The organism is Streptomyces sp. NPDC032091, from assembly GCF_055580265.1.
This window is the reverse complement of sequence record NZ_JBVILR010000015.1, coordinates 57672-113348: the sequence shown is the minus strand read 5'-3', so window position 1 is coordinate 113348 and position 55677 is coordinate 57672. Positions and strand designations below refer to the sequence as shown.

Sequence of the window (55677 nt, the reverse complement as noted above, 5' to 3'; positions counted from 1 at the left end):
CGGCAGGGGGCGTACGGGGCGGGCGCGCTCCACCCGGAGCTGGAGTCCCTGAGCCGCACCTCCACGCTGCGGATGCACACCCTGGGCACGGCCTGGCAGCTGCGCCAGGACGGGCTGACGGGCACGGTGGAGCGGGGCAAGGCGGCGGACCTGGTGCTGCTGGACCGGGATGTGACGCGCTGCCCGGTGGCCGACATCAGCGGCACGCAGGTGCGGATGACCCTGGTCGGGGGACGCGTGGTGCACGACGCCGGCTCGGCGGCGGGCCGCGCGGCCTCGGCCGGTCTGGCCCGCGGGGCGGCGGGCCCGCGCCCCGCGTCGTACGCGGCGGTCCACGGCGGCCGGCACCGCGCCTGCGGCTGTACGCGGCACTGACACGCCGAAGGGGCGGGGGCGCCACGTCCTCGCCCCGGGGGGCCACCTGACGACCGGTAAGCCCGTTATCACCGGTAACACCCGTATCTCACCCATCCGTACCACCCGATGCGATCACCATCTCATATCTGAGATACCGTGCACCCATGGCAGACGACTACCTCGTACGCATCGGCAAGCTCATCCGTGACGCCCGGCAGCACCGGGGCTGGACCCAGACCCAGCTCGCCGAAGCACTCGGCACCAGCCAGAGCGCCGTGAACCGCATCGAGCGCGGCAACCAGAACATCAGCCTTGAGATGATCGCCCGAATCGGTGAAGCGCTCGACAGCGAAATCGTCTCCCTGGGCTACGCCGGCCCGATGCACCTGCGCGTCGTCGGCGGCCGCCGCCTGTCCGGCGCGATCGACGTCAAGACGAGCAAGAACGCGTGCGTCGCCTTGCTGTGCGCCTCGCTCCTCAACAAGGGCCGTACGGTGCTGCGCCGGGTGGCCCGCATCGAGGAGGTCTACCGGCTCCTGGAGGTCCTCAACTCCATCGGCGTCCGCACCCGCTGGATCAACGACGGCGTGGACCTGGAGCTGATCCCCCCGGCCGTCCTCGACATGGACGCCATCGACGCGGAGGCGGCCGTCCGCACCCGCAGCATCATCATGTTCCTGGGCCCGCTGCTCCACCGGATGGAGCACTTCCGCCTGCCCTACGCCGGCGGCTGCGACCTCGGCACCCGCACCATCGAGCCGCACATGATCGCCCTGCGCCGCTTCGGCCTGGACATCACCGCGACCGAGGGCATCTACCACGCGAAGGTCGAGCCGGGCGTCTCCCCCGACCGCCCGATCGTCCTGACCGAGCGCGGGGACACGGTCACCGAGAACGCCCTGCTGGCCGCGGCCCGCCACGACGGCGTCACCGTCATCCGCAACGCCTCGTCCAACTACATGGTCCAGGACCTGTGCTTCTTCCTGGAGGCGCTGGGCGTCAAGGTCGAGGGCATCGGCACCACCACCCTCACCGTGCACGGCGTCCCGGTCATCGACGCGGACGTGGACTACTCCCCCTCGGAGGACCCGGTCGAGGCCATGAGCCTGCTGGCCGCCGCCGTCGTCACCGAGTCCGAACTCACCATCCGCCGGGTCCCGATCGAGTTCATGGAGATCGAACTGGCGGTCCTGGAGGAGATGGGCCTGGACCACGACCGCTCCGCGGAGTACGTCGCCGACAACGGCCGCACCCGCCTGGTCGACCTCACGGTCCGCCCCTCCAAGCTCGAAGCCCCCATCGACAAGATCCACCCGATGCCCTTCCCCGGGCTGAACATCGACAACGTCCCCTTCTTCGCCGCCATCGCGGCGGTGGCCCAGGGCCAGACCCTGATCCACGACTGGGTGTACGACAACCGCGCCATCTACCTGACGGACCTCAACCGCCTGGGCGGCCGCCTCCAGCTCCTGGACCCGCACCGCGTCCTGGTCGAGGGCCCCACCCGCTGGCGGGCGGCCGAGATGATGTGCCCGCCGGCCCTGCGCCCGGCGGTGGTCGTCCTGCTGGCGATGATGGCGGCGGAGGGCACCTCCGTGCTGCGCAACGTCTACGTCATCAACCGCGGCTACGAGGAACTCGCCGAGCGCCTCAACTCGGTGGGCGCCCAGATCGAGATCTTCCGGGACATCTAGCACCGCGCCGTCGGATTCCGCCCCCCGGCCGGGCGGCCGGGGGGCGGAATCCGGCCGGATGGCGCGCCATCGCTCGCCCCGGCGGGCGGCCCGGCGGCAGAATCCCCTCGTCGGTACGGAGTCGAGGGGGCGGCCATGGCAGCGGTGACCGGTACGGGGACGGGCGCGGGGAGCGGGACGGGGTTCCCCGCCCTGGAGGGGAACCCGCTGCTCGGGTCGTTCCTCGACCTGAAGGCGGACTCCCTCGGCACCTATCTGCGGGCGCAGCAGGGCCACGGCGACCTCGTACGGATCGACGTCGGGCCGCCCGGGCTGCGCATGGAGATGTACTGCGTGTTCTCCGCCGAGGGGGCCCAGCGGGTGCTGGCCACGGAGTCGGCCAACTTCCGCAAGGACAACCCGTTCTACCAGGAGATCCGGGACTCCTTCGGCAACGGCCTGCTGACCGCCCAGGACGAGGACTATCTGCGCCAGCGCCGCCTGGTGCAGCCGCTGTTCACCCGCAAGCGGGTGGACGGCTACGCCGGGGCGGTCGCGGAGGAGACCGGGAGCACCCTCACGGCCTGGGCGCGGGCCCGGGACGGGATCGTGGACGTCTCGGCCGAGATGATGCACCTGGCGCTGCGCGCGGTGTCCCGGATCCTCTTCGGCGCCGACGTGGACGCCACCGTCGACGTCGTCCACCGGTGCTTCCCCGTCATCACGGAGTACGTCCTGCGCCGCGGCTACTCCCCCCTCAACGTCCCGCGCGGCTGGCCCACCCCGGGCAACCGGCGGGCGGCCGCCGCGATGGACGAGCTGTACGGGGTCTGCGACCGGATCATCGCCGAGCGGCGCGGGGCCCCGGCCCCGGGCGGGGCGCCCTCCGAGGACCTGCTGACCCTGCTCGCCGGGGCGCGGAACGCGGACGACGCGGCCTTCGACGCCGCCGAACTGCGCGACCAGGTGCTGATCTTCCTGCTGGCCGGCCATGAGACGACCGCCACCTCGCTGGCCTTCGCCCTGCACCTGCTCGGCCGCCACCCCGAGGCGCAGGCCCTGGCCCGTGAGGAGGTCACGCGGGTGCTGGGCGACCGCACGCCCGGCGCCGCCGACCTGGACCGGCTGCCGTACCTGACGCGGGTGCTCAAGGAGGCGATGCGGCTGTATCCCGCCGCGCCGGTGATGGGCCGCCAGGCGGTGGCCGCCACCGAGATCGACGGTCACACCGTCCCGGCGGGCGCCACGGTGATCCTGGCCCCCTGGGTGACGCACCGCCACCCCCGCTACTGGAGCGACCCGGACCGCTTCGATCCCGACCGCTTCCTGCCGGAGGCCGAGGCCGCCCGGCCGCGCTACGCCTGGTTCCCCTTCGGCGGCGGGCCGCGCGCCTGCATCGGCCAGCACTTCTCGATGCTGGAGTCGGTGATCGCGCTGGCGATGCTCGTGCGCGCGTACGAGATCGAGACCGTGGACACGGAGGTGCCGCTGAGCGCCGGGATCACCCTGCGGACCGAAGGGCCCATGCGCTGCCGGATCCGCCCCGTGGCGGGGTAGGGGCGGCCGGCCCGGCCGGTCAGCGGTAGTCGTCGGGGTGGTCCTGCATCCAGGTGCCGATCCCGTCCCGGGCGCCGAGCAGCGCGGGCTGGTGCCGCTTGAGGTTCTCGAAGCCGTGGTCGGCGCCCAGTTCCCGGTCGAGGCCGGCGATCAGGGCGATCGGCTCGGGGAAGTGGGCGGGGCCCTGGGGGTCGGCCTTCATCGCGCGGTCCACGCGGTGGAGTTCGTCGTCCACCCGGCCCAGGAGGTAGGCGCAGTTCGCCGGCGTGCAGGAGTCGTCCAGGGTGGCCTGGAGCCCGGCGAAGGCGTCCCGTACCCGCTCCGGCTGCGGGGAGGGCGCGGGCGGGCCCGCGTCGGAGGCGGAGGCGGCGAGTTCGGCGGCGGCCCGCGGGCGGTGGCCGCTGTCGCAGGAGACGGTGAGCGCCGCCAGGGCGACGGTCACGGCCGTCGCGGCGGCCGCGCGCAGGATGGGTCGGAGCATCGGTTTCCCCCCGGTGTTCGATGACCAGGCGACCCTACCCGCCGCTTTCGCCCCCGACGCCCGCCGGGGTGTGGTTGCCCTGGAGCCGTTCCAGGTCGGAGGGCCGCACCTGGATCGCGAACACCGCGATCAGCGCCCCGACCAGGGTGAAGGCCGCCGCCGCCACGAAGGCGGCGTTCACCCCCGAGGTGAGCACCAGGTCCGACCAGGGCTTGGGGAACTGGTGGGTGCGGGCGAAGAAGGCCTTCTGCTCGGGGGTGGAGTCGCGGACGAACGCCACGGCCAGGTCCTTGGCCTCGTCGCGGCTGGCGGTGCCGAAGACGGTGACGAGGATGGACAGGCCGAGCGAGCCGCCGACCTGCTGCATGGAGTTGAGGAGTCCGGACGCCGCGCCGGACTCCCGGTCGGGCACGTTGGACAGGGCCATGAGGGTCAGCGAGACGAACTGCATGCCCATGCCGGTGCCGAACACGATGATCGGGCCGAGGACGCTGCCCGGGTAGGTGGAGTGGGCGTCGGTCCGCGTCAGCCAGGCCAGGCCGGCCGCACAGCACAGCGCGCCCGTGACCATGAAGGGTTTGGGCCCGAACCGGGGCAGCAGCCGGGAGGTGAACGTCGCCGACAGCGCGACCATGACGCTGACGGGCAGGAAGGCCAGCCCGGCCCGCAACGGGCTGAAGCCGAGCACGTTCTGCACGAACAGGGTCAGGAAGAAGAACATGCCGAAGATCGCGCAGGCGAGGAAGAGCATGATCCCGTAGGTGCCGGCCCGGTTGCGGTCCGCGAACATGTGCAGCGGGGTGATCGGCTGGGGGGAGCGCCGCTCGTTGACGACGAACAGGGTCAGCAGGACCACGGCCGCGCCGAAGGAGCCGATGGTGAAGGGGTCGCTCCACCCCTCCTGGGAGGCGCGGATGAACCCGTAGACCAGCGCGACCATGCCGCAGGTGCCCAGCAGGGCGCCCGCGAGGTCGAAGTGCCCGGCGTGCCGCTCGGATTCGCGCAGGACCCTGCGGGCCATGACGGCGATGACCAGGGCGATGGGGACGTTGACGAAGAGCACCCAGCGCCAGTTGAGCCATTCGACCAGCAGTCCGCCCGCGAGGAGGCCGATGGCGCCGCCTCCGGCGGAGACGGCGGCGAAGACGCCGAAGGCCCGGTTGCGCGGGGGCCCTTCGCGGAAGGTGGTGGTGATCAGCGCGAGGGCGGTGGGGGAGGCGATGGCGCCGCCGACGCCCTGGAGGGCCCGGGCGGCCATCAGCTGGCCGGCGTTCTGGGCGAGTCCGCCGAGCAGGGAGGCGAGGCCGAAGAGGAGGACGCCGGACATGAAGACACGTTTCCTGCCGAGGATGTCCCCGGTGCGGCCGCCGAGCAGGAGGAGCCCGCCGAAGGTGAGCGTGTAGGCGTTGACGACCCAGGACAGGCTCTCGGTGGAGAAATTCAGTGCCGTCTGGATGTGCGGGAGGGCTATGTTCACGATCGTGATGTCGAGGACGACCATGAGCTGGCAGGAGGCGATGACGAACAGGGCCAGCCCGTTCCCCTTGCCGTTGCCGTTCCCCGGGGCTGTGCCGCCGGTCCCGGTGCTGTGCGGCGATGCGTTCGGGTCCACTCGTCGACGCTACGCCCGCCCACGGGGGGTCACCACTCGAATGGGTTAGGCTATGTGATATTTCACATGTCACACTGTCCATCATGGACGATTTCCTCAGGCAATCCGCCGCCACGGCCCGGTTCACCCTCGGCTCGCCCCGCGCCTTCTCCTTCGGCGACTCCGGCCGCCTCCTCTGGTTCCTGCGCTCGACGGGCCCCACCGACGCCGTCGACAGCCTCTGGGTCCTCGACACCGCCACCGGCGCGGAAACCCTGATCGCCGACCCCCGCGTCCTCTCCCCCGAACCCGGCGAACTCCCCGTCGTCGAACGCCGGCTGCGCGAGCGCACCCGGCTCGTGGCCGCCGGGATCGGCACGTACGCCCTCTCCGGCGACGGCCGCCGCGCCGTGTTCGCCCTCTACGGGCGCCTCTACGAGGTCACCTGCGACGGCGCCGCCCCGGCACCGGTCACCACCGCGGGCCCGGTCTTCGACCCGCGCCCCAACGCCGACGGCTCGCGCACCGCCTACGTCACCGACGACGCCCTGTACACCGTCCCCGGCGGCCGGGTCAGCCCCGACGACGGGGCCCGCTGGGGCGTCGCCGAATTCGCCGCCGCCGAGGAGCTCGACCGCACCCGGGGCCACTGGTGGTCCCCCGACGGTCTCACCCTGCTCGCCGCCCGGGTGGCCGAGGGCGCCCTCCAGCGGCGCCACTTCACCGACCCCGCGCACCCCGAGCTCCCGGCCGAGGACTTCGCCTACCCCGAGGCGGGCGGCCCCAACGCGGACGTCCGGCTGTGGGTCCTGCCCGCCGCCGGCGTCCCGGTGCGGCTGGAGTGGGACACGGACGCCTACCCGTACGTCTCCGACGCCGGCTGGGAGTCGGAGGAGGAGATCCTGCTGACCGTCCAGGACCGCCTCCAGCAGAACGTCCTCCTGCTCACCGCCGACCCCGCCACCGGCCGGACCCGCGAGCTCTCGCGCACCACCCATCCGCTGTGGGTGGACCCCCTCCCCGGCACCCCGGCCCGCCTGCCCGACGGCCGTGTCCTCACCGCCGCGGACGTGGCGGACGGGACGGCCCGCGGCCTCGCCGTCGACGGCAAGCCGCTCACCGGCGCCGGCGTCCAGATCCGCGCCGTGGCCGGGACCCACCGGGACCGGCTGCTCGTCGAGGCCTCCCTGCGCGACCCCTCGGAACAGCAGGTGCTGCTGCTGAACCCGGCCACCGGCGAACTCACCCCGCTCGCCGACGCGCCCGGCGTGCACACCGTGACCGCCTCGGCCGCCGGGAACCTGCTGCTGACCTCCGCCGACGCGGACGGCGTCCGGCGCACCCTGCACACCGCCGACGGCCGCGCCTTCGCCCCCCGCGACCTGTCCGCCCCCCTGCCCCACCGGGTGACGCCGGCCTTGGAGCGGGTCACCGAGCTCGGGATCCCCACCGCCCTCGTCCTGCCCCGCGACCACGTCCCCGGCCGGCGCCTGCCCGTCCTGATGGACAGCTACGGCGGCCCCGGCGCCCAGGACGTCAGCGCCGAGCCGCGCCGCTGGCAGCACCGCCAGTGGTGGGCCGACCAGGGCTTCGCCGTCGTCACGGTCGACAACCGGGGCACCGCGAACGTTTCCCCCGCCCACACCCACGCCATGTACCGGGGCTTCTCCGAGGTCACCCTCGACGACCAGGTCGCGGCCCTGCGCGCCCTGGGCGCCCGCCACGGCGACCTCGACCTCGGACGGGTCGGCGTGCGCGGCTGGTCCTACGGCGGCTACCTCGCCGCGATGGCCGTGCTGCGCCGCCCGGACGTCTTCCACGCGGCGGCCGCCGGCGCCGCGCCCACCGACTTCCGGCACTACGACACGGCGTACACCGAGCGCTACCTGGGCCTGCCCCAGGACCACCCCGAGGTCTACGAGCGGGACTCCCTGATCCCCGACGCGCCCCGGCTGACCCGGCCGCTGCTGCTGGTGACGGGCCTGGCCGACGACAACGTCCACCCCTCCCACACCCTGCGACTGTCCCAGGCCCTCACCGACGCGGGCCGCCCGCACCAACTGCTCGCGCTGCCCGGCGTCACCCACATGACCCCCGGCGGGGCCCGGGAGAAGATCATGGCGCTGGAACTGGAGTTCTTCCGCCGCGAACTGGCGCTGTAGCCACCCCGGACGGGCGGGAGGGCCCCGCGGACGCTGTCGTCCGCGGGGCTCTCCCCTTTCTTCCCGTGATCCCCGTCAGTCACCCGGGAAGTGACAGGCCACCTCGCGTGAGGCGGTGGGCCGCAGCAGCGGCCGCTCGATGCGGCAGAGGTCCTGGGCCTTGGGACAGCGCGGGTGGAAGGTGCAGCCGGGGGGCGGGGCAGCCGGGCTCGGCGGGTCGCCGAGCAGCACGATCCGCTCGCGCCGCCGCTCCGCCGCCGGGTCGGGCAGCGGGACGGCGGACAGCAGCGCCCGGGTGTACGGGTGCTGCGGGTTCTCGTAGAGGGACTTCTTGTCCCCGATCTCGACGATCCGGCCGAGGTACATGACCGCGACGCGGTCGCTGACCCGTTTGACCACCGAGAGGTCGTGCGCGATGAACACGTAGGCCAGGCCCAGTTCGGCGCGCAGCCGCTCCATCAGGTTGACGATCTGCGCCTGCACGGAGACGTCCAGGGCGGAGACCGGCTCGTCGGCGATGACCAGCCGGGGGCTGGTGGCCAGCGAGCGGGCGATGCCGATGCGCTGGGCCTGGCCGCCGGAGAACTCGTGCGGGTAGCGGTCGATGTGTTCGGGGATCAGCCCCGTCAGCTCCATCAGCTCGGCGGCCCGGCGCCGGGCGTCGGCCGCGCTCCAGCCCTGCACCAGCAGCGGGTCGGAGATGATCCGGGCCACGGTCTGGCGGGGGTTGAGGGAGGAGTGCGGGTCCTGGAAGACCATCTGGATGTTCCGGCGCAGGGGCCGCAGGGCGCCCTGGGAGAGCCGGCTGATGTCCCGGCCCTCGAACTCGACGCTGCCGGAGGTGGGTTCCAGCAGCCGTACGAGCATCCGGCCGGTGGTGGACTTGCCGCAGCCGGACTCGCCGACCAGGCCGAGGGTCCGCCCGGCCTCCAGGTCGAACGAGACCCCGTCGACGGCCCGCACCGGGGCCGAGCGGCGCCCGGTCAGGGTCCGCCTGCCGGGGAAGGTCATCGTCAGGTCGCGGACCCGCAGCAGTGGCGCGGGCTGCGCCCCCTCCCGCTCCGCGGCGGGGGTCGGGCGGGTGGCCGGGGCCGTCATCGGGGCACCTCCGGGGCAGGGGCGGCGGCAGCGGGCACCGCGCCGGCGAAGTGGCAGGCCGCCAGCCGGTCCGCCGAGCCGTAGGGGCGCAGCCCGGGCCGCTCGCCCGTGCAGCGGCCCGCGTCGGCCGCCGGGGCCGCGGCGGCGACCGCGCAGCGCGGGGCGAAGGCGCAGCCCGGGGCCGGGTGGAGCAGGGACGGCGGGGAGCCGGGGATGGACGGCAGCGGGACGTCGTCGGCACTGTCGAGGCGGGGCAGCGAGTCGAGCAGGCCCCGGGTGTAGGGGTGGGCGGGGTCGGCGAACAGGGCGTCGACCGAGGCCTGTTCGGCGGCGCGGCCCCCGTACATGACCAGTACCTCGTGCGCGACGCGGGCCACCACCCCGAGGTCGTGGGTGATCATCACGACGCCGAGGCCGCGCTCCTGCTGGAGGCGGGCGATCAGCTCCAGGATCTGCGCCTGGACGGTGACGTCGAGGGCGGTGGTGGGCTCGTCCGCGATGAGGAGGTCGGGTTCGCAGGCCAGGGCCATGGCGATCATCGCGCGCTGGCGCATGCCGCCGGAGAACTGGTGCGGGTACTCCCCCGCCCGGCGGGCGGGTTCGGGGATGCCGACCTCGCCGAGCATGTCGACGGCCCGCCTGCGGGCGGCGGCCCGGCCGGCCCGGAAGTGCACCCGGAAGTGTTCGGCGATCTGCTCGCCGACCGTGTAGTAGGGGTGGAGGCTGGACAGCGGGTCCTGGAAGATCATGGCCATCCTGCGGCCGCGGACCTTGGCGAGCTCCTTCTCGGACAGGCCGGTGAGCTCCTGTCCGGCGAGCCTGACGGAGCCGGAGACCTCGGCGCCGGCCCGGTGCAGGCCCATGACGGCCAGGGAGGTGACGGACTTGCCGGATCCGGACTCGCCGACGATGCCGAGGGTGCGCCCGGCCTCGACGGTGAAGCCGAGGGAGTCCACGGCCCGTACGGTGCCGCGCGGGGTGGAGAACGTGACGCCGAGGTCACGCACGTCGAGGAGGGGGGCAGGGGCGGTCATCAGTACCTCACCCTCGGGTCGATGACGGCGTACAGGAGGTCGACGACGAGGTTCGCGACGACGATGAAGAAGGCGGCGAGCAGGGTGACCCCGAGGACCACGGGCTGGTCGGAGCTGACGAGCGCCCCGTAGAACAGCCGGCCGATGCCGGGGAGACCGAAGATGGACTCGGTGATGACGGCTCCGGCGAGCAGGCCGCCGAGGTCCATGCCGAAGATGGTCAGGATCGGGGTCATCCCGGAGCGCAGCCCGTGTTTGACGACGACGGTGCGCTCGGGCATGCCCTTGGCGCGGGCGGTGCGGATGTACGGCTCGGCCATCGCCTCGATCATCGAGCCGCGGCTCTGCCGGGCGTACATGGCGGCGTAGAGCAGGGCCAGCGCGGTCCAGGGCAGCAGCAGGTTGCCGGCCCAGCCGAGCGGGTCGGAGGTGAGCTCGTGGTAGCTGGGGTAGGGCAGCAGCCCGGCGATGCGGATCACGCCCCAGATGAGCATCACGGAGGTGAAGTAGACGGGCAGGGAGGCTGCGGCGACGGCGCCGACCATCAGGGCCTTGTCGGTGGCCGTGTCCTTGCGCAGCGCGGCGGTGACCCCGGCGCCCAAGCCGAGCAGCAGCCACAGCAGGGCGGCGCCGAAGGCGAGGGAGGCGGAGACCGGGAGCCGGTCCATGAGCAGGTCCCAGACGGGCAGGGAGTTCTCGTACGAGTAGCCCAGGCAGGGGAAGTCGCACTGGACGGCGTACTGGCCGGTGCCCAGGGTGCGGCCGCTGAAGATGCCGGTGACGAAGTGGGTGAACTGCTCCCAGAGCGGCTGGTCGAGGCCGAGGTACGCGCGGACGTCCGCGAGCCGTTCGGGGCTGCAGGTCTTGCCGCAGGCCGCGGCGGCCGGGTCGGTGGGCAGGACGTAGAAGATGACGAAGGTGACGGCGGCGATGGCGAGGAGCACGCCGGCCAGGGCGAGCAGCCGGCGCAGGAGGTAGAGGATCAACTGCGGCCGCCCCTCGGGTCGAGGATGTCGCGCAGGGCGTCGCCGAGGAGGGTGAAGGCGAGGACCGCGAGGAAGAGGAAGACGCTCGGGATGACGAAGTACATCGGGTCGGTCTCGTAGAAGGCGACGGACTCGGCGATCATCTGGCCCCAGGAGGGGGTGGGCGGGCGCACGCCGACGCCGAGGTAGCTGAGGGCGGCCTCGGTGCTGATCATGCCGGGGATCAGCAGGGTGGTGTAGGCGATGACGGGGCCCGAGACCCCGGGGAGGATGTCGCGGGTCAGGATCCGCCAGGCCCCGGATCCGCCGACGCGGGCGGCGTCGACGTACTCGCGGTGTTTGAGGGAGAGGGTCTGGCCGCGGACGACGCGGGCGACGCCGGGCCAGCCGAAGAGTCCGATGACGGAGGTCATCAGCACGATCCGGTTGACGTCCTTGGCCACCGACAGCATCGCGATCATGAAGATGAGGGAGGGGAAGGACATGGTGAGGTCCATCAGCCGGGACAGGACGGCGTCGGTGCGGCCGCCGAAGTAGCCGGCGGCGATCCCGGCGGCGGTGCCGGCGAGGACCACGATGGCGGTGGCGGCGAAGGCGATGAGGAGGGAGACCTGGGCGCCGTGGACGACGCGGGCGAACAGGTCGCGGCCGGTGACGGGTTCGACGCCGAGCCAGTGCTCGGGGCTGATCCCGCCGAAGGAGCCGAGGGGCTGGCCGCCGAGGTAGGGGTCGATGGCGGCCTTGTCGAACTCCTCGGGGGACCAGCCGCCGAGCGCGCCCAGCCAGGGCGCGGTCAGGGCCATCAGGACGAAGAGGAGGACGACGCAGAGGCTGACGCGGACGGCGGGGCGGCGGCGCAGCTCCCGCCGGGCCAGCTGCCAGGGGCTGCTGCCCGGGGGGACGCCCGTGGCCTGCGCCCCGGCCGGGGCCGCCTGGGGGGCGGCGCCGGGTGCGGTGGTGGTCATGGTGTCTTCCGGTCCCGGTTCCCTCAGCCCTGGCTCTTCGAGGGGTCCTTGAGGCCGACGGTCCCGTAGTCGATGGTGCCGGTCCACGCGGGGTGGCCGTAGGCGCCGGCGATGTTGGGGCCGACGAGGAGCGGCTTGCGCTCCAGCAGGATCGGGATGGACGGCGCCTTCTTCATGACCTCGGCGTCGAGGTCGATCCAGGCCTGGTTGGCCTGCTTGGCGTCGGTCATGGCGTTGATCTCGTCGATCCGCTTCATGGTGGCGTCGTCGCGGAACTGGGCGTAGTTGCCCTGGTTGCCCTTGTCCTTGATGGTGCGTCCGTCGAAGACGAAGGGGATCCAGGTGGAGCCGGAGGGGTAGTCGGGGCACCAGCCGGTGTAGGTCATGTCGGGGGTGGTGGAGAGGTCGCCGATGACGTCGTAGTACGCGCCGGGGTCGACGGTGTCGATGACGACCTCGATACCGGCCCGGGCCAGGCCCTGCTGGAATGCCTCCGCCTTGCCCTTGTCGCCGGTGGAGACGGCGAGGGAGACCTTCAAGTGCTCCTTGCCCGCGGCCTTGAGCAGTTCCTTGGCCTTGGCGGGGTCGCCGGAGGCGGGGATCTCGAGGGTGTCGGCCTGCTTGCCGCCGGTGAGGGCGGGGGGCAGATAGGCGGTGGCGACCTCGTTGAGGCTGGGGCCGCCGCCCGCGGTGACGACGGCTTCCTTGTCGACGGCGTACTGCATGGCCTCGCGGACCTTGGGGTCGTTGAAGGGGGGCCGGGAGTTGTTCAGGTGGAGCATCACCGTACAGCCCTGGGACTCGGCGAGCAGGCGCGCCTTGACGTCGGGCTTGGGCAGGACCTTCGGGGCGCTCTCGGGGCGCATGTTGGAGTACTCGACGGCGGAGGCGTCGGCGCCCTCGCCGGCGATGAGGCGGTCGTCGATCTGGCCGCCCTTGAGGCCCATGACGACGACGAACTTGTCGGGGTATGCCTTGCGGACGGTGTCGGTCTTCTGGTCCCAGTGCTCGTTGCGGACGAGGACCAGCTTCTTGTCGCGCTCGTAGCTCTCGATCTTGTAGGGGCCGGAGGAGAAGGGGCGGGCGTCGTACGAGGTGCCCTTCTCCTGGGACTGCGGGACCGGGGCGAAGGTGGGGAGGGTGGCGGTCTGGGAGAACTCGGCGACGGGACGCTTGAGTTCGAAGACGATCGTGCGGTCGTCGGGGGTCTTGACCGAGTCGAGGTGCTGTCCCTGGAGGGGGCCCTTGTAGCCCTCGGTGCCGGCCAGGTACTGGGCGGCGTAGTCGGGTCCGCCGGTGAGGTCGGGGGCGAAGGAGCGTTCGACGTTGTACTTGACGTCCTGGGCCCTGATCGGGCTGCCGTCCTCGTACTTCAGGCCCTCCTTGAGGGTGAAGGTCCAGGTGCGGCCGCCGTTGGAGGGGGTGCCGAGGTCGGTGGCGAGGTCGGGGACGAGCTCGCTGCCGCCCTTGCCGGGCTCGGCCTTGAAGGTGACGAGCGTGCGGTAGAGCAGGCGGGTGCCGAAGTCCATGGTCGGCAGGGTCCAGTTGCGGGCGGGGTCGAGGTGGGAGAAGTCCTGGTTGGACAGGACGGTGAGGGTGCCGCCCTTCACGGGGGTGCCGCCGAGCGTCTTGCCGTCGTTGGCGGCGGCGGGGTTGGCGCCGCCCTTCCCCTCGGAGTCCTTCTTGGGGTCGGAGCAGCCCGAGGCGCCGAGTGCGAGCGACGCCACCAGGGCGGTGGCGAGGGCGAGTTGCGTGCGCTTGGTCATGGGTCACTCCAGTGAAGGGACGCGCTTTAGGATGTGACCGGTAACATAGTAATGTGAAATTGTACTGACAACCCTTTGCCAACGCCGTTATCCAGCCGTGTCCAAATGACGGGGGGTGCGGGGCAGTTGGGAGCAGGTACGTAGGGTCGGCGGCATGGACCACCCCCTACGACTGCCCGAGCTGTTCCACCTGCCCGACGCGCTCTACGGACTCGCCCGCGCCGGGGCGCTGCCCGAGGAGGTCGCGGCACGGCTCGCCGCCGATCCGGACCCGGAGGTACGGGCCGTGCGCGCCGAACGGGAGGGGGCGGACGGCGGACGGCACGGCCTCTTCGCCGCCGACCCCGATGCCGGGGTACGGACCGCGCTCGCCCGGAACCCGGAACTGTCACCGGAGTTGACGGCCCGGCTGGGGGCCGACACCGATCCGGCGGTGCGTGAGGCCGTCGCCCGGCGCGAGGAGGCTCCGGCCGAGGACCTCCACCGGGCCCTGCTGGCCGACCCCGAGGCGAGGGTGCGGGTGGCCGCCTGCCGCCACCGGCCGCCGGCCGACCTGCACGGGGTCCTGCTGGACGATCCCGCGACCCGGCACCACGTCGTCCCCCACCTCGACCTGGATCCGGAGACGGCGGCGCGGCTTGCGGCCGACCCCGACGAGGACGTCCGGTGCCGGCTCGCGGCCCACCCCGGCCTGCCCGCGGAGCTGCGCACGGTCCTGGCCCGGGACGCCGACCCCTTCGTACGCGGCAAGGTGTTCGAGCGGGCCGACGCGACGGCGCGGGAACGGGATGCGATCCTCGCCTCGCTGACCGCCGGGGCGCTGCGCCACACCGAGGATCCCCGTGGGGCCGACGACGAGGACTTCCTCTGCGAGGCGATGCTGACCTGCCTGGACCTCGCCGCCCACCCCTGGGTGGAGCCCGATCCCCTGCCGTACGCCGACTCGCCCCTGGCGGGGCTGCGCTGCGCGGCGGCGCGCAGCACCGCCCTGCCCGACGAGGCGCGGACGCGGCTGCTGGACGACGGGAACCCGCGCGTGCGGTTCCTCGCGCTGGCCGGACTCGCGGAGGTGGACCCGGCCCTCGCCGAGGAACTCGACCGGCGGCAGGGGAGGACGGTCAAGCACGGCGGCCGGCCCGCGGACCTCGTCGCCTTCCCGTCCGAGACCCTGCGCCGGTTCGCCACCGATCCGGACGCCTGGATGCGCCTGCTCGCCCTGCGCGACCCGCGGTTGCCGGCCGATCTGCTCGAACGCCTCGCGGCCGACCGGGAGGAATCGGTGCGGTGCGCCACCGCCGAGCACCCGCGGGTGCCGGTGGAGGCCCTGGTGCGGCTGCTCGGGGACACGGACGAGGAAGTCGTCGGGGCGGCCGCGGCCTCGCCGGTCCTGCCGGCCGAGGTGATGCGGGCGCTCCTCGACCGGGCGGCCGCGGCCGGCGGCCCGCCGCCCGCGCCCGTTCCCTGTGACGGCGACTGCCGGTAGGGGGACGGGGCCTGCGGCGGCCGGGCCGTTACAGGCCCGAGCCCAGGCCCCCCGACGGCCGGCCCACCGGTTCGTCGCGACCCTGGGCCCACAGGGAGCGGACGTGGCCGAGGTGGCGGACCATGCACGCCTCCGCCGCCTCCGCGTCGCCCGTCAGCATCAGGTCCAGCAGTTCGAGGTGCTCCTCGGCGGAGGAGACCAGCTTGCCGGCCTCGTCCAGGCCGGTCAGCCCGTACAGCCGGGAGCGCTTGCGCAGGTCGCCGACGGTCTCGACGAGGCGCTCGTTGCCCGCGAGGGCGAGGAGGCTGAGGTGGAAGCGGCGGTCGGCCTCCAGGTAGCCGATGAGGTTGTGCTCGCGGGCGCTGGTGACGATCTCCTCGGCGATCGGGCGCAGCTCCTCCAGCTGCTCCCGCTTGGCCGTGCGGGTGATCCGGCCGATGGTCGGCACCTCGATCATCGTGCGCAGCTCGGTGTACTGGTCGAGGTCGCGCTCGCTGACCTCGGTGATGCGGAAGCCCTTGTTGCGGACGGGCTCGACGAGGCCCTCGCGGGCCAGGTCCAGCATGGCCTCGCGCACGGGCGTGGCCGACACGCCGAGTTCGGCGGCGAGGCCGGGAGCGGAGTAGACGCTGCCGGGACGCAGCTCGCCCGCTATCAGGGCGGCCCGGAGGGCATGGCCGACCTGGTCGCGCAGCCTTTCCTGGGCCTTGATGAGACTGTGCTGCTTCAGGTCACCCATTGCTCTTCCTCCGAGACCCCGCACACCACCGACGTGCGGAGCAACAGCGTACAATGTCACGTTTCGCTGTTCGCTCCGGTCGCGTGGTAGATCGCCACCGCGACGGCAAGATCTTCCCAGGCCATGCCCACGCTCTTGAAGAGCTGTGGACGACTCGACGCCCCTCCGGGGGACGTGCGGCCCGTGACCAGGTCGGCGAGGGTGGCGCTGATATGACCGGGACCGATCGCTCCCTCGGCCTCCGGGATCAGCAGGTCCCCCGCCTCGCGCAGCGCCGCCGTCCGCGACTCCACGTACACCGCCGCGCGTCGCACGAGGGCGGTGTCCGTCTCCCGGGCGTCCGGCTCGTGGGAGCCGACGGCGACGACCACCGCCCCCGGGGCGACCAGCCGCCCGTCGAAGAGCGGCTCGCGGGCGGTGGTGCAGCACAGCACCAGCTCCGCCCGCGCCACGTCCCGCGGGATGCCGGTACGGGCCGGGACGCCCAGGGTCCGGGCGTACGCGGCCAGTTGCCCGGCTCGGCCCGGGTCGCGGGCCACGACCACCACCTCGGCGAGCTCCCGCAGCTCCAGGACCGCGTCGAGGTGCCCGTACGCCTGCGGTCCCGCACCGAAGACCACCAGCCGCAGCGGGTGCCCGGGGGCGGTGAGGTGGCGCAGGGCGAGGACGGAGACCGCCGGGGTGCGCAGGGCGGTCAGGGCGGCGCCGTCCAGGAGGGCCACCGGGCGCAGGGTGGGGCCGTCCAGGAGGAGGTAGCTGCCGGTGATCCGCGGCAGCCCGCGCGCCGGGTTGCCCGGGGCCACTCCGGCGATCTTCACCCCGGCGTACGCGCCCGACGCGGCCGGCATGAGCAGCAGCTCGCCGCCGGGCGCGGCCACGCTGGTGCGCTGCGGGCAGGCCTCCGGGTCCAGGCCGGCGCGCAGGGCGCCGGCCAGGGCGTCGGCCGCCTGCGCCGGGGTGAGCAGGCCGGCCGTCTCGGCGGCGTCCAGCTGGAGGAGGCCGTCAGCGGAGGTGCCCGTCACAGCAGGAAGCCCGCGCCGAGGGCGTCGGACGGGTCGGCGGTGAAGAGGTGCTCCCCCGTGCGGTAGGCGGTGCCGGTGACCTCGGTGACCCCGCCGTCGAGGAGCCGGCCGGTGAACACCGTGCCGGTGACCGACTCGTGGAGCAGGTCCTCCCCCGCCCCCAGCCGGCCGTCCTCGGCAAGCAGGGCGAGCCGCGCGGAGGTGCCGGAGCCGCAGGGCGAGCGGTCGATCTGCCCGTCGGCGAAGACGGTGACGTTGCGCTGGTGCGGGCCGAACGGGGTGTCCGGCAGCTCCTCGTGGAGGACGACCCCGTACACGCCGGAGAGCAGCGGGCCCTCCGGGTGCCAGGTCGCCGGGTGGGTGGCGAGGGCCGCACGGATCTCCCGCCCCGCCCGGACCAGTTCGGGCAGGGCGGCTCGGGTCACCTCCAGGCCGAGGTCGCGGGCGCGGACCGAGGCGTAGCAGGCACCGGCGTGCGCGATGTCCACCTCGGCGATGCCCAGGGTGGTGGCCACCGGCACCTTCCGCGCGCCCACGCGGGCCGGGACGTTGCGGAAGGTGACCCCGGTGGTGCGGCCCCCGGCCCGGTGGACGGTGGCGGCGACCCGGCCCGAGGGGACGTCGACGCGCACCTGGACGTCCCCGTCGTCGGGGGCGGCGACCCGCCCGGAGTCCACCGCCCAGGCTCCCAGCGCCATGGTGCCGTGGCCGCAGGCGGTGGAGTAGCCGTCCTTGTGCCAGAACAGCACCCCGAAGTGGGCCCCGTCGTCGTCCGGGGGCACCACGAAGCCGCCGTACATGCCGGCGTGCCCGCGCGGCTCCTGGACCAGCAGGCGCCGTACCTCGTCCAGCGGGCCGCGGCGCGGCGCGGTGCCCGAACCCCCGGGACCGATGGCCGTGGCGCAGCGTTCGGCGACGGTGTCGCCGGGGACGGGCGGCAGGCCCTCCGCGACGATCCGGAAGGGCTCGCCGGCGGTGTGGTAGTCCACCGTGCGCACGGCGGTCGGGGCGGTCACAGGAGGAACCCTCCGGGGAAGGGGTCGGACGGGTCGAGGAAGTACTGGGCGGTGCCGGTGATCCAGGCCCGGCCGGTGACGGCCGGGACGACGGCCGGGCGGCCGCCGACGGTGGTCTCGCCGGTCAGGCGGCCGGTGAACTCGGTACCGATGAAGGACTCGTTGACGAAGTCGGTGTCCAGGGGCAGCAGGCCGCGCGCGTGCAGCTGGGCCATGCGCGCGCTGGTTCCCGTACCGCAGGGCGAGCGGTCGAACCAGCCGGGGTGGATGGCCATCGCGTGCCGCGAGCGGCGGGCGTCGGAGCCGGGGGCGGCGAGGTAGACGTGCTTGACGCCTGCGATGGAGGGGTCGTCGGGGTGGACGGGCCGGTCCGGGGAGGCGTTGACGGCGTCCATGACCGCGAGTCCGGCGGCGATCAGGTCCTCCTTGCGGGCCCGGTCGAAGGGCAGGCCGAGGGCGTCCAGGTCGACGAAGGCGTAGAAGTTGCCGCCGTAGGCGAGGTCGTAGGTGACCGTGCCGAAGCCGGGGACCTCGGTCTTCAGGTCGAGGCCGACGCAGAAGGAGGGGACGTTGGTGAGGGTGACGGCGGTGGCCGCGCCGTCCTCCACGCGCACGTCCACGCTCACCAGCCCGGCCGGGGTGTCGAGCCGGACCGTGGTGACCGGTTCGACCACGGGGACCATGCCCGTCTCGACCAGGACCGTGGCCACCCCGATGGTGCCGTGCCCGCACATGGGCAGCAGGCCCGACACCTCGATGTACAGCACGCCGTAGTCGGCGTCGGGCCGGGTGGGCGGCTGGAGGATGGCACCGCTCATCGCCGCGTGGCCGCGCGGCTCGTACATGAGCAGCGTGCGGACATGGTCCATGTGCTCCATGAAGTGGAGCCGCTTGTCCGCCATGGTGGCGCCGGGGATCACCCCGACTCCCCCGGTGATCACCCGGGTCGGCATGCCCTCGGTGTGGGAGTCCACCGCGTGGTAGACGTGGCGTGTGCGCATCAGGTCGCCCCTCCGGCCGGTCGCTGACTGGTTGTCGGTTGCTAGTTGAGACCCTCGGCCAGGGCCTTCTCGGTGGCGGCGCGCACGGCGGCCTCGGTCTCCCCGGTGAGCGGGAAGCGCGGGGGGCGGGTGGCGCCGCCGGGGCGGCCGGCCAGGTCCATGGAGAGCTTGATGGCCTGGACGAACTCGGTCTTGGAGTCCCAGCGCAGCAGGGAGTGCAGGGATTTGTAGAGCGGCAGGGCGGTGGCGGTGTCACCGGCGACGGCGGCCCGGTACAGGGTGGCGCAGGAGCGGGGCAGCGCGTTGGGGTAGCCGGCGATCCAGCCGACGGCTCCGGCCAGGGCCAGTTCGAGGAGGACGTCGTCGGCGCCGATCAGCAGGTCCAGGCCCGGGGCGAGTTCGGCGATCTCGTAGGCGCGGCGGACGTCCCCGCTGAACTCCTTGACGGCGACGATGCTGCCGTCGGCGTGCAGGCGCGCGAGGAGGGAGGGGGTCAGGTCCACCTTGGTGTCGTACGGGTTGTTGTACGCGACGACCGGCAGACCGGTCCGGGCGACCTCCGCGTAGTGGGCGCGGACGGTCTCCTCGTCGGCGCGGAAGGCGTTGGGGGGCAGGAGCAGGACGGAGCCGGCGCCGGCCTCGGCGGCCTGGTCGGCCCAGCGGCGGGCCTCGGCGCTGCCGTACGCCGCCACGCCGGGCATGACGCGGGCGCCGTCTCCGGCGGCCTCGACGGCGGTGCGGACGACGCGGGCGCGCTCCTCGTCGGTGAGGGTCTGGTACTCGCCGAGGGAGCCGTTGGGCACGACGCCGTCGCAGCCGTTGGCGATCAGCCAGGCGACGTGTTCGGCGTAGGCGTCGTAGTCGACGGAGAGGTCCTCGCGCAGGGGCAGGGCGGTGGCGACCATGATGCCGTGCCAGGGGCGGGTGCGGGTGTCGGGGCCGGGGGTGGTGGAGGGCGCGGGGGTGGGCGCGTCGGTCATGGAGGACTCCCTAGTGTGGTGTGTGACATTTTACTAGTGGGCCTGGATCGGCCACAAGGGGCCGGTCAGGGGTACGTGCGGGGAAGTCGACGGAGCGGGGCCCTTCAGCGGACCGGCGGGGCCGGCTCCGCCGGGGGCAGGGCGGCCAGGTGGCGTAGCGGGACCGGGCAGGACAGCGGACGCCGGTCGGGGGCGGGGGCCTCGCCGGCCAGGGCGGCCACGGCCGGACCGCACATGCGGCCCTGGCACCAGCCCATGCCCGCCCGGGTGAGGAGCTTGACGGTACGGGCGTCGCGCGCCCCCAGCTCCTGCGCCGCCTCGCGGATCGCCCCGGCCGGGACCTCCTCGCAGCGGCACACGTCCGTCTCCTCGCGCAGCCAGCCGGTCCAGCCGGGGCCGGGGCGGTGCGCGGCGGCCATCGCCGCGGCGAAGGCGCGCAGCCGGGCGCGGCGGCGGGTGAGGGCGGCGGGGACCGGCCGCCCGGCGATGGCGTGCGCGGCGATCTCGCCCTCGGTCAGGGCCAGTTGGGCGCCGCCGATGCCGCCGGTCTCGCCGGCCGACCAGATGCCCGGAACGGAGGTGCGCTGGGCGGCGTCCAGTTCCAGGGCGACCGTGCCGTCGGGGGCCTGGCGGGTGGCGCAGCCGAGGCCGGTGGCCAGCTCCAGCTGGGGCACCAGGCCGTGGCCCACCGCGAGGGCGTCGCAGGGGATGCGGCGGGCGGTGCCGGGCAGCGGGCTCCAGTCCTTGCCGAGGCGGGCGACGGTGACGGCCTCGACACGGGTGGTGCCGTGCGCCTCGGTGACGGCGTGCCGGGTCAGCAGCCGGACGCCGTGGCGCAGCAGGGCTCCGCCGTACGTGGCGCCTTCGGCGAGTTTGGCGGGGTTGCGGAGCAGGGCGGGCGCCTGGGGGGCGTACGCGGTGTACGAGGCGGCCTCGACGACGGCCGGGACGGTGGCTCCGGCGGCGGCGAGGGAGCCGGCGACGGCGAGGAGGAGCGGGCCGCTGCCGGCCACCACGACGCGGCGGCCGGGGAGGACGAGGTTGTTCTTCAGCATGGCCTGGGCGCCGCCGGCCCCCACCACGCCGGGCAGGGTCCAGCCGGGGAAGGGGAGCTGGCGTTCGTAGGCGCCGGTGGCGAGCAGGACGCGGCGGGCGCGGAGGGTCGTCGGGGTCTCGTCGGGGGCGTGGCCGGCGACCGCGTGGAGGGTCCAGGCGCGGGGCCCGGGGGGCGGGCCGGGGTGCGGGGCCGCGTTCGGGGCCGGGTTCGGGTCCGGGTCCGGGACCACCGTCCACACGTGGTGGCGGGGGAGGTACGTGATGCGGCCCGCCGCCTCGTGCGCGCGCAGGGCCGCCTCGCGGGTGGCGAAGGCCCGCCAGTCGTGGTGCAGGGCCTGGGGGCGGGTGGCGCCGAGGGTGGCGGCGGGGTGGCGGTAGTACTGGCCGCCGGGGCGCTCCGCGGTGTCGATGAGGGTGACGCGCAGGCCGAGCCCCGCGGCGGTGACGGCGGCCGCGAGACCGGCGGGGCCCGCGCCGATGACCGCGAGGTCGGTGAGGGCGGTGGGGTCAGACGGCGAGGTCGGCATGGCCGGTGCCCTCCTGGGTGGTGACGGTGTCTCCGGGGCGGGCCGGGACGAGGCAGGCCCGCTGGTTGGGCCGGCCGTTGACGGTGACGAGGCAGTCGTAGCAGGAGCCGATGCCGCAGAACGCGCCGCGGGGGGTGCCGCCCTGGCGGGTGGTGCGCCAGGCCAGGATCCCGGCCGCCCAGAGGACGGCGGCGATGGTCTGGCCCTCCTGGGCGGGCAGCTCGCGGCCGTCGAAGGCGAGGGGGTACGTGGCCGCCGGGCTGCCGCCGACCAGCTCGCGGGGGCTGCGCATCAGGGGGCTCCTCGGGGAGTGTCGTTCCGGTGTGCGGGGAGGCGGGGGCGGGGGGCCGGGGTCACGGGCCGAAGCGGTCCGGGCGGAAGGGAGCCGGAGGCAGCGGCGGTGTGGTGTCCGTGAGGGCCGCCGCGATGAGGGCTCCTGTCGCCGGGGCCAGGCCGATGCCGGCGCCCTCGTGGCCGCAGGCGTGGAGGAGGCCCGGGGTGCGGGGGTCCGGGCCGATGGCCGGGAGGTGGTCCGGGAGGTAGGGGCGGAAGCCGTGGTAGGTGCGCAGGGCGCGGACGTCCGCCAGGACCGGGAAGAGGGCCGCGGCCTGGGCGGCCAGGCGGCGCAGGGCGTCGGTGGACAGGGTGCGGTCGAAGCCGACGCGTTCGCGGGTGGCGCCGATCAGGACCGGGCCCGAGGGGGTGCCCTCCACGACGGCGGAGGACTGGAGGGCCGCCGAGTCGCTGGCCACGTCCGCGATGTAGTCCGCCGCGTAGACCTTGTGGCGGATCAGCCGGGGAAGGGGTTCCGTCACCAGGACGAAGCCCCGGCGGGGCAGGACGGGGAGGGTGGTTCCGGCGAGGTCGGCGATCCGGCCGGCCCAGGTGCCGGCGGCGTTGACCACCGCGGGGGCGTGGAGGGTGCGGCGGGAGGTGCGGACGCCCTTGACCGTGTTCCCGTCCAGGAGGAGTCCGGTGACCTCTTCGCCCAGGTGCAGGGTCGCGCCCGAGGCCTTCAGGAGGTGGGCGGCCGCGAGGGCCGGCTGGACCTGGGCGTCCTGCGGGTAGTGGAAGCCGCCCGCCAGGCCCGGGGCCAGGTGGGGTTCCAGATCGTGCAGGGCCGTGACCTCCGTGGCGACGACGCCTGCGGCGCGCTGGCCCTCGGCGAAGTGGCGCAGGGCCTTGAGGGTGGTCTCGTCGGGGGCCACCACCAGGCCGCCCTTGGGCTCGTACTCGACGGCGCGGGGCAGTGCGGCGGACAGCTCCTGCCAGAGGCGGGCGGAGAGGAGGGCCAGGTCGAGTTCGGGGCCCGCCTCCTTGTCGGAGACGAGGAGGTTGCCCTCGCCCGCACCGGTGGTGCCGCCGGCGACGGGTCCCCGGTCCACCACCGTCACGGAGAGACCGGCGCGGCTCGCGTAGTACGCGCACGCGGCTCCGACGACGCCGGCGCCAATGATCACGACGTCCATGTCAGTAATATGTCACATTCTTTTGCTGGTGCCCAGGGCCGGTTCCGCCCCCCGCCGGAACCGGCCCCAGGCGCGCGGTCAGCTGCGGAGGGGGCCCTCACAGCTGAAGGAGGAGGTGCCTGCGGCCTTGTTGTCCCAGATCTCCACCGGCCCGAAGGAACAGTTCATGTCCGCCAGGTTGTTGGAGGCCGCGCCGGCCCGATCGAGGATGAAGTAGTCGACCGTCTCGGACATGTCCTTGAAGTTCTGGTCGTCGCTGCGCCAGTTCTTCAGGTTCGCGGTGATCCGGCCCGTACAGGTGAAGCGGCGCTTGCCGGGGTCGCCGTTCTCCACGCAGTCCGGGGTGTTGTACGTCGCCGCGGCGAAGGAGGACTTCACCGAGGCGAGCGCGGAGTCCCGCAGCCGGTCGTTGGCCGTGAAGGTGGTGTTGGGGACGTAGAGCTGGTCCACCTTGGCGATCTGGGCGTCCAGGAAGCGGTTGTAGTCGCGCTGGAGGTAGGTGTCCGCGCCCATGCGGTGGCGCCAGGCGTCGAAGCCGGCGACGTCGTTGGCGCGCAGGTAGCCGTACATCTCGCGCAGCAGCGAGGGCTTCTCGGTCCAGAGGAACTCGAAGAACGTGCCCGCGTAGTTGTAGAAGCGGAAGCCGTCGCCGTCGTACGTGGCGTGCAGGAGCTGCTCGACGCTCATGCGCGGGCCGCCGCCGGCGGTGTCGTTGATGATGCCGCGGACCAGGGACTTGCGGACGGCGATGCCGTCGTCGCGGGTGGAGCCGTCGAAGAACTCGGCGGTGCCCTCGTCCATGGCGGTGGTGCGGTCGCCCTGGTACCAGTCGCCCTGGCCGAAGAAGCCGGGGACGGCGAAGCGGCCGTTGAGGTAGTGCGTGTACTCGTGGCGGAAGAGCTCTTCCAGGGTGAGGGAGGAGTCCTGCGGGACGCGGCGCTGGTAGGTGTAGAAGGTGGCGCCGTTCTCGATGTAGATGCCGCCGTTGTTGGTGCCGTAGCCGGTCAGGATCGGGTGGTAGTTCACGTAGTCGGCGCGGGAGGCGTAGAGCACGATGTTCAGCGTGCTGTTGGGGTCCCCGGCGAGCGGCTGGTCGGTGCCCAGGACGCGGTGGAACTGGGTCTTGACCTGCTTGCTCGCGTAGTAGAGCTGGTCGACGGTGGCGCGGTCGAGGGCGGTGCGGACCTTGATGCCGCCGTTGTCGTAGGTGTAGGTGTTCGGGAAGAGCTGCTTTTCGATGTCCTCCTTGCACACCCCGTACGGCTTGCAGGCCTCGTAGAAGTTGAGCCAGGAGACCAGCTTGGCCCACTGCTCGCTGCCGTTGCCCCAGGTGGACTTGACCGGTTCGAGGAGGGCGCCGAGGTCGGCCGTGATCTGGTCCTTCAGGCCGTCGACCTGGCCGAAGCGGCCGTACTCGCCGAGCGCGTCGCGGGCGGCCCACGCGTTGGCGCCGCCCTTGAGGTGGCCGTAGCCGGCGAAGGCCTTGAAGAGCGCCCGGTAGGCCGGGTCCGCCTTGACGGCGGCCTGGAAGGCGGCGTCGTTGTTGCCCGGGTAGACGCCCAGGTAGTTGACGGAGAGGGCCGCGAGGGCGGCGCCGCCCCAGGAGGCGTCCTGGTTGGTGGCCGGGTGGGAGGCGTCCAGGGTCGGCAGGACCTTCTTGATCAGGCCGAGCTGGTGCTGGCGCAGACCGGGCGCGCTGCCCGCGTAGAGGGCCTCGCGCAGGGTGCGGGCGTTGGAGGCAGTGACGTCGAAGGTGTGGGCCGCGCCCCCGAAGTCGGCGATGGCCTGGCGCATGGCGTCGACGGTGGGGGCGTCGGTGACGTCGATCTCGGTGCGCGAGTAGTCATGGTAGACGACCGCGTGCAGGTAGGTGAACATCTCCTCCAGGTGAGAGGAGTCGCGGCCGTCGTGGGCGGCGGCCAGGGCGGATATCCGGTGGGAGACGGCCTGGACGTGGGCGTCGGACATGACGGGCGCGAGGCGCGCGTCCCAGGTCCATATGAGGCCCCGCAGGCAGCCGTCGGCGGTGACGGCCGGGTCGGCGAGGAAGTCGGCGAACTGCTCCGGGCCGAGGCCCGTGATCCCGTCGAGGGTGCAGGGCACGCCCGCGGCGACGCTCTTGGCAGTGGGCGCGGCCTGGGCGGTGGCCGTCTTGCGGCCCTTGTCGGCCCCGGGGGCCGGGTCGGCGGCGCCGGGAACCCGGTTGTCGGCGACGGACTTGCCGCCGGGGGCCGGGGCGGGGGTCGGAGCGAGCTGCTTGGCGTCGGCGAGGCGGTCGACCTCGTCGAAGGGGTTCGGCGCGGCGGCGGGACCGGCGGCGAAGGCGGCGGGCGCCGACGCGGCGGGTGCGGCGGCGGGGGCGCCCCGCTCGGCGGCCTGGGTCACTGCCTGGCCGGCGGTGGCGAGGAGGGTGACCGTGACGGCGGCGGAGAGGAGAGACGTACGCACAGCTCTGGGCTGGGACACCTTGATGCTCCTGTGGGAAGGGAGGTGGGGGAGTGGTGCGTGAACTGCCCTGCTTCACACGGCGTTTGACGGGGATTAACGTGCCGCGGTGTGAGCTGTAACATAGTAATGTGAAATTGCACTGACAAGCCCTGTGCGCACATCAGTTCAGTCCTTCTCGAGGGAGCCTCCGTGACCGACACCTCCTCCCGCCTGAACACCGGCAGCCACGACCTCCCGGTATCAGCGGAGTTGTCCCGCTTCATGGCGGGGAACTGGGCGCCCTCTCCCCTGCCCGCCGGCTCCCGGGTGACCGCGTACGACGTCACCCCCGCCCGCCGCGCCCGGCTCTCCGCCCGCTTCCCGGGCGAGCGGCTGATCGTCCCGGCCGGTGAGCTGCGGGTCCGCTCCAACGACTGCGACTTCCGTTTCCGGCCGCACAGCGCGTACGCCTGGCTCACCGGCCTGACGGGCGAGGACCAGGTGGGCCACGTCCTGGTCCTGGAGCCGGCCGGGCCGCACGGCCACGAGGCCGTCCTCTACCTGCGCCCCCGCTCCGACCGCTCCGACGGCACCGAGGAGTTCTACCGGGACCGCCGCTACGGGGAGTTCTGGGTGGGCCGGCGCCCCGACCTGGCCGAGTCGGAGCGGCTCACCGGGCTGCGCTGCGCCCACCTCGACGCGCTCGGCTCCCCCACCGGCCGCAACGCCGCCACCGACGCCGAACTGGCCGCCGCCCTCGCCGAACTGCGGCTCGTCAAGGACGCCTGGGAGGTCGACCAGCTCCAGCTCGCCGTCGACCACACCACCGCCGGATTCGAGGACGCCGTACGGGCGCTGCCGGCGGCCCTCGCCCACCCGCGGGGTGAGCGCTGGATCGAGGGGGTCTTCGCCCTGCGGGCCCGCGCCGAGGGCAACGGCCTCGGATACGAGACCATCGCCGCCTCCGGCGCGCACGCCTGCGTGCTGCACTGGATCCGCAACGACGGACGGCTGGACCGGGACGAACTCCTGCTGCTGGACGCGGGCGTGGAGACCGACAGCCTCTACACCGCCGACATCACCCGCACCCTGCCGCTGTCCGGGCGCTTCTCGCCCGTGCAGAAGCAGGTCTACGAGCTGGTGCTCGCCGCCCAGGAGGCGGGCATCGCCGCGCTGCGGCCCGGAGCGAGCTTCCGGGACTTCCACCGGGCCGGGATGCGGGTCATCGCCGAGGGCCTCGCCGAGTGGGGCGTGCTCAAGGACGCCGGGGGCGACCTGCACCGGCGCTACACCCTGTGCAGCAGCGGCCACATGCTCGGCCTCGACGTCCACGACTGCGCGAAGGCGCGCGCCGACACGTACCTGGACGGGGTGCTGGAGGAGGGCCAGGTCCTCACGGTCGAGCCGGGCCTCTACCTCCAGCCGGACGACGAGACCCTCCCCGCCGAACTGCGCGGCATGGGCGTACGCATCGAGGACGACCTCGTCATCACCTCCGACGGGGCGCGCCTGATGTCGGGCGCCCTGCCGCGCACGGTGGCCGGCATCGAGGAGTGGATGGGCGCCCTCCTCGACTCCGCCTCCTGACCCCCGGCGCTACGGGAGCACGGCGATCCCGTCCAGCTCCAGCAGGGCCTCCGTGTCCCAGAGGCGGACCACGCCGACCACGGCCATCGCCGGATAGTCACGGCCCGCCAGCCGCCGCCAGATCCGGCCCAGTTCGCCGGCGTGGGCGCGGTAGTCCTCCACGTCCACCGCGTACACCGTCACCCGGGCCAGGTCCGAGGGGGCTCCGCCCGCCGCGGCCAGGGCCGCCAGCAGGTTGGCCAGGGCCCGCTCGAACTGCTCCGGCAGGGTCTGCCCCACCACCTTGCCGGAGCCGTCGAGCGCGGTCTGGCCGGCCAGGAACACCAGCCGGCCCCCGGTGGCGGTGACGGCGTGCGAGAAGCCCGTCGCCGGGGACAGCTCCGGCGGGTTGACGCGCTCCAGGCCGGGACGCCCCGCGCTCATCGGACCGTCACCCCCCGGTACAGCTCCTTGGCGATGATGCCCCGCTGCACCTCGCTGGCCCCCTCGTAGATCCTGGGCGCCCGCACCTCCCGGTACAGGTGCTCCAGCAGGTGGCCGCGCCGCAGGGCGATCGCCCCGTGCAGCTGGACGGCGTGGTCGACCACGTACTGGGCCGTCTCCGTCGCCAGGAGCTTGGCCATCGCCGCGCGGCGGGGCACGTCCGCGGCGCCGGTGTCGTACGCGCCGGCCGCCGCGTACACCAGCAGCCGGGCGGCCTCGGTCCGGGTGGCCATCTCCGCCACCCGGTGGGCGACCGTCTGGAGGTCGGCCAGCACCCCGCCGAAGGCGGTACGGCCGGCGGTGTGCGCCAGCGTGGCGTCCAGCGCGGCCCGCGCCATGCCGACCGCGAAGGCCCCCACGCTCGGCCGGAACAGGTTCAGGGTCTCCATCGCGACCCGGAAGCCCTGCCCCGGCTCGCCCAGGACGTCCTCCCGGCCCACCGGCACCCCGTCGAAGGCCAGCGAGCCGATCGGATGCGGCGAGAGCATGTCGAGGGCCTCCCCCGTCAGCCCCGGCCGGTCCGCCGGGACCAGGAAGGCGGTGATGCCCTTCGCACCGGGCGCCCCACCCGTCCGGGCGAAGACGGTGTAGAAATCGGCCTCGGGGGCGTTGGAGATCCAGCACTTTGCCCCCTCCAGCCGCCAGCCGGACCCCTCCGGGGAGGCCGCCAGGGCCAGGGCGGCCGCGTCGGAGCCCGCGCCCGGCTCGCTCAGCGCGAACGCCGCCACCAGCCGCCCCGCCCGGACCCCCGGCAGCCACCGCTCCCGCTGGGCCGCGCTGCCGAAGCGCAGCACCGGATGGCCGCCGAGCCCCTGGAGCGCCAGGGCCGTCTCCGCCTCGGTGCACCCGTAGGCGAGGGACTCCCTCAGCAGGCACAGCTCCAGCGCCCCGGAGCCGAAGACCCGCTCCAGCAGCCCCAGTTCCCCCAGCTCCGCCAGCAGCGGCCGGTTCACCCGGCCGGGCTCGCCCTTCTCGGCGAGCGGCCTCAGCCGCCCCTGCGCCAGGGCGCGCAACTGCGCGCACCATTCCTCTTGTTCCACTCCGAGCGCGAATCCGGCCATCCGAAGGCCCCCAAGTCCCGTCGTGTTCCTCTATCGCGTCCTGTTGACTGCCGTCACCATCACGATACGCTCTGGACAGATCAGCACGGCCGGCTCCACCCCAATCCGGACGTCGCAAGGGGGCGAACCCGCCTTGGAGCTCAAGCCTTCCGCCCACACCGACACTTTCGCGCGCGACAACCTGCCGCCCGCCCACGCCTGGCCGGAGCTCCTCTTCGAGCTGCCCGAACTGGCCTATCCGGACCGGCTGAACTGCGGCGCCGAGCTGCTCGACGCCACCATCGCCCGGTTCGGACCGGACCGGCCCGCCTTCCGCAGCGGCTCCGGCGAGGTGTGGTCGTACGGGGAGCTGCGCGAGCGCGTCGACCGCCTGGCCCACGCCCTCACCGCCGACCTGGGCGTCGTCCCCGGCAACCGGGTGCTGCTGCGCGGGCCCACGGGGCCCTGGCTGGCCGCCTGCTGGCTGGCCGTGATGAAGGCCGGCGCGGTGGCCGTCACCGTACTGGCCCAGCAGCGCGCCCAGGAGCTGGCGACCGTCTGCGCCATGGCCCGGGTCCGGCACGCCCTGTGCCACACCGACGCCCTCGACGACCTGGCCAGGGCCGAGGTGCCGGGGCTGCGGATCACCCCGTACGGCGGGGACTCCCCCGACGACCTGCTGCGGCTGGCCGCAGCCCACTCCGCTCCCTACCCCGCCGTCGAGACCTCCGCCGACGACGTGGCCCTCATCGCCTTCACCTCCGGGACCACCGGCCGCCCCAAGGGCTGCATGCACTTCCACCGCGACCTCCTCGCCGTCGCCGACACCTTCTCCCGCACCGTCCTCAGACCCCGCCCCGACGACGTGTTCGCCGGCAGTCCGCCCCTCGGGTTCACCTTCGGCCTCGGCGGACTGGTCGTCTTCCCCCTGCGGGCGGGGGCCTGCGCCCTGCTGCTGGAGGAGGCCGCGCCCCGCCGCCTGCTGCCCGCCCTCGCCGCACACCGGGTCACCGTCCTGTTCACCGCCCCCACCGCCTACCGCTCGATGCTGGACACCCTGGGCCCCTACGACACGGGCGCCTACGACCTGTCCGCGCTGCGCCGCTGCGTCTCCGCCGGCGAGAACCTGCCCGCCGCCACCTGGCAGGCCTGGTACGAGCGCACCGGCCTGCGGATCATCAACGGCATCGGGGCCACCGAACTGCTGCACATCTTCATCTCCGCCGCCGACGAGGACATCCGCCCCGGCACCACCGGCCGGGCCGTCCCCGGCTGGCAGGCCCGCGTGGTGGACCCCTCCGGCCGCCCCGTCCCCGACAACGAGCCGGGCCTGCTGGCCGTGCGCGGGCCGGTCGGCTGCCGCTATCTGGCCGACCCCCGCCAGGGCGAGTACGTACGGGACGGCTGGAACCTCACCGGCGACACCTACGTCCGCGACCCCGACGGCTACTTCCGCTACGTCGCCCGCGCCGACGACATGATCATCTCCTCGGGCTACAACATCGCGGGCCCGGAGGTGGAGGAGGCGCTGCTGCGCCATCCCGACGTGGCGGAGGTCGCGGTCGTGGGCCGGCCCGACGAACGGCGCGGGCAGGTCGTGGTCGCCTACACCGTCCCGCGCGCGGGGGCCGTGCTCACGGAGGAGACGCTGCGGAGCTTCATGAAGGGGGAGCTGGCCCCCCACAAGTGCCCGCGCTCCTTCGTCTTCCTGCCCGCGCTGCCGCGGACCCCCACCGGCAAACTCCAGCGCTTCCGGCTGCGCGATCTAGAGTGAACCCGTGGCCGAGCAGCACACTCCGCGATCCCTGATCGTGACTTTCTACGGCGCCTACGGGCGGTCCTTCGACGGAGCCGTCCCGGTGTCCGCCCTGGTGCGCCTGCTGGGCGCGGCCGGGGTCGACGCGCCCTCCGTCCGTTCCTCGGTGTCCCGGCTCAAGCGGCGCGGCTTCCTGGTGCCCGCGAAGGCCGCGGACGGCTCCGCCGGCTACCGGCTCTCCGAGGAGGCCCGGCTGTTGCTGGAGGACGGCGACCGCCGGATCTACGGGGCCGTGCCGGTCTCGCCGGAGTGGCTGGTCGCCGTCTTCTCCGTCCCCGAGCAGGAGCGGCACAAGCGGCACCTGCTGCGCTCGCGCCTGGCCCGGCTGGGTTTCGGCTCGGTGGCGCCCGGGGTGTGGATCGCACCGGCCCAGCTGGCCGAGGAGACGGAACACACCCTGGAGCGGCTGCACCTGACCGGCTACGTGGAGCTCTTCCGCGGCGCCCACCTCGGCTTCGCGCCGACGGCCGAGGCCGTGGCCCGCTGGTGGGACCTGGCCGCCCTGGCCAAGCAGCACGAGGAGTTCCTCGACCTGCACGAGCCCGCCCTGCGCGCCCTCCAGTCGGGCCCCGCCCCCACCCCCGAGGCCGCCTACCGGGCCTACCTGCCGGCCCTGGACACCTGGCGGCGGCTGCCCTACGCCGACCCCGGGCTGCCGCGGGAGCTGCTCCCCGCGGACTGGCCGGGCGACCGGGCCGCGGCGGTCTTCGCCGAACTGCACGCCCGGCTGCGCGACGCGGGCGCCCGCTTCGTCCAGCCGTAGCGGGCCGGGGCCCGTCGCCCGGCTGGTGGCGGTGGCCGCCTGGTGAGCGCTCATGGTTCCTCCTCGTCCGACGGCCCGCCCGGTCGGCGGAGCCGGTGTCCTGCTCGCACTCCCCAAGGTCCCAGCCGCCCGCGCCCCGCCCCTCCCCCACGCGGGGGTACCGTCTCCCCCGCCCGGGGGAGCGCACCCGCCGCACCGGGCGCCCCCCGGGCGAGCACCGTCCCGCCCCCGGGCCGAGCGCCCCTCCCCGAGCGCCCCTCCCGGCCGCTGGAAAACCCGGTGCGGGCCGCCTCCGGTGCCCGTCACGATGGGGCATGACCTGGACCTTCAGCACCGATCTGGCGGCCTGTCTGGCCGCCGCACGCCCGGCCGTGGCCGCGCATCCCGTCGTCAACACCACCCTGCTGAGCGTCATCGACGCCCTGGAGCGGCGCGGCCCCCGGGCCTACGGCGACGCCGAACCCGTCTTCGGCTGGTGGACCGGGGCCGACGGCACCGTCGGGGGCGCCGTGCTTTACACCCCGCCCTTCCCCCTGCTGCTCGGCGCCCTGCCCACCGAGGCCGTCGAGGCCCTGGGCGCCGCCCTCTCGTCGGAGCCCCTGCTCACCCGCGTGCGGCACCTGAACCTCCGCCGCGCCGACGCGCGGACCCTGGCCGGGGCCTGGGGCACGCCGACCCGCGTCGCCGAGGAGCTGCGCCTCTACCGGCTGGGCACCCTGACGGCCCCCGACCCGGCGCCCGAGGGCCGGGCCCGGCCCGCCACCGAGGCGGACCTGCCGTTGCTGGCGCGGTGGTGCGCGGAGTTCAACCGGGAGTGCGACACCCCCGGCACCCCGTCGGAGGCCTCCCTGCGCGACCGGATCTCGTACGGCGGGTACCTGCTCTGGGAGAACGGGGGCAGGCCGGTCGCCCTGGCGGGTTTCTTCCGCCCGATCGGTTCCGCCTCCCGCATCGGCCCCGTCTACACCCCGCCCGCCGAACGGCGCCGCGGTTACGCCGCCGGGGTGACGCACGCGACGAGCGAGGCGGCGTACGCGGCCGGGGCCGGCGAGGTGCTGCTCTTCACCGACCTGGCCAACCCCACCAGCAACGGTGTCTACCGGCGCCTCGGCTTCGTCCCCGTCGAGGACCGCGTCGGGCTCACCCGCGCCTGAGCCGTCCCCGGCCGGGGCCCCGACCGGGGACGCGGCCGGGGACGCAGAGGGGCCCAGAGGGAGCCGCAGAGGGGCCGCGGCCGCCTCATCCCTTCCCGGTGGGCGGTTTGCGGCTGCCCGCCCGGTACGGGGCGGGCCAGGGCGCGCCCGGGCCCTCGTACCCCTGGTCGGCCGCCGCGTGCAGGGTCCAGTGCGGGTCGTACAGGTGCGGACGGCCCAGGGCGCACAGGTCGGCGCGGCCGGCCAGCAGCAGGGAGTTGACGTCGTCCCAGGAGGAGATCGCCCCCACGGCGATGACGGGGACGCCCAGGGCGTTGCGGATCCGGTCGGCGTAGGGGGTCTGGTACGAGCGCCCGTACTCCGGGGCCTCGTCCGCGACGACCTGTCCGGTGGAGACGTCGACGGCGTCGGCCCCGTGCGCGGCGAAGGCGGCGGCGATCCGCTCGGCCTCCTCGGGCGTGGTGCCGCCGGGCGCCCAGTCGGTCGCGGAGAGCCGGACGGTCATCGGGCGGTCGTCGGGCCAGACCTCGCGGACGGCGTCGAAGACCTCCAGGGGGAAGCGCAGCCGGTTCTCCAGGGAACCCCCGTAGGCGTCCTCGCGTTGGTTGGTGAGGGGGGAGAGGAAGCCGGACAGCAGGTAGCCGTGGGCGCAGTGCAGTTCCAGCAGGTCGAACCCGCAGTCGGCGCCGCGCACGGCGGCCGCCGCGAAGTCGGAGCGGATGGCGGCGAGGTCGGCGGCGCCCAGGGCGCGCGGGACGGCGGAGACCCCGGGCTTGTAGGGCAGCGCGGAGGCGGCGACGAGCGGCCAGTTGCCGTCGGGGAGCGGTTCGTCCATGCCCTCCCACATGAGCCGGGTCGAGCCCTTGCGGCCGGAGTGGCCGAGCTGGAGGCCGAGGGCGGTGCCGGGCGCGGAGGTGTGGACGAAGTCGGCGATCCGCTTCCAGGCGTCCGCCTGCTCGGCCGTCCACAGGCCGGCGCAGCCGGGGGTGATCCGGCCCTCGGCGCTGACGCAGACCATCTCCGTCATGACCAGGCCGGCCCCGCCCAGGGCCCGCCCGCCCAGGTGCACCAGGTGGAAGTCGCCGGGCACCCCCTCGACGGCGGAGTACATGTCCATCGGCGAGACGACGACGCGGTTGCGCAGGGTCAGTCCGCGCAGGGTGAACGGGGTGAACATGGGCGGGGTGGCCGGCCCGTCCGGCCCCTGCCGCGGGCAGCCGAACTCGGCCTCCACCGCGCGGGTGAAGCGGGCGTCGCGCAGCCGGAGGTTGTCGTGCGTGACCCGGCGGCTGCGGGTGAGCAGGTTGAAGGCGAACTGCCGGGCGGGCTGGCCGACGTAGCCGCCGATCTCCTCGAACCAGCGCATGCTGGCGGCGGCGGCCCGCTGGGTGCTGGCCACGGCGGGCCTGCGCTCGGCCTCGTAGGCGGCGAGGGCTTCGGGGACCTCGGGGTGCGCGGCGAGGGCGTCGGCGAGCGCGAGGGCGTCCTCGACGGCGAGTTTGGTCCCGGAGCCGACGGAGAAGTGGGCCGTGTGGGCGGCGTCGCCGAGGAGGACCACGTTCCCGTGCGACCAGCGTGCGTTGACGACGGTGCGGAACCGGGTCCAGGCCGAGCGGTTGCCGCGCAGCGGCCTGCCCCGCAGCGCCTCGGTGAAGATCTTGGCGCAGCGGGCGGCGGACTCCTCCTCGTCGCACAGGTCGAGGCCGGCCGCCCGCCACACCTCCTCGCGCATCTCGACGATGGCGGTGGAGGAGTCGGCGGAGTACGGGTAGGCGTGCAGCTGCATGATGCCGTGCTCGGTCTCCGCGATCTCGAAGCGGAAGGCGTCGAAGGCGAAGTCGGCGGCGAGCCAGACGTAACGGCAGCGGCCGGGGGTGACGGTGGGCCGGAAGTGGGCGGCGCCGCTCTCGCGGGTGGCGCTGTGCACCCCGTCGGCCGCGACGACCAGGTCGTACGAGCGGGCGAGCTCCCAGGCGTCGGGGGCGGCGGCGCGGAAGCGGAGCCGGACGCCGAGGGTCTCGCAGCGGGCGTGCAGGATCTCCAGGAGCCGGCGCCGGCCGAGGGCGGCGAAGCCGTGGCCGCCGGAGGTCAGCAGCCGGCCCCGGTGGACGATGTCCACGTCGTCCCAGCGGACGAACTCGGCGGCCAGGGCGGCGTGGACGACGGTGTCGGCCCGTTCGATGCCGCCGAGGGTCTCGTCGGAGAGGACGACGCCGAAGCCGAAGGTGTCGTCGGGGGCGCCCCGCTCCCACAGGTCGACGGCGTGCCCCTGACGGGCCAGCAGTGCGGCGGCGTAGAGCCCGCCCGGCCCCCCGCCGACGACGGCGACCCGCCGGGCGGGCCCCGGCGCGGACGGGGACGGGGACAGGGACGGAGATGGGGACTGGGACACGGACGGGGCCACGGACTGGGACACGGCCCTACCTCCCCTTCCACTGCGGCGGCCGCTTCCCGGTGAAGGCGGCGTGGAACTCGGCGTAGTCCTGTCCGTGCATCAGCAGGGCCTGCGTGCTGGCGTCCAGTTCCACGGAGGCGGCCAGCGGCATGTCCAGTTCGGCGGTGAGCAGGGCCTTGGTCTGGGCGTGGGCGAGGGCGGGCCCGGCGGCGAGGCGGGCGGCGAGTTCGGCGGCCCGCACGTCGGCCTTGCCCTCGTCGACGAGCTCGCTGAGCAGGCCGATGCGTTCCGCCTCGGGGGCCCGTACGGGCTCTCCGAGCATCAGGATCCGGGTGGCGTGGCCGAGGCCCACGACCCGGGGCAGCAGGTAGGCGGCGCCCATGTCGCCGCCGGAGAGGCCGACGCGGGTGAAGAGGAAGGCGAAGCGGGCGGTGGGGTCGGCGATGCGGAAGTCGGCGGCGAGGGCGAGGACGGCCCCCGCGCCCGCGGCCACCCCGTGGACGGCGGCGATCACGGGGAAGGGGCATTCGCGGACGGCGCGGACCACCTGGCCGGTCATCCGGTTGAAGTCGAGGAGTTCGGAGGTGTCCATGGCGAGGGTGGCACCGATGATCTCGTCCACGTCCCCGCCGGAGCAGAAGCCGCGGCCCTCGCCGGCCAGGACGAGGGCGCGCACGGAGCGGGTGCGGGAGAGTTCGGCGAGCAGATCGCGCAGGTCGGCGTAGGCGCCGAAGGTGAGCGCGTTCAGCTTCTCGGGGCGGTCGAGGGTGACGGTGGCGATGCCGTCCTGCCGGGTCACCCGCAGGTGGCGCCACCGTTCGGTCGCTGGTGTGGAACCGGTGAAGGGGCTCACGCGTACGACGCTATCACCGTCTTGTGACCGCCGTCACGGAAACGCGACAGACGGGGGACGAGCCGAGGTTCCCGCCGGCTCGCCGCCGGGGGTCCGCCGCCTTCGTGCCGGGGTGCCCTACGAACCGCGCGGGCGGCTCCGTATGGTTGAACACGAAAGCTTCCCTCCCCCGCCCCCCACGGAACGGACGGACCGGCCATGCCCGACGCCTGCGCCTGGCGGCTCGCCCTGCCGCACACGGCAGCCGCCGTGCCCATGGCCCGCGCCCTGGTCCGTACCGCCCTGACGGACACCGGTCCGTGCGCCGACCGCGACACCGCCGAGCTGCTGACCGCCGAACTGGTGGCCAACGCCGTGCAGCACACCGCGGCGGGGGCGCCGATCGAACTGGTCGTGGAGACGCTGGCGGACGGCTGCCAGGTGGAGGTCCACGACGGCGATCCGCGGCCGCCCCGCGACCTCCTCGCCCTCCCGGACGAGGACCACCCCGACCCCTGGCAGGAGCACGGCCGCGGTCTGCTGCTGCTCCGGGCCCTGAGCTCCGCCTGCGGCCACCGCCCCACCGAGCGCGGCAAGGCCGTGTGGTTCACCCTGCCGGCCCGCGCGGCGGCCACCGCCTGACCGCGGGGCGGCCCGCGGCGGGCCGCCCGGCGGATGCGTATGACTATGCGGCGGACGGGGCGGCGGGCTTCGCCATCGTCGCGACGAGCACGGCCTTGATGGTGTGCAGCCGGTTCTCCGCCTCGTCGAAGACGACGGAGTGCGCCGACTCGAACACCTCGTCGGACACCTCCAGCCACTCCAGGCCGTGCCGCGCGTGGACCTCCTGGGCCACCTTGGTGCCGAGGTCGTGGTACGCGGGCAGGCAGTGCAGAAACCGCACGTCCGGGTTCCCGGTCGCGCGCAGCACGTCCATGGTGACGGCGTACGGGCCCAGGGCCGCGATCCGCTCGTCCCAGACCTCCTTGGGCTCGCCCATCGAGACCCACACGTCCGTGGCCACGAAGTCGGCCTGCGCCACACCCTCCGCGACGTCCTCGGTCAGGGTGATCCGGGCCCCGCTGGACGCGGCCAGCTCGCGGGCCCGCGCCACGACCGCCTCGGCCGGCCAGTACTCCTTCGGCGCGACGATCCGTACGTCCATGCCCAGCAGGGCGCCGGTCACCAGGTAGGAGTTGCCCATGTTGAAGCGGGCGTCGCCCAGGTAGGCGAAGGCGATCCGCTCCAGCGGCTTGGCGCAGTGCTCGGTCATGGTGAGCACGTCGGCCAGCATCTGGGTCGGGTGCCAGTCGTCGGTGAGACCGTTGAAGACGGGCACGCCGGAGGACGCGGCGAGCTCTTCGACCGCCTGCTGGCTGTCGCCCCGGTACTCGATGCCGTCGAACATCCGGCCGAGCACCCGCGCCGTGTCCCGGACGGTCTCCTTGTGCCCGATCTGGGAGCCGGAGGGGTCGAGGTAGGTGGTGTGGGCGCCCTGGTCGGCCGCGGCGACCTCGAAGGCGCAGCGGGTGCGGGTGGAGGTCTTCTCGAAGATCAGCGCGATGTTCTTCCCCTGGAGCCGGCGCTCCTCCACGCCCGCCTTCTTGGCCGCCTTGAGTGCGGCGGCGAGCTCGACCAGGCCGCGGAACTCGGCGGCGGTGAAGTCGAGCTCCTTGAGGAAACTGCGGCCGAAGAGGTCGGTGACCATCGGGGACTCCAGGGGAACGCTGACAGGGGATTATGGAAGTCTATACGATCCTCTGCATTCATATTCAGTCGGGTGGATCACATGTGCGGCACCGCATCCGTGATCACCGACCCGTACCCCTCAGCCTGCGCTCACCCCGCGTCCCGTTCCACCGGGCAGCTCATGCAGCGCGGGCCGCCGCGGCCCCGCCCCAGCTCGCTGCCGGGGATCTCGATCACCTCGATGCCCTCCTTGCGCAGGTGGGTGTTGGTGGTGACGTTCCGCTCGTAGGCGACGACCACCCCCGGCTCCACGGCCAGCACGTTGCACCCGTCGTCCCACTGCTCGCGCTCGGCCGAGTGGACGTCCTGCCCCGCGGTCAGCACCCGCACCTTGTCCAGGCCCAGGGCGGCCGCGATGGCGCGGTGCATGTGCTCCGGCGGGTGGTCGCTGACCTGGAGCTCGCTCGCCCCCTGCCCGGGGCGGATCGTGTACGAGCGCAGCATGCCGAGCCCGGCGTACTGGGTGAAGGTGTCGGCGTCGACCATCGTCATCACCGTGTCCAGGTGCATGAAGGCCCGCCGCTTGGGGAGGTCGAGCGCCACGATGACCGACGCCGAACCGGCCGCGAACAGTCCCCGGGCGAGCATCTCGACCGCCTGCGGCGTGGTCCGCTCGCTCATCCCGATCAGGACGGCGCCGTTGCCGATGACCAGGACGTCACCGCCCTCGATGGTCGAGGGGTAGTCCGACTGCCCCTGCGACCAGTAGTGGAAGGGACCCGAGCCGGTGAAGAGCGGGTGGTGCCGGTAGATCGCCTCGAAGTGCACGGTCTCGCGCTGCCGGGCCGGCCAGCGCATGGCGTTGATGGACACCCCGTCGTAGATCCAGGCGGAGGTGTCCCGGGTGAAGAGGTGGTTGGGCAGCGGCCCCAGCAGGAAGCCGTCCGTCTCCAGCGCGTGGAAGCGCACCGACACCGGCTCGCTGTGCCGCTCCAGGAACTCCCGCTTGGTCATGCCGCCGACGAGCGCCTCCGCGAGCTCGGCCGAGGTCAGGCCGTCGAAGACCGAGCGCAGGTGGTCGGTGGCGAGCGGGCCGTACTCCTTCTCGTCGAAGACCCGGTCCAGGACGAGGTGGCGCGCCTCGGTGATGTCGAGGGCCTCGCGCAGCAGGTCCCCGAAGAGGTGGACGGCGACGCCCCGGTCGCGCAGCACGTCGGCGAAGCCGTCGTGCTCCTGGCGGGCCCGGCGCACCCACAGCACGTCGTCGAAGAGGAGGGCGTCCTTGTTGCTTGGTGTGAGCCGCTTCAGCTCCAGGTCGGGGCGGTGCAGGATGACGCGGCGAAGCCGCCCGGTCTCGGAGTCGACATGGAATCCCATGCCGTAGACGTACCCAGACCGAACGGCTTTCCGACCCGGCGTCGGGCGTGCGGCTCAGCGCAGGCCGAGAAGCGCCGACGGGGTGCCGATGAGCTCCGGGGCGACCACGCCCAGCTTGGGGGCGGTCAGGTTCGGGATCCCGCGGTTGCCGGCGTCGGGCATGGTCAGCGGGGCACCGAGGACCGCGCCGGGGGTGCGGGTGAGCACGGTGGTCGCCGGCGACTCCAGGGAGCCCTCGCCGTCCGTCTCCTCGGGGCCCAGCAGGTTGGGCACCGGGGAGGCGATCTTGGTCAGTCCGAGGCCGGTGGAGACGGGGACCGTCGGGAGCAGCGGGCTCGGCAGCAGGTCGCCCTTGTGGAGGACCGGCGCCTCGGGGGCGCCGACCATCGGCACCGGGACGGCGGTGGCCACCTTCGGGGTGGGCACGCCCAGCGTGGTGTTCACGGCGTCCAGCGGGACGCCCACGGGAACCGTGTCGGCCACGGCCGGAGAGGCCGCGCCGGCCGCGGCCATACAGGTCAAGAGCGCCGCAATGCTTCCGCGCGCGGTCATCTTCATAGGTGACGTTCCGTCCTTCCTGGGTCGCGGACACTCCGCTGCCCTGGTTGAACGATCCCGCCGCCCGTTTCCCGGGACTTCGGAGCGAAAGTTCCCCCATACGACCTAATTCGAGGCCGTACGGGGGCCGCCGCTTTACGCGGACCTCTCACATCACAGCCGGGGGTCGACCGGCTCCGACTCCAGGGCGAGGACGGCGAACACCGCCTCGTGGACCCGCCACAGCGGTTCCGCCGCCGCCAGCCGGTCCAGCGCCTCCAGTCCGAGCGCGTACTCGCGCAGGGCGAGCGAGCGCTTGTGGCCGAGGAACCTCTGGCGCAGCCGCTCCAGCCGGTCGGGGCGGGTGTACTCCGGACCGTAGATGATCCGCAGGTATTCGCGCCCGCGGACCTTCAACCCGGGCTGGACCAGCCGCCCCTTGCCGTCCCGGGCGTAGGCCTGCAGGGGCTTGACGACCATGCCCTCGCCGCCCGCCCCGGTCAGCTCCAGCCACCAGTCGGTGCCCGCGCGGACGGACGCCGCGTCGGCGGTGTCCACGTAGACGCGGCGGGTGCGGCGCAGCAGCGGGGCGGCGGACCGCTCGTCGGCGTCGGCGAGGCGGTCCAGCCAGGCCAGCTGCTCGTCGTGCGGTACGGCCGCGAGCGACCGTCCGGCAGCCGCGAGCAGCTGGAACGGCGCGAACCGTACGCCGTCCAGCCCGTCGGTGGTCCAGCAGTAGCGGCGGTAGGCCTCGGTGAAGGCCTCGGCGTCGGCGGCCCGGCCCCGCTGGCGCTCCAGCAGGCCGTCCGTGTCCACGCCCCGGGCCTCGGCAGCCGCCAGCGCGGCGACCGCTTCGGGCAGGACGGTCCGGGAGGCCGCGCCGACGGCCGCGTACTGGTTCTGGAGCAGTCCGGTGGACTTCAGGGACCAGGGCAGCAGCTCGCCGTCCAGCAGCAGCCAGTCCGTGCCGAGCTCCTCCCACAGGCCGGCGCCGTCCACGGCGGCGCGCATCCGGGCCAGGAACTCCTCGGTGAGCTCCGGGTCGTGGAAGAAGGGGCGTCCGGTGCGGGTGTAGAGGGAGCCGGTGGGGCCGGCCTCGACGCCGAAGCGCGTCCGGGCGGTGGCGGCGTCCCGGCACAGCAGGACGGTGGCGCGGGAGCCCATGTGCTTCTCCTCGCACACGACCCGATCGACGCCGTCGGCCCGGTACTGGGCGAAGGCCTCGGCGGGGTGCTCCAGCCAGCCCTCCTCGGCGGAGGTGGCCGTCGGGGCCATGGTCGGCGGCAGGTAGGGCACCAGCCGCGGGTCGACCGCGAAGCGGCTCATGACCTCCAGGGCGGCCGCCGCGTTCTCCTCGCGGACGCCCACGTTGCCCAGGTGGCGGGTCTCGACGACGCGCCGGCCGTGCACGTCGGCCAGGTCGAGCGGGCGGCCGTCGAGCCCGCCCGGGGCGGCGGAGACCAGCGGCTTGACCGGCTCGTACCAGACCTTCTCGGCCGGTACGTCGACCAGTTCCCGCTCCGGCCAGCGCAGAGCGGTCATCCGGCCGCCGAAGACGGCGCCGGTGTCGAGGCAGAGGGTGTTGTTGATCCAGGAGGTGTCCGGCACCGGGGTGTGTCCGTAGACCACGGCGGCCTTGCCGCGGTAGTCCTCGGCCCACGGGTAGCGCACGGGCAGGCCGAACTCGTCGGTCTCACCGGTGGTCTCGCCGTAGAGGGCGTGCGAGCGGACCCGGCCGGAGGTGCGCCCGTGGTACTTCTCGGGCAGCCCGGCGTGGCAGACCACCAGCCGGCCGCCGTCGAGGACGTAGTGGCTGACCAGGCCGGAGATGAACTCCCGCACCTCCTTCACGAACTCCTCGCTCTCCCGGGAGAGCTGCTCGACGGTTTCGGCGAGGCCGTGGGTCTGCCGGACCTTGGACCCCTTGAGGTAACGGCCGAGCTTGTTCTCGTGGTTCCCGGGCACGCACAGCGCGTTGCCGGACGAGACCATGCCCATCACCCGGCGCAGCACGCCCGGGCTGTCCGGGCCGCGGTCGACGAGGTCGCCGACGAAGACGGCGGTGCGGCCGGCGGGGTGGACCCCGTCCTCGTAGCCGAGCTTCGCGAGCAGGGTCTCCAGCTCGGACGAGCAGCCGTGGATGTCGCCGATGATGTCGAAGGGGCCGGTGAGGTGGGTGAGGTCGTTGTAGCGCTTCTCCAGCACCACTTCGGCGGCGTCGACCTCCTCCGGGGTGCGCAGGACGTGCACCTTGCGGAAGCCCTCGCGCTCCAGTCCGCGCAGCGAGCGGCGCAGTTCGGAGCGGTGGCGCTGGATCACGCGGCGCGGCAGGCCGGCTCGGTCGGGGCGGGCCGCGTTGCGCTCGGCGCAGACGGACTCGGGCATGTCGAGGACGATGGCGATGGGCAGGACGTCGTGCTCGCGGGCGAGGCGGACGAGTTCGCGGCGGGCCTCCTGCTGGACGCTGGTGGCGTCCACGACGGTGAGGCGGCCGGCGGCCAGGCGCTTTCCGGCGATGTGGTGCAGGACCTCGAAGGCGTCCTTGCTGGCGCTCTGGTCGTTCTCGTCGTCGGCGACCAGGCCCCGGCAGAAGTCCGAGGAGAGGATCTCGGTGGGCTTGAAGTGCCTTCGGGCGAAGGTGGACTTGCCCGATCCGGTGGCCCCGATGAGGACGACGAGGGACAGGTCGGTGACGGGGAGCCTGCGGTGGGCGGCGGGGGTGGTCATGCTGCCTCGCCCTCCTTCGGGGTGGCGGTGGTGCCGGGGCCGGCGGTGTGGGTGGCGGTGTCGGCGGGGCCGGCGGTGTGGGTGGCGGTGTCGGCGGTCCGGGTGAAGACGGCCATCTGGGTCGGCGGGCCGACCTCGGGGTCCTCGTCGCCCACGGGCCGGTGGGCGACGGTGTAGCCGTACCGGGCGGCGACGCCCTCGGCCCAGGCCCGGAACTCCTCGCGGGTCCACTCGAAACGGTGGTCGCGGTGGCGGGCCCGTCCGGCGGGCAGGGACTCCCAGCGGACGTTGTACTCGACGTTCGGGGTGGTCACGAGGACCGTGCGGGGGCGGGCCGAGCCGAACACGGCGTACTCCAGCGCGGGCAGCCTCGGCAGGTCCAGGTGCTCGATGACCTCGCTGAGCACGGCCGCGTCGTAGCCGGCCAGCCGCTTGTCGGTGTACGCGAGGGAGCCCTGGAGCAGCCGGACGCGGGAGCTCTGCCGCTCCCCCATCCGCTCCAGCCGCAGCCGACGGGAGGCGGTGGCGAGGGCCCGTATCGAGACGTCGACGCCGACGATCTCGGTGAACGCGGTGTCCTTCAGGAGCGCCTGGACGAGCTGCCCCTCCCCGCAGCCCAGGTCGAGGACCCGGGCCGCGCCGGCCTCGCGCAGCGCGGCGAGCAGCGCGTCGCGGCGGCGCACCGCGAGGGGCACGGACCGCTCCCGCGCGGCAGCGTCCCACTCGGCACCGGCCTGCGCGGGACCGTCCTGTCCGGCACCGTCCTGTCCGGCGCCGTCCTGTCCGGCGCCGTCCTGTCCGGCTGCCTCGTCCACGGCGTTGTCGAGCTCCTCGGCCTCGCTGCCGTCGGCCTCCGCGAGGCGGGCCAGCTCCAGGCGCTCCATGGCGCTCTGGGTGAGCCGCTTGTGGCGGGCCAGGTAGCGGGCGGTGATGAGCGCGTGCTCGGGGTGGGCCGCCAGCCAGCCGTCCCCGGCGCGCAGCAGCTTGTCCACCTCGTCCGGGGCGATCCAGTAGTGCTTGGAGTCGTCGAGCACGGGCAGCAGCACGTACAGCTGGCGCAGGGCGTCCTCCAGCCTGAGCTCGCCCTCCAGCACCAGGCGCACGTAGCGGCTGTCGCCCCAGTCGGGGAACCGTTCGTCCAAGGGGATCGGTGCGGTCTCGACGGAGTCCCAGCCCAGCGGCCCGAACAGCCGGTGCACGAGGCCGGCGCCGCCCCGGGCGGGCAGGACCGGGATCTCGATCCGCAGCGGCCGCGCCCGTCCCGGGAGTTCGGGCCGGGCGGCGCACTGGCCCTTGAGGGCGGTGCGGAAGACGCCGCTCAGGGCGACGGCCAGCAGCGAGGAGGCCGCGTACGGCCGGTCGTTGACGTACTGGGCGAGCGTGGCGTCGGGGGCTCCGCCCCGGCCCTTGCCCCGGTCGCGCCGCACGAGGGCGACGGGGTCCACCTCCAGGAGCAGCGCGGCCGTGCACCGGTGGTCCGTCGCCTCGGGGTAGAACACGTGGGCGGTGCCGTGCGAGGTGGCGAAGGCCTGCGTCCTCCCGGGATGCTTGTGCAGCAGGAATCCCAGGTCAGTGGCGGGTTTCTCGGTGGTGCCGGTCGTGCTGATCGTCAGGAACATGCGCTTCAGTATGTGGCGGGGCCTCCCCTGGGCCCACTGGTTTTCATACCGGCGGCGGGAGCGGGTGGAGGGCGGCGCGGAGTCCGGAGATCCAGGGCGGACCGACACGGCAGCACCCGCCGATCAGCCGGGCTCCGGCCGCCCGCCAGGCGGCGACGGGCCAGGGGGCCGGAGCGGCGGGCGCGTGCCAGGTGCCGGTGCCGGCCTCCCAGACGGAACCGTCGTTCGGGTACGCCAGCAGCGGCTTGGCCGTGACGGACGCGGCCGCCTCCAGCGCGGGCAGTACGTCCGCCGGGTCACAGCAGTTGACGCCGACCGCGATCACCTCCGGGGCGTCGGCGGCGAGGGCGAAGGCCTCCGCCAGGGGCTGGCCGGCCCGGGTGCGGCCGCCGGCGACGGTGTAGCTCAGCCAGGCCCGCGCCCCCGTGCCGGCCAGCACCCCCAGCAGGGCCTCGGCCTCGTCGGAGTCGGGGACGGTCTCCAGCGCGAGGACGTCCGGCGCCGCCGCGAGCAGCGCCTCGATCCGGGGGCGGTGGAAGGCGGCCAGCGCGCCCCGGCCGAGCCCGTACCGGCCCCGGTACTCGGAGCCGTCCGCGAGGACCGCCCCGTACGGGCCCACCGAGGCGGCCACCCACACCGGGTGCCCGGCGGCCCGGGCCGCGCGGTCGGCCACCCGGACGGAGCGCTCCAGCAGCGCGGGGTCGTCGGCGACCTGGTAGCTCGCGGTGATCAGCACCTCGGCGCCGGCCCGTGCGTACGCCGTGTGGGCGGCCTCCACCTGGTCCGGACGCTCGGCGAGGACCCGGCCCGTCCAGAGGCCGCCGGACAGGTCGCAGCCCTGGTCGGCGAGCCGGTTGCTCAGCCCGCCGTCCAGCAGCAGGGGCCCCCGGGCGAGGGCTTCGGCGAACGGGACGGCCGCTCGGGGCACGGTTCCTCTCCTCCGTCCGGGGTCCGGACCTCTCGGGTGGGGCTGGTCGACCGGTGGGGCGGATCAGCCGAGCTGCAGCATGACCTGGCCGGCGATCAGCTCCAGGTGGTCCAGGTCGCCGAGGTCGAGGACCTGGAGGTAGACGCGGGAGGAGCCGATGGCCGCGTAGGTGCCGAGCTTCTCGACGACCTCGGCCGGGGAGCCGGCCAGGCCGTTGGCCTTGAGCTCGTCGACCTCGCGGCCGATGGCGGCGGCCCGCCGGGCGACCTCGGCGTCGTCCTTGCCCACGCACACCACCAGGGCGTTCGAGTAGACGATCTCCTCCGCCTTGCGCCCGGTCTCGGCGGCGGCCTCCCGGACCCGGGAGAACTGCCGGCGGCTGTCGTCGACCGAGGCGAAGGGCATGTTGAACTCGTCCGCGTACCGGGCGGCGAGGCGCGGGGTGCGGCGCGCCCCGTGCCCGCCGACGAGGACGGGGACCTTGGCCTGGGCCGGCTTGGGCAGGGCCGGGGAGTTCTCCACCTGGTAGTACGTCCCCCGGTAGTCGAAGGTCGCGCCGGGCGCGGTGGCCCACAGCCCGGTGACGATGGCCAGCTGCTCCTCCAGCCGGGCCATCCGCTCCGTCGGGAAGGGGATCCCGTACGCCTTGTGCTCCTCCTCGAACCAGCCGGCGCCCAGGCCGAGTTCCACCCGGCCGCCCGACATGGCGTCGACCTGGGCCACCTGGATGGCGAGGACGCCGGGCAGCCGGAAGGTGCCGGCCGTCATCAGCGTGCCCAGCCGGATCCGCCTGGTCTCGCGGGCCAGGCCCGCGAGGGTGATCCAGGCGTCGGTGGGCCCGGGCAGCCCGTCCACGGAACCCATCCGCAGATAGTGGTCAGACCGGAAGAACGCGTCGAAGCCGAGGTCCTCGGTGGCCTTGGCGACGGTCAGGAGGGTGTCGTAGTCGGCGCCCTGCTGCGGCTCGGTGAAAATGCGAAGATCCATGACTCCATCCTGCCCCTCCCTCTCCCCTGCCGGGTGAATCTGCGTCAACCGGGAGGCGCGCCGCCCGCCACGTCAGTGACCAGCACGGACGGGGATCGTTTCTCGGACGGGGCCGGACCGCCCGGCCCGCGCGCCGGCGGCCTCCCGCCGGTTCGACCACCGCCCCCTTCCGCACCGGAAGGGCCAGGGCCGAGGAGGCCGCCATGTCCCACGAGTCCGTGCCCGAGTACCCCGGACAGACCGGACAGGCAGCACACGACCACGCACCCCAGGAGCCGGCGGTGCCCGCCCAGGGCGGCGCGCCGAAGGGCCTGCTGCAGCAGATGGAGGAGCTGATGGCGGCGCTCAACGCCGACCTGTCCCAGCTCGACGCCGACCTCCAGCACTCCGCGGACCGCACCGCCCCCGCCGCGCCGGTCACCCCGGGCAGCCGGGCGTACGAGAGCGAGTACCGCTCCGACCGTTCCTTCTGACCGCGCGGGGGTCCCGTCAGACGCGGCGGGACCCCTCCGCCGCACACCCCGCTCGGCCCGCACACCCCGCTCGGCCCCGTACACCCCGCTCGGCCCCGTACACCCCGCTCGACCCCGTACACCCCGCTCGACCCCGGGCCCCAGGGCCGGGCGGCCGGGCCTCACAGCACGCCCGAGGCGGACCCCCGTTCGCGGACCGTCATCCTGCGCAGCAGGGCCCGGACCCGGTCGCTCGACTCGTCCGCCGCGTCGATCGACTCTATGCACTGCCAGTACAGGCCCTCGTCGTCCGTCGCGCAGGCCACTCCGACGAGCGCTATCCCGACCTCGCCGAGCAGCGCCTGAAGGCCGAGCAGCGACTGGCGCACATCAGCCACCCCCGTCAGCTGCGCCGCCCGCGGCGGCGGTTCGGGCAGGTCTCCCTCGACGGCCTCCAGGGCCGCCCGGTCTATGGCCCCGCAGCCTCTGCCCCCCGCTTCCCCCAGTCCCCGTGCCTCCGCTCTGAGCTCCGGCGGCCCGGTGACCGCCAGCCAGCTCCCCACCCCCTGGGCGAGCGCCTGGGCCTGCCAGGCCTCGCCCACGATGTCCCACGCGGCCGCGCTCCGTGCCAGCGCGTGCCGGCCGGCCGCGATGAGCCGTACCGCATCCATATGCCGTCCCCCGTCCGCACGACATCCCGCCAATCTCCACTACCCAGCGTGAAGGCAACGAGCCAGTAAAGCCAGGGGTATTCGGAAATCTGTGGACACAAACATGGTTGTGGACGACGCCATCACTCCGAAGAGTGACAATCTGGTGTCGATGTCCCGCTCGCCGGGAATCGGTGCTCGTTCCTCTCGATCTTCGCGGCGAGCGCATCCAGCACATCCACCCCGACCACCTCACAGAACTGCAGGAGATACGCCAGCACGTCGGCCACCTCATCGGTCACCCGGTGTGCGGTTTCCGGCTTTTCCATGATCGCGGCCGACTGTTCCGGTGTCAGCCACTGGAAGATCTCGACCAGTTCGGAGGCTTCCACGCTCAGCGCGACGGCCAGGTTCTTGGGCGTGTGGTACGGCGCCCAGTCCCGGGCGGCCGCGAACGCGGCCAGCCGTCGCTGGAGTCGGTACAGCCGTTCCTCGCGCGGTGGTTCCGGACCGGCGTCCCCGGGTGCAGCACTCATGGGGACAGGTCTACCACTGAGACGCCGGGGACCCCACGGGCGGTTCCCGCGGTGTCCTGACCGACCGACGCCACCAGCCGGACGTGGCCGCGCTCCCCGGACAGCAGGGCCAGGCGCAGCAGTTCGGCGGCCTGCCCGCGGTCCAGCCCGCGGTCGAGGCCGTCGGCGAGCACGGTCAGCGCCTGCCGGGCGGCGAGCAGTTCGGCGGCCGGGTCCACCGCCAGCACCCCAGGCCCGGTGAGCAGGACGAGCGCCAGGGCGAGGAAGCGGAGTTCGCCGTCGCCGAGCCGGGCGAACTCCGTGGCGGGCCGTCCGGCGCCGCGCTCCAGCACGGCCGCCACCAGGGCGCCCGGGCCGTCGTCCCGCACCTCCAGCCCGGCCACCGGCCCCGCGCACCCGGTCCGCGCGGCCCGGGCCAGCAGCGCGTGCCGGGTGCCGCATTCGTGGCGGGTCCGGCGCAGCACGTCGGCCAGGTTCCCGCAGTCTCCGCGCAGCCGGCCCTCGCCGGGCGGTACGGGCGCCCGCATCCGGCCGGGCCGGGGGTCGCAGGGGAACACCGACCGCAGCGCCACCACCACCTGTTCGGCGGCGGCCAGCACCTGCCGCTGCCCGGCCGTGGCACCGGCGACGCGCAGGGGCAGCAGGGCGGTGCCGAGCCGGTCGTCGGGCAGCGGGGCGCGGGTCATGCCGGCGGCGCCGCCGGTCAGCCAGGCGGCCTGAACGGAGCGCCGGCGCGGGTCGCGCAGCGCGGTGGCGAGGAGGATCTCGCCGTTCAGGGAGAGCCGTTCACCGGCGATCCGCGGCGCGGGCTCGGCCTGGACGGCGAGGTCGAGGCGGACGGGACCGGCCGGGCCGTCGACGGTGCAGCCGATCCGGAAGCCGCGCCGCCCGCCGGCGTCGGGGACGGCCGTCTCCGGGACCCGGGCCGACGGGTCGGGGAAGACCTCGTCCAGGCCGGCCCCGGAGGCGAGCCGGGCCAGGGCCGCGTAGGCGGCCAGTGCCTGGGACTTGCCACTGCCGCTGGGCCCCGTGAAGAGGGTCACCGGCCCGAGCGGGAACACCGCCGCGCGGTGCCGTCCGAAGGCGGACAGCCGCAACTCGGTGACGGCGGGCAGCCGGTGCCCGCCCGGCCGGGGCGCGGTCCCGGGCCCCGGAGCGGGGGCGGCGGCGGGTTCGTCGGGGGTCGCGGCGGATAACGCGCCGGGGGCTGCGGGCCCCGCCGCGTGCAGTGTGGCGTCCATGGGCGGACGGTACGGCCCACGGGGCCCGGGCCGGGCCCGGCGAACCGTTCCACCGCCACGACCTTCCTACGATCGGGGGACGGCCGCGGCCGCGATCCCCTCGACCTCGGTCCCGACGGGCGCCAGCAGGAAGACGTTCCGGTCGACCCGGTGCATCCCGCTGCCGAGCCCGAACACCACACCGCTGCTGAAGTCGAGGATCCGCTTGGCCACTTCGCTGTCCGCGCCGGTGAGGTCGAGGAGTACGGGGATCTGCGCGATCAGGTACTCCGCCACCTCCCGCGCGTCGGCGAAGATCTGGACCCGGATCACCACGAAGCGCCGCTGCTGTTCCGCCGCGGACGCCCCGGGGGCCTTGGGGATCGTGCGGTGGTCCACCCGGGAGGGCCATTCGTTGCGACTGCGCAGCGGCACCACCTGCGCGAGTCCCTCCCACTGCTCGTCGGTGACGTCGTACCTGCTCACCGGGCCGCCTCGGCCGTGCGCTTCATGTGCATCCCCCCATCCTCTCGCGTTTCACCCGTTCGGCCCAACACCGACACGAAGCACGTAGGGTCGCCGCCATGACCAATGGCGACGAGGTCCGCACGTTACGCGACATCGCGGGTGCCGGTCCCGTCCGGCGCGCGGCGCCCGGGGCGGCCGGGGAGGGGGACCGGCGGCCCCGGCAGCGCGAGCGCGCGATCCGCAACCACGCCCAGATCCTCGCGGCCGCCGAGCAGTTGTTCACGGAGCGGGACCCGCGCAGCGTGACGATGGACCAGATAGCCAAGGCCGCCGGGGTGGGCCGGGCCACCCTCTACCGCCGCTTCCCCGACCCGCCGGCCGTCGCCGCGGCGCTCCTCGACGAACACGAGCGCATCCTCCAGGGCCGGCTGGCGTTCGGCCCGCCCCCGCTGGGGCCCGGCGCTCCCCCGGCGCAGCGGCTGGCGGCCTTCTACGCCGCCGTCCTGGACCACCTGGAACGGCACCTCCCGCTGACCCTGGGCATCCGGCCGGGCCCGGCCCGGTTCTCCGCGGGCGCCTACCTCCACTGGCGGGCGCACGTCCGGTCGCTGCTCGTGGAGGCCGGTGCCCCCGATCCCGACGTCAGCGTGGACGCGCTGCTGAGCCCGCTCGCCCCGGAGGTCTACCAGTTCCAGCGGCACACCCTCGGCTTCCCGCCCGCACGGATCGCCGAGACCCTCGTGCGGCTGGCCCGCGGGGTACTCCCCGACCCCCGCATAGGTTAGGTTAGGCATACCTAACCCACTATGCCCGGCGATCAGCCGCCGGCCGAGGGAGAGATCCGCATGCGCCTGCCCGGTGCCCCCGCCGCCACGCCCGCCGCCGCCCGGCCCACCGACGCCGAGCGGGCCCGCTCCGTCCTGGCCCGCGCCCACTCGATGACGGTGGTCGTCGACGGGGTGCGTCACGAGGTCCGACACCTCGGCGACGGCGATCCCCTCGGCCGGCTCCACCTGCGTCCGGCCGCGCCCGGCACCGGACACCCCGCCTCCCTCCTCCGCGACGGCCGCCCCTGCGTCCGGCTGGAGTTCACCGACGTCGCCCCGACCCCGGTGCGCGACCGGGTGCGGGCCCGCGTCACCTTCCTGGGCCACCTGTCGGCCCCGTACACCGGCGCGGACACGGCCGACGGCGGCGCCACCACCTGCGTGGAGTACGGCCAGGCGGTCCTGGAGAGCGCGGAGGGGACCTCGTACCTCGGGCCGGAGGAACTGGACGCCGCCCGGCCCGACCCGCTCGCCCGCCACGAGGCGGGCATGCTCACCCACCTCCTCGACGAGCACCCCGAACTGGTCACCCTGCTGCTGCGGCTGGTCCGCCCCCGCCCCACGGCGGCCGTCGTCCGGGCGCTGCCGCTCGCCCTCGACCGGTACGGCATCACCCTGCGCCTGGAGGAGCGCACCGGACACCGGGACGTACGGCTCCCCTTCCCCTCCCCACTGGACGACGTCGAGCAGTCCGGCGCGCAGATCCAGGCCCTGCTCAGTGCGGCCCGGCGGCGTTCGCACCCCAACACCCTGCCCGCCTGACCCCGGCGCGGGCCGCCGCGGGAGAACCGCCCGAGGAGGGCCGGAGAACCGCTTGGGCCGTGCTTGAGCGGCGCCTGGGGACCACTCGAACCCGGCAACCGGACGGAACACCTCCCCGTGCCCCCGCCGTTGCCCCGCCATGAAGGCAATCACCTACGACAGCTACGGAACTCCCGCCGCCCTGGCGCTCGTCGACGTTCCGGAACCCAAGGTCGGCCCCAGCGAGGTGCTGATCCGCGTCCGGGCCGCCGGGGTCAACCCGGTGGACTGGAAGCTCGCCGCCGGCTTCCTCGGGGGCGTCCTGGAGGTCCGGCATCCCGTGATCCCCGGCTGGGACGTGGCCGGGATCGTCGAGGCCGTCGGCCCCGACACGGACGACTACGCCGTGGGCGACGAGGTCTACGGGTACGTCCGCAAGGAATGGGTCCAGCTGGGCACGTACGCGGAACTCGTCTCGGCCCCCGTGCGCACCCTCGCCCGCAAGCCCGCGAGCCTCGGGTTCGAGGAGGCCGCGGGCCTCCCGCTGGCCGGGCTCACCGCCTACCAGGCCGTCACCCGCGCGGGGGTCACCGCCGGCCGGACCGTCGTGATCCACTCCGCCGCCGGCGGGGTCGGCTCCCTCGGCGTGCAGATCGCGGTCGCCCTCGGCGCCCGGGTCATCGGCACGGCGAGCGCCCGCAACCAGGACTACCTGCGCGCGCTCGGCGCCGAACCGGTGCTCTACGGGGACGGCGTGGCCGGGCGGATCGCCGCGCTCGCCCCCGGCGGCGCCGACATCGGGCTCGACTTCTACGGCGAGGGCGGCGTGGAGCTGCTCCAGTCCGTCGTCCGGCCGGGCGGCCCGGTGATATCCGTCGCCGACAACGACGCGGGCGAGAAGGGGGCGCGGCACATCTGGGCCCGTGCCTCGGCCGCCGACCTCACCACCCTCGCGGAGCTCGCCGACGCCGGGAAGATCACCGTGAAGGTGGGGCACGTCCTCCCCCTCGCCGAGGCCGGCCGCGCCTGGGAGCTGAGCGCGGGCGGCGACGCCCGGGGGAAGATCGTCCTCACGGTCTGAGCGGCCGCGCACGCGCCGCGGGGGCGGGTGGGGTTCCGCGTACGGAACCGCACCCGCCCCGGGCCCGGGACGGCGGCGGCGTCGGTCAGGCGCTCTGCCCGGCGTACCGGTTGGCGGGGCGCGGCAGGCCGTAGTGCTCGCGCAGGGTGGTGCCGGTGTACTCGGTGCGGAAGAGGCCCCGGCGCTGGAGGACCGGTACGACGTGGTCGACGAAGTCGGTCAGGCCGGTGGGCAGGACGGGCGCCATGATGTTGAAGCCGTCGGCGGCCCCCTGGGTGAACCACTCCTCCAGCTGGTCGGCGATCTGCTCGGGGGTGCCGGCGTGGACCCGGTGGCCACGGCCCGCGCCCAGGCGGGCGATCAGCTCGCGCAGGGTGAGCCCGTCGCGGCGGGCGAGTTCGGCGACGAGCGTGAAGCGGCTCTTGTTGCCGTTGATGTCCCGCTCCTCGGGGAGTTCGGGCAGGGGGCCGTCGAGCGGGAGGCCGGTCAGGTCGGTCCCGAGCATCCCGGAGAGCTGGGCGAGCCCGTACTCGGGGATCTGGAGCTCGGTGAGCTCCTGTTCCAGGGCCTTCGCCTCGGCCTCGGTGGAGCCGATGACGGGGGCGATGCCGGGCAGCACGAGGAGGTCCTCCTCGGCGCGGCCGTACTTGGCGAGGCGGGACTTGAGGTCCTTGTAGAAGGTCTGGCCGTCGGCGAGGGTCTGCTGGGCGGTGAAGACGGCCTCCGCGTACCGGGCCGCGAACTCCTTGCCGTCCTCGGAGGAGCCGGCCTGGACGAGCAGCGGGCGGCCCTGGGGCGAGCGGGGCACGTTGAGCGGGCCGGCGACGGAGAAGTGCTCGCCCCGGTGGGCGGCGGGGTGGAGCCGGTCGGTGTCGGCGTAGATCCCGCGTTCCTTGTCGAGGACGATCGCGTCGTCCTCCCAGCTGTCCCAGAGCCTGGTGGCGACGTCGAGGAACTCGTGGGCCCGCTCGTAGCGCACCGCGTGCTCCAGGTGCTCGTCGCGGTTGAAGTTGCGGGCCTCGTCGACGGTGCCGGAGGTGACGATGTTCCAGCCGGCCCGGCCCCCGCTGATGTGGTCGAGGGAGGCGAACTTGCGGGCCAGGTTGTAGGGCTCGTTGAAGGTGGTGGAGACGGTCGCGATGAGCCCGACGTGCGAGGTGACGGCGGCGATGGCCGAGAGCAGGGTGAGCGGCTCGAACCCGCCGAGGGCGTTGTGGCGGGCCTTGCCCCAGAGGGCGACTCCGTCGGCGAAGAAGATCGAGTCGAGGCGGCCGCGTTCGGCGGTGCGGGCCAGTTCCTGGAAGTAGGCCACGTCGGTGATCCGCTCGGGGCTGGCGGCGGGGTGGCGCCAGGCGGCGTCGTGGTGGCCGGCGTTCATCAGGAAGGCGTTGAGGTGGAGGGTGCGGGGTGCGGGCATGTCGGTTCCCTTGGGTGTGGCGGGGGCGGGTCAGGCGGGGACGCGCCAGAGGCTGAGGCGGCGTTCGACCGCGACCAGGAGCTGGTTGAAGGCCACCCCGATGGCGGAGATCGTGATGATCCCCGCGTACATCTGGGGGATGGCGAAGTTGAACTGCGAGGCGTTGATCAGGTAGCCCAGCCCCGCCTTGGCGCCGATCATCTCGGCGGCCACGAGGACCAGGATCGAGACGGCGCCCGCCAGCCGGATGCCCGTGAAGACGGCCGGGACGGAGGCCGGCAGGATCACCTTCTGGAAGAGCCTCGGGGTGGAGAGGTCCATCGAGCGGGCGAGCCGGATCAGGGTGGGGTCGGCGTTCCCGACGGCGCTGATGGTGTTCAGCAGGACCGGCCAGACGCAGGCGTAGACGACGATCGACACCTTCGAGGTCTCCCCGATGCCGAGGAGGAGGACGAAGACGGGCAGCAGCGCGAGGGCCGCCGTGTTGCGGAACAGCTCCAGCAGCGGGCCGAGGAAGGCCGCGACCGGGCGGTACCAGCCGATCAGCAGCCCGAGCGGGACGGCGATCGCCACGGCGATGGCGAAGCCGCCGAGGGAGCGGGTGAGGCTGGCCCGGGTGTGCTCACCGAGCTGCCCGTCGCCGAGCAGCCCCCACCAGGCCCGGGCCACCTCGCTGAAGGGCGGCAGGAAGGTGGCGTCGACCAGCCCGAGCCGGGGGGCCGCCTCCCACAGCGCGAGCAGGGCGATCACCGCCGCGGACCGCAGCAGCCCGGCCCGCAGCCACCGCAGCAGGGCCCTCGCCACGGCCCGGGGCCGGGCGCCGGGCGCGGCGGGCTTCACGGGCGCGGCGGGCTTCGCGGGCGCGGCGCCGGCCGGCCGCGGGCGGTCCCCGGCGGGACGCTTCGGGCGCGCGGGGTCCCGTACGGGGCCGGCCGCGGGGGCCGGCTCCGCGGCGGCCGGCTCCGCGACGGGCGGGGCCCCGGCCGGGGCGGGAAGGACGGGAACGGGGGTCTCGGTACTCATACGGTGGCCTCTTCCTTCTCCAGTTGCTGGGCGCGGACCACCTCGTCGTGCAGCAGGGTCCAGATCTCGTGGCGGTGGCGGGCGAACTCCGGGCTGGAACGCAGGTCCTCGCCCGTCGCCCCGGTGGACCGGTCGCCGAAGGACACCGGCACGACCTCCTTGACCCGGCCCGGGCGGGAGGTGATGACGGCCACCCGCTGACCCAGGTAGACGGCCTCCTCGATGCCGTGCGTGATGAACACGACCGTCTTGCCGGTGCTCTGCCAGATGCGGCGCAGCTCGTCCTGGAGGGACTCGCGGGTCTGCGCGTCGAGCGCGGCGAAGGGCTCGTCCATCAGGAGCACGTCCGGGTCGTACGCCAGGGAGCGGGCGATGGCGACCCGCTGGCGCATCCCGCCGGACAGCTCGTGGGGGTGCCGGTCCTCGAATCCGGTCAGGCCCACCAGGTCCAGGAACTCCCGGGCGCGCGCCGCTCGTTGCCTGCGGGGGACGCCGGTGGCCTCCAGGCCGAACTCGACGTTGCCGAGCGCGGTGCGCCAGGGCAGGAGGGCGTACTGCTGGAAGACGATGCCCCGGTCCAGGCCCGGCCCGGTGACGGGCCGGCCGTCCAGGAGGATCTGCCCGGAGGTGGGACGGGTCAGGCCGCCGAGGAGGTCCAGGAGGGTGGACTTCCCGCAGCCGCTGGGCCCGACGACGACCAGGAACTCCCCCGCCCCGATCTCCAGGTCGATGCCGTCGAGGGCGGTGAACTCCTCCTTGCTCCTGCCCTTCACGGGGAAGGTCTTGGTGACCGACCGGAACTCGATCTTCGCCATGCCCGGTCAGCCCTTTCCGTATCCGTTGAACTCGTTCGTGTACAGGTCGGAGGGCTTGAGCTGCCCGGCCTTGATCTCCCCGCGCTCGGCGAGCCAGTCGAGCCAGAGGGCGAACTCCTTGTCCTCGATGCGGCCGCCGGTCTCGGCGACGCCGTAGGAGCGCCAGTACTTGAGCGTGGCCGTGTCCTCGTTGCGGCCCCGCTTCTTGATGATCGACTCCATCCGGGCGACGACCTCCTCGCGCGGGGTGGTGCGGGACCACTCGATGGCCTTGGCGACGCCGGTGGTGAAGGTCCGGACGGTGTCCGGGTTCTCCTTGATGAAGCGCTGGGTCATCACGTAGGAGCCGGCGCTGAACGTGCCGAGCAGGTCGAAGTCGCTGAACAGCGGGCGTATGCCACCGGCGGCGAGGGCCTTGTCGCGCAGGACGCCGCCCAGCACGCCCACGTCGATCTGTCTCTGGCGCAGCGTCTGCTCGGTGTTGACGGGCGGCACGACCAGGGCCTCGACCTTGGCCGCGTCGGCCTTGGAGACGCCGTTGCGCCCCAGGTAGATGTCGAGGACGGCCTGGGAGTGCGCGCCCAGGGTGTTCATGCCGACCTTCTTGCCGAGCAGGTCGCGGGCGGAGCGGATCGGGCTGTCCTCCAGGACGTAGTAGCCGCTGAAGACGTCCCGGTCGACGCCGTAGTACGAGACGACCGCCTTGATCGGGGCCTTGCTCGCGGCGAGTTTGACGATCGCCCCGTTGAAGGCGCCGCCGAAGTGGATCTGGCCGGTGGCGGCGGACTGGATGTCCTGCGGGCCGCTGATGGTGTTGCCGACCCACTCCAGGGTGAGGCCGCCCAGGTAGCCGAGGTCGGCGGCCAGTTCGGGCAGGGTGACCGCGCCGACGTTGCCCTGGTACTTGAGCGTGGTGACCTGGCCGCCCGGCCGGCCGGACCCGCCGGTGGCGGTGGCGGTGCCGCAGCTCACCGCGGCCGCCGAGATGCCGAGCAGGGTGAGGAACTGGCGCCGGGTACGGGTGGTCGGGGTGACGGGTGCTGCGGACATGGCGGGTCCTTGTCGGTACGGGTTGCGGGGTTACGGGGTTACGGGGTGGCGGCGAGGGTCGGTGTCGCGGAGC

At 74.0% G+C, this 55677-nt stretch carries 50 protein-coding genes and 2 pseudogenes (2 of these 52 running past the window's edge); 15 read left to right on the top strand and 37 right to left on the bottom strand.

Annotation, left to right across the window (positions count from 1 at the left end):
• From ACZ5NJ_RS23740 to ACZ5NJ_RS23730, 3 genes are all read left to right on the top strand, one after another.
• Positions 1-375: the 3' end of an amidohydrolase gene (locus ACZ5NJ_RS23740; RefSeq protein WP_468767175.1), read on the top strand. The gene continues 1512 nt to the left of window position 1, outside the view; the window shows 375 of its 1887 coding nt (coding positions 1513-1887); its start codon lies off the left edge, out of view; its stop codon occupies positions 373-375.
• 146 nt (positions 376-521) lie between these two features.
• A complete protein-coding gene (locus tag ACZ5NJ_RS23735) occupies positions 522-2051 on the top strand; it encodes a helix-turn-helix domain-containing protein (RefSeq protein WP_468767174.1) in 1530 nt (509 codons plus the stop codon).
• 135 nt (positions 2052-2186) lie between these two features.
• Positions 2187-3587, top strand: a complete 1401-nt coding sequence (locus ACZ5NJ_RS23730) for a cytochrome P450 (protein ID WP_468767173.1) — start codon at positions 2187-2189, stop codon at positions 3585-3587.
• A gap of 19 nt (positions 3588-3606) precedes the next feature.
• On the opposite strand, the gene ACZ5NJ_RS23725 is transcribed toward ACZ5NJ_RS23730, so the two are convergent.
• Complete coding sequence (locus tag ACZ5NJ_RS23725) at positions 3607-4068, bottom strand: hypothetical protein (protein ID WP_468767172.1); 462 nt, start codon at positions 4066-4068, stop codon at positions 3607-3609.
• 34 nt (positions 4069-4102) lie between these two features.
• Positions 4103-5680 (bottom strand): MFS transporter, encoded by a 1578-nt coding sequence (locus tag ACZ5NJ_RS23720; protein ID WP_468767170.1) that lies wholly within the window; start codon positions 5678-5680, stop codon positions 4103-4105.
• Between the two features lie 83 nt (positions 5681-5763).
• Between ACZ5NJ_RS23720 and ACZ5NJ_RS23715 the strand changes: the two genes are divergently transcribed.
• Entirely contained in the window at positions 5764-7821 is a 2058-nt protein-coding gene (locus ACZ5NJ_RS23715) for a S9 family peptidase (protein WP_468767168.1), read from the top strand.
• 75 nt (positions 7822-7896) lie between these two features.
• On the opposite strand, the gene ACZ5NJ_RS23710 is transcribed toward ACZ5NJ_RS23715, so the two are convergent.
• The 5 genes from ACZ5NJ_RS23710 to ACZ5NJ_RS23690 are packed head-to-tail and all read right to left on the bottom strand — an operon-like array spanning position 7897 to position 13670.
• Complete coding sequence (locus ACZ5NJ_RS23710) at positions 7897-8919, bottom strand: ABC transporter ATP-binding protein (protein WP_468767167.1); 1023 nt, start codon at positions 8917-8919, stop codon at positions 7897-7899.
• Positions 8916-9953 (bottom strand): ABC transporter ATP-binding protein, encoded by a 1038-nt coding sequence (locus ACZ5NJ_RS23705; RefSeq protein WP_468767166.1) that lies wholly within the window; start codon positions 9951-9953, stop codon positions 8916-8918. The genes ACZ5NJ_RS23710 and ACZ5NJ_RS23705 overlap by 4 nt, the downstream gene beginning before the upstream one ends.
• Positions 9953-10939: an ABC transporter permease gene (locus ACZ5NJ_RS23700; RefSeq protein ID WP_468767165.1), complete on the bottom strand. Its 987-nt coding sequence runs from the start codon at positions 10937-10939 to the stop codon at positions 9953-9955. The genes ACZ5NJ_RS23705 and ACZ5NJ_RS23700 overlap by 1 nt, the downstream gene beginning before the upstream one ends.
• On the bottom strand, positions 10936-11904 hold the full coding sequence (locus ACZ5NJ_RS23695) for an ABC transporter permease (protein ID WP_468767164.1): 969 nt from the start codon (positions 11902-11904) through the stop codon (positions 10936-10938). Before ACZ5NJ_RS23695 ends, ACZ5NJ_RS23700 begins: the two co-directional genes overlap by 4 nt.
• Before the next feature lie 23 nt (positions 11905-11927).
• Positions 11928-13670 (bottom strand): ABC transporter substrate-binding protein, encoded by a 1743-nt coding sequence (locus ACZ5NJ_RS23690; protein ID WP_468767162.1) that lies wholly within the window; start codon positions 13668-13670, stop codon positions 11928-11930.
• Positions 13671-13824: 154 nt separating this feature from the next.
• On the opposite strand from ACZ5NJ_RS23690, the gene ACZ5NJ_RS23685 reads away from it, so the two are divergent.
• Positions 13825-15153: a hypothetical protein gene (locus ACZ5NJ_RS23685; RefSeq protein WP_468767161.1), complete on the top strand. Its 1329-nt coding sequence runs from the start codon at positions 13825-13827 to the stop codon at positions 15151-15153.
• Between the two features lie 28 nt (positions 15154-15181).
• Here the strand turns inward: ACZ5NJ_RS23685 and ACZ5NJ_RS23680 are convergent, their stop codons facing one another.
• The 9 genes from ACZ5NJ_RS23680 to ACZ5NJ_RS23640 all read right to left on the bottom strand — a co-directional run bounded on the left by ACZ5NJ_RS23680 (position 15182) and on the right by ACZ5NJ_RS23640 (position 25429).
• Positions 15182-15892, bottom strand: a complete 711-nt coding sequence (locus ACZ5NJ_RS23680) for a GntR family transcriptional regulator (RefSeq protein WP_468767160.1) — start codon at positions 15890-15892, stop codon at positions 15182-15184.
• 56 nt (positions 15893-15948) lie between these two features.
• Positions 15949-16914 carry an ornithine cyclodeaminase family protein gene (locus ACZ5NJ_RS23675; RefSeq protein ID WP_468767159.1) on the bottom strand — a complete coding sequence of 322 codons (966 nt, stop codon included), beginning with the start codon at positions 16912-16914 and terminating at the stop codon, positions 15949-15951.
• Positions 16911-17930: a proline racemase family protein gene (locus ACZ5NJ_RS23670; protein ID WP_468767158.1), complete on the bottom strand. Its 1020-nt coding sequence runs from the start codon at positions 17928-17930 to the stop codon at positions 16911-16913. Before ACZ5NJ_RS23670 ends, ACZ5NJ_RS23675 begins: the two co-directional genes overlap by 4 nt.
• A complete protein-coding gene (locus tag ACZ5NJ_RS23665) occupies positions 17927-18931 on the bottom strand; it encodes a proline racemase family protein (RefSeq protein WP_468767157.1) in 1005 nt (334 codons plus the stop codon). Before ACZ5NJ_RS23665 ends, ACZ5NJ_RS23670 begins: the two co-directional genes overlap by 4 nt.
• Positions 18932-18972: 41 nt before the next feature.
• Positions 18973-19911 (bottom strand): dihydrodipicolinate synthase family protein, encoded by a 939-nt coding sequence (locus ACZ5NJ_RS23660; RefSeq protein ID WP_468767156.1) that lies wholly within the window; start codon positions 19909-19911, stop codon positions 18973-18975.
• Positions 19912-20015: 104 nt separating this feature from the next.
• Entirely contained in the window at positions 20016-21494 is a 1479-nt protein-coding gene (locus tag ACZ5NJ_RS23655) for an FAD/NAD(P)-dependent oxidoreductase (RefSeq protein WP_468767155.1), read from the bottom strand.
• Positions 21475-21786: a (2Fe-2S)-binding protein gene (locus tag ACZ5NJ_RS23650; RefSeq protein WP_468767153.1), complete on the bottom strand. Its 312-nt coding sequence runs from the start codon at positions 21784-21786 to the stop codon at positions 21475-21477. Before ACZ5NJ_RS23650 ends, ACZ5NJ_RS23655 begins: the two co-directional genes overlap by 20 nt.
• A gap of 61 nt (positions 21787-21847) precedes the next feature.
• Complete coding sequence (locus tag ACZ5NJ_RS23645) at positions 21848-22963, bottom strand: NAD(P)/FAD-dependent oxidoreductase (RefSeq protein WP_468767152.1); 1116 nt, start codon at positions 22961-22963, stop codon at positions 21848-21850.
• Between the two features lie 78 nt (positions 22964-23041).
• Positions 23042-25429, bottom strand: coding sequence for a collagenase (locus tag ACZ5NJ_RS23640; protein WP_468767151.1), 2388 nt, complete (start codon positions 25427-25429; stop codon positions 23042-23044).
• A 171-nt stretch (positions 25430-25600) separates the two neighbouring features.
• Between ACZ5NJ_RS23640 and ACZ5NJ_RS23635 the strand changes: the two genes are divergently transcribed.
• The gene (locus ACZ5NJ_RS23635) at positions 25601-26977 is read left to right on the top strand and encodes an aminopeptidase P family protein (RefSeq protein WP_468767150.1); all 1377 of its coding nucleotides are present in this window, start codon (positions 25601-25603) and stop codon (positions 26975-26977) included.
• Between the two features lie 9 nt (positions 26978-26986).
• Here the strand turns inward: ACZ5NJ_RS23635 and ACZ5NJ_RS23630 are convergent, their stop codons facing one another.
• Both ACZ5NJ_RS23630 and ACZ5NJ_RS23625 read right to left on the bottom strand, forming a co-directional pair.
• Positions 26987-27400 (bottom strand): RidA family protein, encoded by a 414-nt coding sequence (locus tag ACZ5NJ_RS23630; RefSeq protein WP_468767149.1) that lies wholly within the window; start codon positions 27398-27400, stop codon positions 26987-26989.
• Entirely contained in the window at positions 27397-28521 is a 1125-nt protein-coding gene (locus ACZ5NJ_RS23625; RefSeq protein ID WP_468767148.1) for an acyl-CoA dehydrogenase family protein, read from the bottom strand. The genes ACZ5NJ_RS23630 and ACZ5NJ_RS23625 overlap by 4 nt, the downstream gene beginning before the upstream one ends.
• Positions 28522-28654: 133 nt before the next feature.
• Between ACZ5NJ_RS23625 and ACZ5NJ_RS23620 the strand changes: the two genes are divergently transcribed.
• From ACZ5NJ_RS23620 to ACZ5NJ_RS23610, 3 genes are all read left to right on the top strand, one after another.
• On the top strand, positions 28655-30274 hold the full coding sequence (locus ACZ5NJ_RS23620) for an AMP-binding protein (RefSeq protein ID WP_468767147.1): 1620 nt from the start codon (positions 28655-28657) through the stop codon (positions 30272-30274).
• A gap of 4 nt (positions 30275-30278) precedes the next feature.
• On the top strand, positions 30279-31079 hold the full coding sequence (locus ACZ5NJ_RS23615) for a PaaX family transcriptional regulator (RefSeq protein ID WP_468767146.1): 801 nt from the start codon (positions 30279-30281) through the stop codon (positions 31077-31079).
• Positions 31080-31393: 314 nt separating this feature from the next.
• Positions 31394-32233: a GNAT family N-acetyltransferase gene (locus tag ACZ5NJ_RS23610; RefSeq protein WP_468767145.1), complete on the top strand. Its 840-nt coding sequence runs from the start codon at positions 31394-31396 to the stop codon at positions 32231-32233.
• Positions 32234-32318: 85 nt separating this feature from the next.
• Here ACZ5NJ_RS23610 and ACZ5NJ_RS23605 read toward each other — a convergent pair whose 3' ends face one another.
• Together ACZ5NJ_RS23605 and ACZ5NJ_RS23600 are read right to left on the bottom strand one after the other, a co-directional pair.
• A complete protein-coding gene (locus tag ACZ5NJ_RS23605; protein WP_468767263.1) occupies positions 32319-34601 on the bottom strand; it encodes a bifunctional salicylyl-CoA 5-hydroxylase/oxidoreductase in 2283 nt (760 codons plus the stop codon).
• 52 nt (positions 34602-34653) lie between these two features.
• Complete coding sequence (locus ACZ5NJ_RS23600; RefSeq protein ID WP_344166159.1) at positions 34654-35481, bottom strand: enoyl-CoA hydratase family protein; 828 nt, start codon at positions 35479-35481, stop codon at positions 34654-34656.
• 198 nt (positions 35482-35679) lie between these two features.
• On the opposite strand from ACZ5NJ_RS23600, the gene ACZ5NJ_RS23595 reads away from it, so the two are divergent.
• Positions 35680-36102, top strand: a complete 423-nt coding sequence (locus tag ACZ5NJ_RS23595; protein ID WP_468767143.1) for an ATP-binding protein — start codon at positions 35680-35682, stop codon at positions 36100-36102.
• Between the two features lie 43 nt (positions 36103-36145).
• On the opposite strand, the gene argF is transcribed toward ACZ5NJ_RS23595, so the two are convergent.
• The 5 genes from argF to ACZ5NJ_RS23570 form a co-directional block, all read right to left on the bottom strand.
• Positions 36146-37168 carry an ornithine carbamoyltransferase gene (gene argF / locus ACZ5NJ_RS23590; protein WP_468767141.1) on the bottom strand — a complete coding sequence of 341 codons (1023 nt, stop codon included), beginning with the start codon at positions 37166-37168 and terminating at the stop codon, positions 36146-36148.
• 131 nt (positions 37169-37299) lie between these two features.
• Positions 37300-38526: an arginine deiminase gene (locus ACZ5NJ_RS23585; RefSeq protein WP_468767138.1), complete on the bottom strand. Its 1227-nt coding sequence runs from the start codon at positions 38524-38526 to the stop codon at positions 37300-37302.
• A 54-nt stretch (positions 38527-38580) separates the two neighbouring features.
• On the bottom strand, positions 38581-39078 hold the full coding sequence (locus tag ACZ5NJ_RS23580) for a hypothetical protein (protein WP_468767137.1): 498 nt from the start codon (positions 39076-39078) through the stop codon (positions 38581-38583).
• Between the two features lie 159 nt (positions 39079-39237).
• Positions 39238-41790, bottom strand: a complete 2553-nt coding sequence (locus ACZ5NJ_RS23575; protein ID WP_468767136.1) for a polynucleotide kinase-phosphatase — start codon at positions 41788-41790, stop codon at positions 39238-39240.
• Entirely contained in the window at positions 41787-42473 is a 687-nt protein-coding gene (locus tag ACZ5NJ_RS23570) for a methyltransferase (protein WP_468767262.1), read from the bottom strand. The genes ACZ5NJ_RS23575 and ACZ5NJ_RS23570 overlap by 4 nt, the downstream gene beginning before the upstream one ends.
• Between ACZ5NJ_RS23570 and ACZ5NJ_RS23565 the strand changes: the two are divergent.
• A pseudogene (locus tag ACZ5NJ_RS23565) lies at positions 42390-42563 on the top strand (hypothetical protein); the annotation flags it as partial. The gene ACZ5NJ_RS23570 and the pseudogene ACZ5NJ_RS23565 overlap by 84 nt on opposite strands.
• A gap of 102 nt (positions 42564-42665) precedes the next feature.
• On the opposite strand, the pseudogene ACZ5NJ_RS23560 reads toward ACZ5NJ_RS23565, so the two are convergent.
• From ACZ5NJ_RS23560 to ACZ5NJ_RS23550, 3 genes and pseudogenes are all read right to left on the bottom strand, one after another.
• A pseudogene (locus tag ACZ5NJ_RS23560) lies at positions 42666-43409 on the bottom strand (3' terminal RNA ribose 2'-O-methyltransferase Hen1); the annotation flags it as partial.
• 43 nt (positions 43410-43452) lie between these two features.
• Complete coding sequence (gene mmuM / locus ACZ5NJ_RS23555; protein ID WP_468767134.1) at positions 43453-44337, bottom strand: homocysteine S-methyltransferase; 885 nt, start codon at positions 44335-44337, stop codon at positions 43453-43455.
• A 63-nt stretch (positions 44338-44400) separates the two neighbouring features.
• Positions 44401-45324 (bottom strand): LLM class F420-dependent oxidoreductase, encoded by a 924-nt coding sequence (locus ACZ5NJ_RS23550; RefSeq protein WP_468767133.1) that lies wholly within the window; start codon positions 45322-45324, stop codon positions 44401-44403.
• A 281-nt stretch (positions 45325-45605) separates the two neighbouring features.
• Between ACZ5NJ_RS23550 and ACZ5NJ_RS23545 the strand changes: the two genes are divergently transcribed.
• A complete protein-coding gene (locus tag ACZ5NJ_RS23545) occupies positions 45606-45797 on the top strand; it encodes a hypothetical protein (RefSeq protein ID WP_468767261.1) in 192 nt (63 codons plus the stop codon).
• 161 nt (positions 45798-45958) lie between these two features.
• Here ACZ5NJ_RS23545 and ACZ5NJ_RS23540 read toward each other — a convergent pair whose 3' ends face one another.
• From ACZ5NJ_RS23540 to ACZ5NJ_RS23525, 4 genes are all read right to left on the bottom strand, one after another.
• Entirely contained in the window at positions 45959-46447 is a 489-nt protein-coding gene (locus tag ACZ5NJ_RS23540) for a DUF6099 family protein (RefSeq protein ID WP_468767132.1), read from the bottom strand.
• Positions 46448-46569: 122 nt separating this feature from the next.
• Entirely contained in the window at positions 46570-46962 is a 393-nt protein-coding gene (locus ACZ5NJ_RS23535) for a nucleotide pyrophosphohydrolase (RefSeq protein ID WP_468767131.1), read from the bottom strand.
• A complete protein-coding gene (locus ACZ5NJ_RS23530; protein ID WP_468767130.1) occupies positions 46959-48203 on the bottom strand; it encodes an AAA family ATPase in 1245 nt (414 codons plus the stop codon). The genes ACZ5NJ_RS23535 and ACZ5NJ_RS23530 overlap by 4 nt, the downstream gene beginning before the upstream one ends.
• Positions 48204-48269: 66 nt before the next feature.
• Positions 48270-48668, bottom strand: coding sequence for a cell division protein SepF (locus ACZ5NJ_RS23525; RefSeq protein ID WP_395508023.1), 399 nt, complete (start codon positions 48666-48668; stop codon positions 48270-48272).
• Positions 48669-48766: 98 nt separating this feature from the next.
• Between ACZ5NJ_RS23525 and ACZ5NJ_RS23520 the strand changes: the two genes are divergently transcribed.
• The 3 genes from ACZ5NJ_RS23520 (at position 48767) to ACZ5NJ_RS23510 (ending at position 51299) form a co-directional block, all read left to right on the top strand.
• Complete coding sequence (locus ACZ5NJ_RS23520; protein WP_468767129.1) at positions 48767-49435, top strand: TetR/AcrR family transcriptional regulator; 669 nt, start codon at positions 48767-48769, stop codon at positions 49433-49435.
• A gap of 60 nt (positions 49436-49495) precedes the next feature.
• Positions 49496-50239, top strand: a complete 744-nt coding sequence (locus ACZ5NJ_RS23515) for a DUF2470 domain-containing protein (RefSeq protein WP_468767128.1) — start codon at positions 49496-49498, stop codon at positions 50237-50239.
• 139 nt (positions 50240-50378) lie between these two features.
• Positions 50379-51299, top strand: a complete 921-nt coding sequence (locus tag ACZ5NJ_RS23510) for an NADP-dependent oxidoreductase (protein ID WP_468767126.1) — start codon at positions 50379-50381, stop codon at positions 51297-51299.
• Positions 51300-51384: 85 nt separating this feature from the next.
• On the opposite strand, the gene ACZ5NJ_RS23505 is transcribed toward ACZ5NJ_RS23510, so the two are convergent.
• The 5 genes in view from ACZ5NJ_RS23505 to ssuE are tightly spaced (at most 38 nt apart) and all read right to left on the bottom strand, a layout consistent with a single transcriptional unit that may run on beyond the window.
• Positions 51385-52716 carry an LLM class flavin-dependent oxidoreductase gene (locus tag ACZ5NJ_RS23505; RefSeq protein ID WP_468767125.1) on the bottom strand — a complete coding sequence of 444 codons (1332 nt, stop codon included), beginning with the start codon at positions 52714-52716 and terminating at the stop codon, positions 51385-51387.
• 30 nt (positions 52717-52746) lie between these two features.
• Positions 52747-53739: an ABC transporter permease gene (locus tag ACZ5NJ_RS23500; RefSeq protein WP_468767124.1), complete on the bottom strand. Its 993-nt coding sequence runs from the start codon at positions 53737-53739 to the stop codon at positions 52747-52749.
• Complete coding sequence (locus ACZ5NJ_RS23495; RefSeq protein WP_468767122.1) at positions 53736-54554, bottom strand: ABC transporter ATP-binding protein; 819 nt, start codon at positions 54552-54554, stop codon at positions 53736-53738. The genes ACZ5NJ_RS23500 and ACZ5NJ_RS23495 overlap by 4 nt, the downstream gene beginning before the upstream one ends.
• A gap of 6 nt (positions 54555-54560) precedes the next feature.
• The gene (locus ACZ5NJ_RS23490; protein WP_468767121.1) at positions 54561-55604 is read right to left on the bottom strand and encodes an ABC transporter substrate-binding protein; all 1044 of its coding nucleotides are present in this window, start codon (positions 55602-55604) and stop codon (positions 54561-54563) included.
• A 38-nt stretch (positions 55605-55642) separates the two neighbouring features.
• Positions 55643-55677: the 3' end of an NADPH-dependent FMN reductase gene (ssuE, locus tag ACZ5NJ_RS23485; protein WP_468767120.1), read on the bottom strand. The gene runs 520 nt beyond the window's last position; only the last 35 of its 555 coding nucleotides appear in the window; its start codon lies beyond the right edge, outside the window; it ends in the stop codon at positions 55643-55645.

Excerpts from the sequence above, each read along its gene's own strand:
- ACZ5NJ_RS23725 (WP_468767172.1), bottom strand. The coding sequence starts at position 4,068 with ATGCTCCGACCCATCCTGCGCGCGGCCGCCGCGACGGCCGTGACCGTC.
- ACZ5NJ_RS23585 (WP_468767138.1), bottom strand. The coding sequence starts at position 38,526 with ATGGGATTCCATGTCGACTCCGAGACCGGGCGGCTTCGCCGCGTCATC.
- ACZ5NJ_RS23505 (WP_468767125.1), bottom strand. The coding sequence starts at position 52,716 with ATGCCCGCACCCCGCACCCTCCACCTCAACGCCTTCCTGATGAACGCC.
- ACZ5NJ_RS23730 (WP_468767173.1), top strand. The coding sequence starts at position 2,187 with ATGGCAGCGGTGACCGGTACGGGGACGGGCGCGGGGAGCGGGACGGGG.
- ACZ5NJ_RS23535 (WP_468767131.1), bottom strand. The coding sequence starts at position 46,962 with ATGAGTGCTGCACCCGGGGACGCCGGTCCGGAACCACCGCGCGAGGAA.
- ACZ5NJ_RS23540 (WP_468767132.1), bottom strand. The coding sequence starts at position 46,447 with ATGGATGCGGTACGGCTCATCGCGGCCGGCCGGCACGCGCTGGCACGG.
- ACZ5NJ_RS23530 (WP_468767130.1), bottom strand. The coding sequence starts at position 48,203 with ATGGACGCCACACTGCACGCGGCGGGGCCCGCAGCCCCCGGCGCGTTA.
- ACZ5NJ_RS23665 (WP_468767157.1), bottom strand. The coding sequence starts at position 18,931 with ATGCGCACACGCCACGTCTACCACGCGGTGGACTCCCACACCGAGGGC.
- ACZ5NJ_RS23495 (WP_468767122.1), bottom strand. The coding sequence starts at position 54,554 with ATGGCGAAGATCGAGTTCCGGTCGGTCACCAAGACCTTCCCCGTGAAG.
- ACZ5NJ_RS23630 (WP_468767149.1), bottom strand. The coding sequence starts at position 27,400 with ATGAGCGCGGGGCGTCCCGGCCTGGAGCGCGTCAACCCGCCGGAGCTG.
- ACZ5NJ_RS23650 (WP_468767153.1), bottom strand. The coding sequence starts at position 21,786 with ATGCGCAGCCCCCGCGAGCTGGTCGGCGGCAGCCCGGCGGCCACGTAC.
- ACZ5NJ_RS23685 (WP_468767161.1), top strand. The coding sequence starts at position 13,825 with ATGGACCACCCCCTACGACTGCCCGAGCTGTTCCACCTGCCCGACGCG.
- ACZ5NJ_RS23690 (WP_468767162.1), bottom strand. The coding sequence starts at position 13,670 with ATGACCAAGCGCACGCAACTCGCCCTCGCCACCGCCCTGGTGGCGTCG.
- ACZ5NJ_RS23580 (WP_468767137.1), bottom strand. The coding sequence starts at position 39,078 with ATGACCGCGCGCGGAAGCATTGCGGCGCTCTTGACCTGTATGGCCGCG.
- ACZ5NJ_RS23550 (WP_468767133.1), bottom strand. The coding sequence starts at position 45,324 with ATGGATCTTCGCATTTTCACCGAGCCGCAGCAGGGCGCCGACTACGAC.
- ACZ5NJ_RS23490 (WP_468767121.1), bottom strand. The coding sequence starts at position 55,604 with ATGTCCGCAGCACCCGTCACCCCGACCACCCGTACCCGGCGCCAGTTC.
- ACZ5NJ_RS23715 (WP_468767168.1), top strand. The coding sequence starts at position 5,764 with ATGGACGATTTCCTCAGGCAATCCGCCGCCACGGCCCGGTTCACCCTC.
- ACZ5NJ_RS23625 (WP_468767148.1), bottom strand. The coding sequence starts at position 28,521 with ATGGCCGGATTCGCGCTCGGAGTGGAACAAGAGGAATGGTGCGCGCAG.
- ACZ5NJ_RS23610 (WP_468767145.1), top strand. The coding sequence starts at position 31,394 with ATGACCTGGACCTTCAGCACCGATCTGGCGGCCTGTCTGGCCGCCGCA.
- ACZ5NJ_RS23680 (WP_468767160.1), bottom strand. The coding sequence starts at position 15,892 with ATGGGTGACCTGAAGCAGCACAGTCTCATCAAGGCCCAGGAAAGGCTG.
- argF (WP_468767141.1), bottom strand. The coding sequence starts at position 37,168 with ATGGTCACCGACCTCTTCGGCCGCAGTTTCCTCAAGGAGCTCGACTTC.
- ACZ5NJ_RS23695 (WP_468767164.1), bottom strand. The coding sequence starts at position 11,904 with ATGACCACCACCGCACCCGGCGCCGCCCCCCAGGCGGCCCCGGCCGGG.
- ACZ5NJ_RS23660 (WP_468767156.1), bottom strand. The coding sequence starts at position 19,911 with ATGACCGACGCGCCCACCCCCGCGCCCTCCACCACCCCCGGCCCCGAC.
- ACZ5NJ_RS23710 (WP_468767167.1), bottom strand. The coding sequence starts at position 8,919 with ATGACGGCCCCGGCCACCCGCCCGACCCCCGCCGCGGAGCGGGAGGGG.
- ACZ5NJ_RS23645 (WP_468767152.1), bottom strand. The coding sequence starts at position 22,963 with ATGGACGTCGTGATCATTGGCGCCGGCGTCGTCGGAGCCGCGTGCGCG.
- ACZ5NJ_RS23575 (WP_468767136.1), bottom strand. The coding sequence starts at position 41,790 with ATGACCACCCCCGCCGCCCACCGCAGGCTCCCCGTCACCGACCTGTCC.
- ACZ5NJ_RS23595 (WP_468767143.1), top strand. The coding sequence starts at position 35,680 with ATGCCCGACGCCTGCGCCTGGCGGCTCGCCCTGCCGCACACGGCAGCC.
- ACZ5NJ_RS23735 (WP_468767174.1), top strand. The coding sequence starts at position 522 with ATGGCAGACGACTACCTCGTACGCATCGGCAAGCTCATCCGTGACGCC.
- ACZ5NJ_RS23655 (WP_468767155.1), bottom strand. The coding sequence starts at position 21,494 with ATGCCGACCTCGCCGTCTGACCCCACCGCCCTCACCGACCTCGCGGTC.
- ACZ5NJ_RS23520 (WP_468767129.1), top strand. The coding sequence starts at position 48,767 with ATGACCAATGGCGACGAGGTCCGCACGTTACGCGACATCGCGGGTGCC.
- ACZ5NJ_RS23500 (WP_468767124.1), bottom strand. The coding sequence starts at position 53,739 with ATGAGTACCGAGACCCCCGTTCCCGTCCTTCCCGCCCCGGCCGGGGCC.
- ACZ5NJ_RS23510 (WP_468767126.1), top strand. The coding sequence starts at position 50,379 with ATGAAGGCAATCACCTACGACAGCTACGGAACTCCCGCCGCCCTGGCG.
- ACZ5NJ_RS23705 (WP_468767166.1), bottom strand. The coding sequence starts at position 9,953 with ATGACCGCCCCTGCCCCCCTCCTCGACGTGCGTGACCTCGGCGTCACG.
- ACZ5NJ_RS23515 (WP_468767128.1), top strand. The coding sequence starts at position 49,496 with ATGCGCCTGCCCGGTGCCCCCGCCGCCACGCCCGCCGCCGCCCGGCCC.